At 43.6% G+C, this 57,671-nt stretch carries 56 protein-coding genes (2 of these 56 running past the window's edge); 30 read left to right on the forward strand and 26 right to left on the reverse strand.

The window, feature by feature from the left end:
* On the reverse strand, positions 1-500 hold the 5' end (the start) of the coding sequence (gene serA / locus GTU69_RS04745) for a phosphoglycerate dehydrogenase (RefSeq protein WP_086195823.1). The gene continues 733 nt to the left of window position 1, outside the view; only the first 500 of its 1,233 coding nucleotides appear in the window; the start codon lies at positions 498-500; the stop codon falls past the left edge of the window.
* 354 nt (positions 501-854) lie between these two features.
* Here serA and GTU69_RS04750 point away from each other — a divergent pair, with 354 nt between their 5' ends.
* From GTU69_RS04750 to GTU69_RS04765, 4 genes are all read left to right on the forward strand, one after another.
* The gene (locus tag GTU69_RS04750) at positions 855-2,264 is read left to right on the forward strand and encodes an FAD-binding oxidoreductase (RefSeq protein ID WP_166168645.1); all 1,410 of its coding nucleotides are present in this window, start codon (positions 855-857) and stop codon (positions 2,262-2,264) included.
* Positions 2,265-2,375: 111 nt separating this feature from the next.
* A complete protein-coding gene (locus GTU69_RS04755) occupies positions 2,376-2,753 on the forward strand; it encodes a hypothetical protein (protein WP_166168647.1) in 378 nt (125 codons plus the stop codon).
* Positions 2,754-2,846: 93 nt separating this feature from the next.
* Complete coding sequence (locus tag GTU69_RS04760) at positions 2,847-4,175, forward strand: AbiH family protein (RefSeq protein WP_166168649.1); 1,329 nt, start codon at positions 2,847-2,849, stop codon at positions 4,173-4,175.
* A gap of 246 nt (positions 4,176-4,421) precedes the next feature.
* The gene (locus tag GTU69_RS04765; RefSeq protein ID WP_166168651.1) at positions 4,422-5,651 is read left to right on the forward strand and encodes an MFS transporter; all 1,230 of its coding nucleotides are present in this window, start codon (positions 4,422-4,424) and stop codon (positions 5,649-5,651) included.
* Between the two features lie 148 nt (positions 5,652-5,799).
* Here the strand turns inward: GTU69_RS04765 and GTU69_RS04770 are convergent, their stop codons facing one another.
* The 4 genes from GTU69_RS04770 to GTU69_RS04785 all read right to left on the reverse strand — a co-directional run bounded on the left by GTU69_RS04770 (position 5,800) and on the right by GTU69_RS04785 (position 8,970).
* Positions 5,800-6,105: a DUF3817 domain-containing protein gene (locus tag GTU69_RS04770; RefSeq protein ID WP_166168783.1), complete on the reverse strand. Its 306-nt coding sequence runs from the start codon at positions 6,103-6,105 to the stop codon at positions 5,800-5,802.
* 297 nt (positions 6,106-6,402) lie between these two features.
* Entirely contained in the window at positions 6,403-6,951 is a 549-nt protein-coding gene (sodC, locus tag GTU69_RS04775) for a superoxide dismutase family protein (RefSeq protein WP_166168653.1), read from the reverse strand.
* Positions 6,952-7,066: 115 nt separating this feature from the next.
* Positions 7,067-8,194: an AI-2E family transporter gene (locus GTU69_RS04780; protein ID WP_166168655.1), complete on the reverse strand. Its 1,128-nt coding sequence runs from the start codon at positions 8,192-8,194 to the stop codon at positions 7,067-7,069.
* Positions 8,195-8,325: 131 nt separating this feature from the next.
* Complete coding sequence (locus GTU69_RS04785; protein ID WP_166168657.1) at positions 8,326-8,970, reverse strand: ParA family protein; 645 nt, start codon at positions 8,968-8,970, stop codon at positions 8,326-8,328.
* 119 nt (positions 8,971-9,089) lie between these two features.
* Here GTU69_RS04785 and GTU69_RS04790 point away from each other — a divergent pair, with 119 nt between their 5' ends.
* A complete protein-coding gene (locus GTU69_RS04790) occupies positions 9,090-9,557 on the forward strand; it encodes a Holliday junction resolvase-like protein (RefSeq protein ID WP_092820151.1) in 468 nt (155 codons plus the stop codon).
* A gap of 37 nt (positions 9,558-9,594) precedes the next feature.
* Here the strand turns inward: GTU69_RS04790 and GTU69_RS04795 are convergent, their stop codons facing one another.
* Positions 9,595-10,215, reverse strand: coding sequence for a class I SAM-dependent methyltransferase (locus GTU69_RS04795; RefSeq protein ID WP_166168784.1), 621 nt, complete (start codon positions 10,213-10,215; stop codon positions 9,595-9,597).
* A gap of 173 nt (positions 10,216-10,388) precedes the next feature.
* Between GTU69_RS04795 and GTU69_RS04800 the strand changes: the two genes are divergently transcribed.
* Both GTU69_RS04800 and GTU69_RS04805 read left to right on the forward strand, forming a co-directional pair.
* On the forward strand, positions 10,389-10,949 hold the full coding sequence (locus GTU69_RS04800; RefSeq protein WP_166168659.1) for a hypothetical protein: 561 nt from the start codon (positions 10,389-10,391) through the stop codon (positions 10,947-10,949).
* Between the two features lie 101 nt (positions 10,950-11,050).
* Entirely contained in the window at positions 11,051-11,395 is a 345-nt protein-coding gene (locus GTU69_RS04805) for a protease inhibitor I42 family protein (RefSeq protein ID WP_240921589.1), read from the forward strand.
* A 126-nt stretch (positions 11,396-11,521) separates the two neighbouring features.
* On the opposite strand, the gene GTU69_RS04810 is transcribed toward GTU69_RS04805, so the two are convergent.
* Positions 11,522-11,854 (reverse strand): HopJ type III effector protein, encoded by a 333-nt coding sequence (locus GTU69_RS04810; RefSeq protein ID WP_086195810.1) that lies wholly within the window; start codon positions 11,852-11,854, stop codon positions 11,522-11,524.
* Positions 11,855-12,007: 153 nt separating this feature from the next.
* Between GTU69_RS04810 and crcB the strand changes: the two genes are divergently transcribed.
* A complete protein-coding gene (gene crcB / locus GTU69_RS04815) occupies positions 12,008-12,388 on the forward strand; it encodes a fluoride efflux transporter CrcB (protein WP_166168661.1) in 381 nt (126 codons plus the stop codon).
* Positions 12,389-12,496: 108 nt separating this feature from the next.
* Here the strand turns inward: crcB and GTU69_RS04820 are convergent, their stop codons facing one another.
* The 4 genes from GTU69_RS04820 to GTU69_RS04835 all read right to left on the reverse strand — a co-directional run bounded on the left by GTU69_RS04820 (position 12,497) and on the right by GTU69_RS04835 (position 16,235).
* Positions 12,497-12,751 (reverse strand): type B 50S ribosomal protein L31, encoded by a 255-nt coding sequence (locus GTU69_RS04820; RefSeq protein ID WP_166168663.1) that lies wholly within the window; start codon positions 12,749-12,751, stop codon positions 12,497-12,499.
* A gap of 107 nt (positions 12,752-12,858) precedes the next feature.
* Positions 12,859-14,157 carry an AarF/ABC1/UbiB kinase family protein gene (locus tag GTU69_RS04825; protein ID WP_166168665.1) on the reverse strand — a complete coding sequence of 433 codons (1,299 nt, stop codon included), beginning with the start codon at positions 14,155-14,157 and terminating at the stop codon, positions 12,859-12,861.
* Positions 14,158-14,381: 224 nt separating this feature from the next.
* Positions 14,382-15,737, reverse strand: a complete 1,356-nt coding sequence (locus GTU69_RS04830) for an MATE family efflux transporter (RefSeq protein WP_166168667.1) — start codon at positions 15,735-15,737, stop codon at positions 14,382-14,384.
* A 36-nt stretch (positions 15,738-15,773) separates the two neighbouring features.
* A complete protein-coding gene (locus GTU69_RS04835) occupies positions 15,774-16,235 on the reverse strand; it encodes a DMT family transporter (protein WP_166168669.1) in 462 nt (153 codons plus the stop codon).
* A 127-nt stretch (positions 16,236-16,362) separates the two neighbouring features.
* Here GTU69_RS04835 and hemW point away from each other — a divergent pair, with 127 nt between their 5' ends.
* The gene (gene hemW / locus GTU69_RS04840) at positions 16,363-17,517 is read left to right on the forward strand and encodes a radical SAM family heme chaperone HemW (protein WP_166168671.1); all 1,155 of its coding nucleotides are present in this window, start codon (positions 16,363-16,365) and stop codon (positions 17,515-17,517) included.
* Positions 17,518-17,690: 173 nt separating this feature from the next.
* On the opposite strand, the gene GTU69_RS04845 is transcribed toward hemW, so the two are convergent.
* Both GTU69_RS04845 and GTU69_RS04850 read right to left on the reverse strand, forming a co-directional pair.
* Positions 17,691-17,900 (reverse strand): cold-shock protein, encoded by a 210-nt coding sequence (locus GTU69_RS04845; protein WP_086195804.1) that lies wholly within the window; start codon positions 17,898-17,900, stop codon positions 17,691-17,693.
* Between the two features lie 1,019 nt (positions 17,901-18,919).
* Positions 18,920-20,743 (reverse strand): acyl-CoA dehydrogenase C-terminal domain-containing protein, encoded by a 1,824-nt coding sequence (locus GTU69_RS04850; RefSeq protein ID WP_166168673.1) that lies wholly within the window; start codon positions 20,741-20,743, stop codon positions 18,920-18,922.
* A 226-nt stretch (positions 20,744-20,969) separates the two neighbouring features.
* On the opposite strand from GTU69_RS04850, the gene GTU69_RS04855 reads away from it, so the two are divergent.
* Positions 20,970-23,336 (forward strand): hypothetical protein, encoded by a 2,367-nt coding sequence (locus GTU69_RS04855; RefSeq protein WP_166168675.1) that lies wholly within the window; start codon positions 20,970-20,972, stop codon positions 23,334-23,336.
* Positions 23,337-23,395: 59 nt separating this feature from the next.
* Here the strand turns inward: GTU69_RS04855 and aroE are convergent, their stop codons facing one another.
* From aroE to hemF, 3 genes are all read right to left on the reverse strand, one after another.
* On the reverse strand, positions 23,396-24,184 hold the full coding sequence (aroE, locus tag GTU69_RS04860) for a shikimate dehydrogenase (RefSeq protein WP_166168677.1): 789 nt from the start codon (positions 24,182-24,184) through the stop codon (positions 23,396-23,398).
* 133 nt (positions 24,185-24,317) lie between these two features.
* The gene (locus GTU69_RS04865; RefSeq protein ID WP_086195801.1) at positions 24,318-24,524 is read right to left on the reverse strand and encodes a hypothetical protein; all 207 of its coding nucleotides are present in this window, start codon (positions 24,522-24,524) and stop codon (positions 24,318-24,320) included.
* Between the two features lie 250 nt (positions 24,525-24,774).
* A complete protein-coding gene (gene hemF / locus GTU69_RS04870) occupies positions 24,775-25,719 on the reverse strand; it encodes an oxygen-dependent coproporphyrinogen oxidase (RefSeq protein ID WP_166168785.1) in 945 nt (314 codons plus the stop codon).
* Positions 25,720-25,994: 275 nt separating this feature from the next.
* On the opposite strand from hemF, the gene hemN reads away from it, so the two are divergent.
* Positions 25,995-27,359, forward strand: coding sequence for an oxygen-independent coproporphyrinogen III oxidase (hemN, locus tag GTU69_RS04875; RefSeq protein ID WP_166168679.1), 1,365 nt, complete (start codon positions 25,995-25,997; stop codon positions 27,357-27,359).
* A 101-nt stretch (positions 27,360-27,460) separates the two neighbouring features.
* On the opposite strand, the gene ribA is transcribed toward hemN, so the two are convergent.
* Positions 27,461-28,063 (reverse strand): GTP cyclohydrolase II, encoded by a 603-nt coding sequence (ribA, locus tag GTU69_RS04880; protein WP_166168681.1) that lies wholly within the window; start codon positions 28,061-28,063, stop codon positions 27,461-27,463.
* Positions 28,064-28,373: 310 nt separating this feature from the next.
* Here ribA and dxs point away from each other — a divergent pair, with 310 nt between their 5' ends.
* The 8 genes from dxs (at position 28,374) to GTU69_RS04920 (ending at position 37,238) form a co-directional block, all read left to right on the forward strand.
* Entirely contained in the window at positions 28,374-30,281 is a 1,908-nt protein-coding gene (dxs, locus tag GTU69_RS04885; protein WP_166168683.1) for a 1-deoxy-D-xylulose-5-phosphate synthase, read from the forward strand.
* Positions 30,282-30,398: 117 nt separating this feature from the next.
* Complete coding sequence (locus tag GTU69_RS04890) at positions 30,399-31,229, forward strand: inositol monophosphatase family protein (RefSeq protein ID WP_166168685.1); 831 nt, start codon at positions 30,399-30,401, stop codon at positions 31,227-31,229.
* Positions 31,230-31,769: 540 nt separating this feature from the next.
* Positions 31,770-33,632, forward strand: coding sequence for a DEAD/DEAH box helicase (locus GTU69_RS04895; protein ID WP_166168687.1), 1,863 nt, complete (start codon positions 31,770-31,772; stop codon positions 33,630-33,632).
* A 388-nt stretch (positions 33,633-34,020) separates the two neighbouring features.
* Positions 34,021-34,839, forward strand: a complete 819-nt coding sequence (locus GTU69_RS04900; protein ID WP_086195794.1) for an ABC transporter ATP-binding protein — start codon at positions 34,021-34,023, stop codon at positions 34,837-34,839.
* Positions 34,836-35,615, forward strand: coding sequence for a lipid asymmetry maintenance ABC transporter permease subunit MlaE (mlaE, locus tag GTU69_RS04905; RefSeq protein WP_166168689.1), 780 nt, complete (start codon positions 34,836-34,838; stop codon positions 35,613-35,615). The genes GTU69_RS04900 and mlaE overlap by 4 nt, the downstream gene beginning before the upstream one ends.
* The gene (locus tag GTU69_RS04910; RefSeq protein ID WP_166168691.1) at positions 35,615-36,286 is read left to right on the forward strand and encodes an outer membrane lipid asymmetry maintenance protein MlaD; all 672 of its coding nucleotides are present in this window, start codon (positions 35,615-35,617) and stop codon (positions 36,284-36,286) included. The genes mlaE and GTU69_RS04910 overlap by 1 nt, the downstream gene beginning before the upstream one ends.
* Before the next feature lie 18 nt (positions 36,287-36,304).
* Positions 36,305-36,931 carry an ABC transporter substrate-binding protein gene (locus GTU69_RS04915; protein ID WP_346764440.1) on the forward strand — a complete coding sequence of 209 codons (627 nt, stop codon included), beginning with the start codon at positions 36,305-36,307 and terminating at the stop codon, positions 36,929-36,931.
* A gap of 16 nt (positions 36,932-36,947) precedes the next feature.
* Positions 36,948-37,238, forward strand: a complete 291-nt coding sequence (locus tag GTU69_RS04920; protein ID WP_086195790.1) for an STAS domain-containing protein — start codon at positions 36,948-36,950, stop codon at positions 37,236-37,238.
* A gap of 213 nt (positions 37,239-37,451) precedes the next feature.
* Here the strand turns inward: GTU69_RS04920 and GTU69_RS04925 are convergent, their stop codons facing one another.
* Positions 37,452-38,465, reverse strand: coding sequence for a CorA family divalent cation transporter (locus tag GTU69_RS04925; RefSeq protein ID WP_086195789.1), 1,014 nt, complete (start codon positions 38,463-38,465; stop codon positions 37,452-37,454).
* Positions 38,466-38,614: 149 nt separating this feature from the next.
* Between GTU69_RS04925 and GTU69_RS04930 the strand changes: the two genes are divergently transcribed.
* Positions 38,615-39,214: a TIGR00730 family Rossman fold protein gene (locus tag GTU69_RS04930; RefSeq protein ID WP_166168693.1), complete on the forward strand. Its 600-nt coding sequence runs from the start codon at positions 38,615-38,617 to the stop codon at positions 39,212-39,214.
* A complete protein-coding gene (locus GTU69_RS04935; RefSeq protein WP_166168695.1) occupies positions 39,211-39,618 on the forward strand; it encodes an NUDIX domain-containing protein in 408 nt (135 codons plus the stop codon). Before GTU69_RS04930 ends, GTU69_RS04935 begins: the two co-directional genes overlap by 4 nt.
* Before the next feature lie 82 nt (positions 39,619-39,700).
* Here the strand turns inward: GTU69_RS04935 and GTU69_RS04940 are convergent, their stop codons facing one another.
* Together GTU69_RS04940 and recG are read right to left on the reverse strand one after the other, a co-directional pair.
* Positions 39,701-40,333 (reverse strand): phosphoribosyltransferase family protein, encoded by a 633-nt coding sequence (locus GTU69_RS04940; RefSeq protein ID WP_166168697.1) that lies wholly within the window; start codon positions 40,331-40,333, stop codon positions 39,701-39,703.
* Between the two features lie 134 nt (positions 40,334-40,467).
* Positions 40,468-42,513: an ATP-dependent DNA helicase RecG gene (recG, locus tag GTU69_RS04945; protein ID WP_166168699.1), complete on the reverse strand. Its 2,046-nt coding sequence runs from the start codon at positions 42,511-42,513 to the stop codon at positions 40,468-40,470.
* A 35-nt stretch (positions 42,514-42,548) separates the two neighbouring features.
* Here recG and GTU69_RS04950 point away from each other — a divergent pair, with 35 nt between their 5' ends.
* A complete protein-coding gene (locus tag GTU69_RS04950; RefSeq protein ID WP_166168701.1) occupies positions 42,549-43,355 on the forward strand; it encodes an NAD-dependent epimerase/dehydratase family protein in 807 nt (268 codons plus the stop codon).
* Positions 43,356-43,526: 171 nt separating this feature from the next.
* Here GTU69_RS04950 and plsB read toward each other — a convergent pair whose 3' ends face one another.
* The gene (gene plsB / locus GTU69_RS04955) at positions 43,527-46,103 is read right to left on the reverse strand and encodes a glycerol-3-phosphate 1-O-acyltransferase PlsB (RefSeq protein WP_166168703.1); all 2,577 of its coding nucleotides are present in this window, start codon (positions 46,101-46,103) and stop codon (positions 43,527-43,529) included.
* A gap of 292 nt (positions 46,104-46,395) precedes the next feature.
* On the opposite strand from plsB, the gene GTU69_RS04960 reads away from it, so the two are divergent.
* Entirely contained in the window at positions 46,396-47,268 is an 873-nt protein-coding gene (locus GTU69_RS04960) for an acyl-CoA thioesterase II (protein ID WP_166168705.1), read from the forward strand.
* A gap of 391 nt (positions 47,269-47,659) precedes the next feature.
* Positions 47,660-48,895 (forward strand): dicarboxylate/amino acid:cation symporter, encoded by a 1,236-nt coding sequence (locus tag GTU69_RS04965; RefSeq protein WP_166168707.1) that lies wholly within the window; start codon positions 47,660-47,662, stop codon positions 48,893-48,895.
* Here the strand turns inward: GTU69_RS04965 and GTU69_RS04970 are convergent.
* The 5 genes from GTU69_RS04970 to GTU69_RS04990 all read right to left on the reverse strand — a co-directional run bounded on the left by GTU69_RS04970 (position 48,892) and on the right by GTU69_RS04990 (position 54,296).
* Positions 48,892-49,311, reverse strand: a complete 420-nt coding sequence (locus tag GTU69_RS04970) for a VOC family protein (protein ID WP_166168709.1) — start codon at positions 49,309-49,311, stop codon at positions 48,892-48,894. The genes GTU69_RS04965 and GTU69_RS04970 overlap by 4 nt on opposite strands.
* 342 nt (positions 49,312-49,653) lie before the next feature.
* A complete protein-coding gene (gene yihA, locus GTU69_RS04975; RefSeq protein WP_166168711.1) occupies positions 49,654-50,517 on the reverse strand; it encodes a ribosome biogenesis GTP-binding protein YihA/YsxC in 864 nt (287 codons plus the stop codon).
* 80 nt (positions 50,518-50,597) lie between these two features.
* Complete coding sequence (locus GTU69_RS04980; RefSeq protein WP_166168713.1) at positions 50,598-51,041, reverse strand: Rrf2 family transcriptional regulator; 444 nt, start codon at positions 51,039-51,041, stop codon at positions 50,598-50,600.
* A gap of 93 nt (positions 51,042-51,134) precedes the next feature.
* Positions 51,135-52,343, reverse strand: a complete 1,209-nt coding sequence (gene hmpA / locus GTU69_RS04985; RefSeq protein WP_166168715.1) for an NO-inducible flavohemoprotein — start codon at positions 52,341-52,343, stop codon at positions 51,135-51,137.
* A gap of 747 nt (positions 52,344-53,090) precedes the next feature.
* On the reverse strand, positions 53,091-54,296 hold the full coding sequence (locus GTU69_RS04990; RefSeq protein WP_166168717.1) for a PLP-dependent transferase: 1,206 nt from the start codon (positions 54,294-54,296) through the stop codon (positions 53,091-53,093).
* 160 nt (positions 54,297-54,456) lie between these two features.
* Between GTU69_RS04990 and GTU69_RS04995 the strand changes: the two genes are divergently transcribed.
* From GTU69_RS04995 to rplB, 6 genes are all read left to right on the forward strand, one after another.
* Positions 54,457-55,194 (forward strand): type 1 glutamine amidotransferase, encoded by a 738-nt coding sequence (locus GTU69_RS04995; RefSeq protein WP_166168719.1) that lies wholly within the window; start codon positions 54,457-54,459, stop codon positions 55,192-55,194.
* 270 nt (positions 55,195-55,464) lie between these two features.
* On the forward strand, positions 55,465-55,776 hold the full coding sequence (rpsJ, locus tag GTU69_RS05000; protein ID WP_000070912.1) for a 30S ribosomal protein S10: 312 nt from the start codon (positions 55,465-55,467) through the stop codon (positions 55,774-55,776).
* A gap of 59 nt (positions 55,777-55,835) precedes the next feature.
* Entirely contained in the window at positions 55,836-56,474 is a 639-nt protein-coding gene (gene rplC, locus GTU69_RS05005; protein ID WP_086195775.1) for a 50S ribosomal protein L3, read from the forward strand.
* A gap of 11 nt (positions 56,475-56,485) precedes the next feature.
* Positions 56,486-57,088, forward strand: coding sequence for a 50S ribosomal protein L4 (rplD, locus tag GTU69_RS05010; protein WP_086195774.1), 603 nt, complete (start codon positions 56,486-56,488; stop codon positions 57,086-57,088).
* Complete coding sequence (rplW, locus tag GTU69_RS05015; RefSeq protein WP_086195773.1) at positions 57,085-57,405, forward strand: 50S ribosomal protein L23; 321 nt, start codon at positions 57,085-57,087, stop codon at positions 57,403-57,405. The genes rplD and rplW overlap by 4 nt, the downstream gene beginning before the upstream one ends.
* 11 nt (positions 57,406-57,416) lie before the next feature.
* On the forward strand, positions 57,417-57,671 hold the beginning of the coding sequence (gene rplB / locus GTU69_RS05020) for a 50S ribosomal protein L2 (RefSeq protein ID WP_086195772.1). Its footprint extends 570 nt past the window's final position; the window shows 255 of its 825 coding nt (coding positions 1-255); it begins with the start codon at positions 57,417-57,419; its stop codon lies beyond the right edge, outside the window.

The raw sequence follows: 57,671 nt of genomic DNA on the forward strand, positions 1-57,671 counted from the left end.
AGTTGAGAACCGATTGAACCGTAACCGACGATACCTAAAGTTTTACCACGAGTTTCAAACGAACCGACTGCAGATTTGTTCCAGCCACCACGGTGAGTAGAAGCAGATTTAGCAGGTACGCCACGAAGCAATAAAATTGCTTCAGCAAGTACCAGTTCAGCCACTGAACGGGTATTTGAATATGGTGCGTTAAATACTGGAATACCACGAACCATCGCAGCATCAAGATTTACCTGATTGGTACCGATACAAAAACAGCCAACAGCAATCAGCTTGTTGGCTGCTTCAAATACTTCTTCAGTCAGTTGAGTACGTGAACGAATACCAATGAAGTGGGCATCTTTGATCGCTTCTTTCAACGCTTCACCCTCAAGCGCAGTTTTACGATAGTCGATGTTGGTGTATCCAGCAGCATTTAAAGTGTCGATTGCGTTTTGATGAACGCCTTCTAACAACAAGAAACGAATTTTATCTTTAGGCAGTGAAAGATGTTGGCTCATTACGGCTCCGCTACAAAGGCCAAATTTAGTCGCGATATGATAACATACGAGAAGGGTCTATATACATTTCCTTTATGACCGAGACTATAGGTATTTTTGCCATACATATGTCAGGAACTACAGATTTTGGTCTAACTAAAACTGTAATTTTTAAGCCTAGATTGTCAAAATGCTTATTTTCACCGGGTTTTAGTAAAAAATGTCTTATAATGTCGAGTAGTGAAATCGATCACAGTTATACTGTTGATTTTATGCTCACACCCAGTCTAAGACATTATTTTTTGTAAATCTCTTTGCAAAGAATGCTCTATAGACCATCCACCACTTGTATATTTCTTGCTAGGTCTGCAAACGATGAATGCTCCAGTCGCTTTAACACCTGAGTTATTAACCCAATTGACAGCCATTGTGGGTGAAAACCGCATTAAAACTGATGCTGCTAGTCTCGATGCCTGGGGCAAAGACTACACCAAGCATTTCGATCCAAACCCATCAGTCATTGTTTTTCCATCAAGTACGGAACAGGTGCAGGCGATTGTTAAATTTGCCAATGAACACAATATTGCCATCACACCATCTGGCGGCCGTACCGGTTTATCTGCCGGTGCAGTAGCAGCCAATGGTGAAATTGTGGTTAGCATGGACAAGATGAACCAGATTCTGGAATTCTTCCCTGCAGACCGTATGGTACGTGTACAAGCGGGTGTGGTGACTGAACAGTTACAAAACTATGCTGAAGAACAGGGCATGTATTATCCAGTGGATTTCGCGTCTTCAGGTTCATCACAAATTGGCGGTAACATCGGCACCAATGCCGGCGGTATTAAAGTGATTAAATACGGCATGACCCGTAACTGGGTGCTGGGTCTGACCGTTGTGACCGGTAAGGGTGATATCCTGCGTCTGAACAAAGGCATGATCAAGAACGCGACCGGTTATGCATTACAACATTTGTTCATTGGTGGTGAAGGCACTTTAGGTCTGGTGACTGAAGCTGAAATCAAGCTGGAACGTCAACCGCAAGACCTGCAAGTGATGGTACTGGGTGTACCTGACTTTGAAGCAGTGATGCCTGTACTTCACGCATTCCAGGCGAAAATTGATTTAACTGCATTTGAGTTCTTTGGTGAACTTGCGATGCAAAAAGTGCTGGATCATGGTCATGTACAACGTCCGTTTGAAACGGAATGTCCATTCTATGTACTGCTTGAATTTGAAGCGCCATTTGAGCCAATTATGGACAAGGCGATGGAAATTTTTGAGCATTGCATGGAACAGGGTTGGGTGCTGGATGGCGTAATGAGCCAAAGCCTGGAACAGGTACACAGCTTATGGCGTTTGCGTGAAGATATTTCTGAATCTATCGCGCCATTTATTCCATACAAAAACGATATTTCCGTATTAATTACGCATGTTCCGGCATTTATTAAAGAAATTGATGCGATTGTTGCGGATAATTACCCTGACTTTGAAATTTGCTGGTTCGGTCATATTGGTGACGGTAACTTGCACTTGAATATCTTGAAACCAGAGAACCTGTCTAAAGATGAATTCTTTGCCAAATGTCAGGTGGTGAATAAATACGTATTCGAAACCGTGAAAAAATATGACGGTTCGATTTCTGCGGAACATGGTGTTGGTATGACCAAAAAACCTTACCTCAATTACACCCGTTCTGAAGAAGAAATTGGCTACATGAAAGCCTTGAAACAGGTATTCGATCCAAACGGTATTATGAACCCGGGTAAATTATTTGATCTTTAATATTTAACCTGTAAGTTCTATGCGCCGATGACTACATAACTGTTATCGAGTATGAAAAAAAGGCATGGCATCATAGATGCTATGTCTTTTTTTTATGGGGGATATTTCCCAATGTTACGTTTACTCTCTACCTGTATCATTTGTTTGGGGTTAATGTCGGGCTGTGCAACGACTAAAAAATTGGCTTCTAAAGTGAATATGGGTTCGTCCGATACCCCAATGGCCCAAGTATTAAAAGAGCGTCCGGAACTGCATAAAAATCTGACTACAGTCGATGTGCGACAATATTTTAACCGCGCCGAGTCACCTACAGCAGCACAGGTGAAAGTAACGGAAACTGGATTAATGGATGATTCTGTCCGTTCAATCCGTACCACTTATAGCTTTAAAAATATAAATGGCAATTGGAAAAAAACGGGAACACAGACCGAGTATCAATGCCAACGCAGTAAAAATAGCAAAGCATTTCAAACGGCAAAATGTCCTTGATGAGTTTTTAATTCAGGATTGCTATTTCGGCCATTATGCCGCATAAAAAGCGTATCGATTGATGCGCTTTTTTGCGTTTGGGGAATAAGAGCAATGAATATTTTGATTGTCGGTAATGGTTTTGATTTGTCTCACTATTTGCCGACGAAGTATGATCATTTTATGGTAGCGATGGATGCGATTGAGAATTGGGATGAATGGAGTGATGAGATTAATTTTGATGATATTTTTGGAACACTCTATGAAAAAGAAGGTTACTTTTTCGGATATACCAAATCAATTTATAAAACAGAAAAAATAAAATTTTCTTCAGCAAAAATTGAAAACTTGAAACAGAAATTAGAATCAAATGTTTGGTACAAATACTTTTCTGAGCATTATAACAAGCTTGATACATGGATAGATTTTGAACAAAAAATAAACGAAGCTTTGAACCAAATCCTTCGATTAATAGAAATATATAATAAATCACGTGAACGAGTTAGTTTGTTGGAGAATTTAATATGTGAATATAAATCTGATGAATTTGAAATTATTAATTTACCAAATGATTTGCTAAGGAAGCTGTCATATTTAGGCATTTTAGAAACGCATGATAATTTTTCTTGTGCTTTTTTGGGGGGAATAGAACCTCAAGAAAAGTGGAAATTTAGTAAGGATTATATTATTAGTGATGATTCAGATTATGATGAGGGTATGAATATTCTTGATTTAAGAGTTAATGAAATATTCAAAACGCTATCTGATCAGTTAGAAGACTTTAGCGAATTATTTTCATTCTATTTGAATAATATAGTTTGTAATCTAAAACCTAAAAAGAAATTTAAAAAAATTGGAATTGGAGTTAATACAGAAATATATTCATTCAATTACACAAATATTTTGAAAAGTTATTATTTTTTAGACAATAAAATTTCTTTTCTACATGGTAGTTTAGAAAAAAGTAATATTATCTTAGGAGTCGCAGATATTTCAGATAAACTTAGAGAATATAAGCCTTACCAATTTGTAAAATATGCCCAAAAAATTCTTAAAGAAACTGATTATAAGTTTTTAGAAGAATCAAAATTAATTCAAGAAATTTATGACGAGGCCAAGTATTCAAGTGGATATGAAGAATACTATGTTGACCCTCAAGATGTGAAAATTGCCATTTGGGGGCACTCGTTAGATCAGTCTGATAGTAATTATATAAAAGAACTTTTTAGTCTTAATAATGAAAAAATTAATGCATTTATAACCATATATGTACATAACAAAAATGCAAAAAAAGACATGCTTTATAATTTATTTAATATTTTAGGACAGTCAGAAGTAGAAAAATGGATGAAAAAAGGTTGGCTTAAATTTGAACCAAATCCTGATATAGCTAAATTAAATAATATAGAACCTGTTGAGCTACCCAAATTAGCCGAAGCCTAATTTTGTACCCAACTTTCTATCTGCTAAACTACACCTACTCAACCAAGTAGGTGTACTTGGTTGAGATCAGCCATTCTCACGATTTTTTATTAAAACACCTTGTGAATACGGTGTTTTAAGTCACTTATAAGCAAGTGCATTTCCCAAACTTTAATTTAAACACTCAATGCTTGTCATTGGGCTGACGCTTCTCTCCCTAAAAATAGTGCGTAGCCCCTACAAGCCTAAAATATATGTAGAAAAACAATGCAAAATGTTCAAACCACCACCTTAAACCGTGCCACGCTGATGTTCCCCTTGGCATTGGTGCTGTTTGAATTTTCCGTCTATATCGGCAACGACCTGGTCCAGCCCGCCATGCTCGCTATTACCAAAGACTTTGGCGTAAGCAGTTCATGGGCACCATCTTCCATGTCATTTTACCTGCTCGGCGGGGCATGTGTGGCATGGTTGCTCGGTCCATTGTCCGACCGACTGGGACGTAAAAAAGTGCTGCTCGCAGGTGTACTGTTCTTTGTACTGTGCTGCTTACTGATTTTACTGACAAAAAATATCGAAAGCTTTTTAGCACTGCGCTTTTTACAAGGCATAGGCTTAACCGTTATTTCCGCTGTCGGTTATGCCGCCATTCAGGAAACCTTTGAAGAACGCGATGCCATTAAGGTCATGGCGCTGATGGCGAATATTTCATTGCTTGCGCCATTACTCGGTCCTGTGATTGGCGCATTCCTGATTGATCATGTCTCCTGGCATTGGGGTTTTATTGGTATCGCATTTTTAGCCTTTTTAAGCTGGTTTGGACTGAAAGCCAAAATGCCGGATACGAAATTAAGCATTCCAAAACAGCCGCTCAGTTATATTTTAGAGGATTTTAAACAGGTCTATAAAAACAGACGTTTTCTGGCTATGACCTTGGCTTTGCCTATGGTGAGTATGCCGTTGATGCTATGGATTGCACTTTCACCGGTCATGCTGGTGGAAGAACTGGGTTTTAGCAGCATGCAATACGGTTTGGCACAGTTTCCTGTATTGGGTGGATTGATTGTCGGTAATATCGTGCTGATTAAAATTATCGACAAACTGGCTTTGGGGAAATCGGTACTGATGGGCTTGCCCATTATGCTGCTCGGAACCGTGGTTTTACTTGCCGGTGTGATTTGGCAGGATTATCTGGTCTGGTGCTTAATTGCAGGCATGACTTTAATCAGCTTTGGTGAAGGCATCAGTTTTTCGGTGCTGTACCGTTTTGCGTTGATGTCATCGGAAGTATCCAAAGGTACAGTCGCAGCCGCCGTTTCAATGCTGTTGATGTTTAGCTTCTTTATTATTATTGAACTGGTTCGGGTGATGTATGAACACTACCATTATTTGGCCTATAGCGTGGCGTGTATTATTTTAATCGCGCTGTGGTTTAGTTTTCCGCGCACTATACTCAAACAAATTTTAAAAGAACGGGTGGAGCAGGGGGTATTTTGATATTCAGACCTCTCCCTTGCGCAGCAGCGCTGCTCATCTCCTGAAAGGAGGGGAATATACTGATTTCAAATCAGTATTTTCTTCCAGTAGGAAATGAGGGTGTATCCTTATTCTTTCCTGAAAAAGAAAATAGCCTTTTAATCAGAAACTATAGCTTGGACTCAGTAATCGGTTGCTCAACAGCCTTCAACTTACGATCGAAAACAAAAGTGCCAAACGGTAAAATAGATGCGATTAAACCCAGAATAAACATCTGAATCGACCATTTCTGTTTTTCGCACACAGCAAACAAAACAATTAAAAACAGGATAAACAGTACGCCGTGTCCCATGCCGACATATTTCACCAAGATTGGATTATCGAACATATATTTCATCGGCATAGCGATGAAAAGAAGCAACAGAAAGGAAAGTCCTTCTAAAAGACCGACAACACGTAAAGTTTGAATATTCATGGTCATGTTTAAATCTATGAGAATGAACCCTGAGTGTACCGAATATTGCCGTAAGGGTGAATAAAAGCTCGGTATATTTTAAAAAATTATCAAACACTTATAATCAGGTGTTGAAATCGGTCTTTCAGGCAATTCAGGTTTTTTTTAAAGTTGAATTGTTGTAGATATAGCCTACTTTTTCCGTAGTGCTGTCAATTTATCAACCCCAATATGGCTCAGTATGATTTCTGATTGTCAGGTCATCATAAAAAAGCAGACACTCTGCCTGCTTTTTTATTTTATGGTTTTATGGACAACTTATTGAATCACACCACAGGCAATCCGGTCTCCGCCACCGCCCAAAGGTTTAGGTTCATCGGCATAGTTATCGCCACCGGCATGGATCATAATCGCCGGACCTTGAACATCAGCCAGTTTTAAACGTGGGGCCACCAGTTTTTGCTGAGATTTTCCTGAAGTATCCACTGTAATGAGGGGTAAATCGCCTAAATGGCCAGTGAGAGGCGTACCGTGATGTGGCGCCTGGTTTGGATTGAAATGACCACCTGCGGCAAGGGCTGCCCCCATTTTGCCATCTTTTTCTGCCGGGCCACAGAAGCCTTTTTCATGAATATGGAACCCGTGAGGGCCGGGTGGCAGATCATTTAAATCGGTATTAATGACCAGACCAGCCGGGCTATCGCGTAATTCTACAGTCCCGATTTTATTACCTATGCCTTGTGCAGTGACGGCATTGACTGTTACCCGTTGCGCTTTATGTTCGTTTATGGGCATGGTGCCGGCACAACCCGCTAAAAATATGGCACCCAATGTTGTTATTGCGCCTTGTTTGAATAGTGCTTTCATGACTTGAAGCATCCTGACTTTTTTATAATTGGCACCATTGAAACAAAGTCGTGGATGCAAGATCAGGTGATTTAAGTAGTGCAATGTACAAGTTTCTTAACTTTTATCTGCCAGCTTAATCAGGGTGATGGGTTTCATCATCAATATCATGAGCAAGCGTGGCTTTAGGCATCATTAAACCTTCGGTTTCATTGGTTTCATGCAGCCATTCCCGCCAAATTGCCAGTAATACTGCCAGGATGACCGGACCAATAAATAATCCCACCATGCCAAAGCTTGCCAGCCCTCCAAGCACCCCAAACATGATCAGCAGGAAGGGAATTTGAGTGGCACCGGAAATCACCAATGGACGGATCACGTTATCTGCGGTACTGACAATACACACGCCCCATACCATCACCCCAATCGCTTCAATGGTATGTCCCTGAGAAAATAACCACAGCGAAACAGAGGTATAGGCAACCGGAGGTCCAAAAGGAATCAGCGCCAGCAGGAAGGTGATAATGGTCAGAACCATCGGATTAGGAACATCGGCAACGAAATAGCTGATCCCCGCCAGAATGGATTGGGCAATGGCAGTCAGACCTACGCCATAGACTACGGCACGGGTGGTTTCAGAAATGGTGTCCAGGTAATGATGGATACGTGGGCCAATCACCATTTCCAGGGCTTTGCTGACCTGATTTAAAATGGTGTGACCATCACGGTAGAAGAAAAATAGCGACATCATGGCAAAGCAGAGCTTGATCAGATTTTTGCTGACTTCGTTCAGTACCGCTTTCCCGTAATTTAAATGCCCCTGAACCCATAAAGACACTGACTGAACAATACTGTTCGGGTCCTGATTAATTTCTCTTAACGTACGTGAAATTTCTTTGCCAATAAAAGGTAACTGCCGAATAAAGTCAGGAACATTCAGATGACCGGAAAAGACCTGTTTCTGTAATTCGTAATACAAGTTTCGGCCTTCATGCTGCAACATGAAAATGGCAAAAATAATAGGCAGCCCTATCACTAAAACTACAGCAAGAATCATCACTGTGGCACTTAGCGTAGGGCGCTGTCCACACATGCGTAATACCGACTGATACAGCGGCCAGGTGACATAGGCAATAATTGCCGCCCAAACCACAGGTACAATAAAATATTTGAGCACATGAAAACTCAAATACATCAGGACAAAAAACAGTCCAAATAATAAAACCTTTTGTAATGTGGGCGCGTAACGTTGCACTGAATTCACTGACTACTTCCTAAGTTCGGAGTTCATCTTAACCGAAAAAAAAGCTCCCGAGAACGAGAGCTGGGTAAGTTGTGATGAATATTTATTGCACATTTCTAGGCAAAAGTTTGCGCTGTGTCTATTTAATGCGATTAAAACCAGGCGCTGGGATCATCAACAATTGCATTTAACAGCGGTTGCCATTGATCTTGCATAGCCCGATAGTTTTTTTGTGTTTTATCAAAAATACTCAGTCCCTGCATGGCAAGCTGGGCATATGCAGCACGCTCGGAAATCCAGGCTACCGGCTGTTGTTCAATTTTTTGGAAAAAATCCTGAATATCTTTGGAACTGGCAGTGTTTGCTTTCATGCGGTTAGCCAACAGTAAAATTTGTACCTTCCCTTTGCGGATGCGTTTAATATCCTGTAAATGTTTCAGAAAACGGCGCGTACTATCAATATCAAAGAAAGACGGCTGCAATGGGGTGATAATGGCGTGTGCTTCACTGATTAATTGTTCGGCATGCTCGCCAGATAAAGCCCCAGGTGCATCAATAATCAGATATTCGATATTTTTAGGCACATCGCCAATTGATTTTTCCTGACGCCAGTCCAGACTTTGAATAGGAGCCGTCTCTTGCGGTCGTTGTTTTAACCATTGCAAGGCTGATTTTTGATTATCGGCATCGGCAAGTGCGACTTTATACCCCTTTTGTGCCAAAGCGGCAGCCAGATTAATTGCAGTAACGGTTTTACCGCATCCACCTTTTTGATTGGCAATTAAGATAGTTTTCATGACCCTGATGATTTTATTCTGCTCAGTCCTAGCATATCATTGTTTGATGCAGTGAATATGACTCGGGACAAAAGTCTTAAGGTATAAGTAGCGGTAATTTTTGCAATTAAGGAATAATAATGTCCATTTGGATGGCAATGCTAATTGGGGCGTGTATAGGTGTGGTGCTCACCACCATGATTTTAAGCAATACCCGGAATGGACGCATTAAAGCAGAATATGAACAGTACATTGCGGAACTGGAGCTGGAGCATCAGCAGGCTTTGGCGCATGCGCAAAAACGCAGTGTCAATACCAGCCGTGCTGTGCTCAAAGGCAAGATGGCAGAGCAGCTGGCACCGATTATGCCCCAGTTTCAGTATTTACCCAGTGATGCCAAATTTCTGGGCGATCCGGTCGATTATGTGGTTTTCGATGGTTATACCGACCTGCGTGATGGTGAAGGAAGTCCCGATGATATCGAAGTGGTACTGATTGATATTAAAAGCGGCGGTGCACGCCTGACTAAAGGTCAACAGGCGATTGCCCAGGCCATACGGGAAGGGCGGGTACGTTTTGAAACAGTCCGTATCGATTTTGATGATTAAAACGGCGATGCTTATAAAACGCCGTTAAATTCAGGACTTACTGTTTTTGCACACGGGCAAACAGCATGCGCTGTGCAATTTTAGGAATACCGGCTGCATCCAGATAATATTTTTCTTTAAAGCTGAAATCTGCATCCAGCAAGGCCTGTTCAATATTGCGGTTGAGATGACAGCCATCGGCAAGGCGTTTTTGAACGGGTGTCAGCAGGTTTTGCAGATGTTGCAGTGTCGGGCGGTCAGACAGTACATGTTCGACCAGATGCAAGGTTCCGCCAGGCTTGAGTACGCGATGTAATTCTGCCAAAGCCTGATCCAGATGTTCAATACTGCACAGTGTCCAGGTACTGACAATATTGTCGATACTATGATCGGCAAAAGGCAGCTTTTCTGCGCTGGCCTGAACATGCTGCACATGAATGGAGCTCTCATGTACGCGTTTAATCGCCAGTCGATAAATATCGGCATTGGGTTCCAGTGCATAGAGCGTATCGACATTTTGATAAAAAGGCAGATTCACCCCGGTACCAAAGCCTATTTCCAGCACCTCGCCTGTAATGGGGAGTAGCATTTCGCGACGTAGATCCATGAGACTGGGTGTTTGCATCACTTGATTGAGCAAATGCGGAAAAATATGCTGTTGGTAAAATTTATAAATCATTGTCACTTAATTTTTCTTGCTTTATATCTTCTTAGTTTAACCAATCTTCTGCTCAGGACATAAGACAAAAAAGTGACTGAATATATCTATATTGTTACCAAGTCCATATATTTCTTTAAGTTTACTCATTTAAAATTAATTTAGAAATCAAGAAATTTGTTAGGGGCATAAAGATGATCAGGTCAATGTTATGCAGTGCTTTACTTGCAGTGAGCATGTTGCAAGTGAGTGCCAGTGCTTCTGTCGATTATAATATTGCGAAGGGCTTGGCTCCGCTAGCAAAAGACCAGTCAATCAAAAAACTGCAATCGTTTAAAGGCGATTTTCGCATTCTAGGTTCAAAAATTTATACCAGTGATGAACAGGCCAAGTTTTCACCGATTGATTATGCTGTGAGCTGGGGGCTGTTTGCCGAGCCTGAAATTGCACGTCATATTTCAGTCAATCAGTATGACCGTTATTTAAACTGGAAGATTGATCGCCTGCCGGTGCCTGCCGAACAAGCCATGCAAATGGTCTCGAATATGCACATCATTCCTGCCAACCCTGAAATTGCCAAACAGATTAAACATGTGAAACGCGGTGATTTGGTGCGGCTAAAAGGCGAGCTGGTTGAAATTAAAGACAGAAATCTGGTCTGGACGTCATCCTTGACCCCGACAGATACTGGAGATGGTGCTTGTGAGTTATTCCGTGTCAGTTCAATTGAATGGATTGAACGGGTGAAAGGCTAACCGTTTTTTTATAACAAGATGATGAAAAGATTAAATTTATGAAATCTTTAGTACTTAGTTTTGCTGTAATACTGGGGTTCAGCATGGTGGGGTGTAGCAGTATGAGTCCAACGTTAGATGGAAAAACCCATAGTTACTCATTAGACAGTCAATGCCCGGCTTTGCTGGAAATGAAAGTAGGACAAACTCTGGAACTTACTGTGCCAGAAAATCCGACTACAGGTTATATCTGGCAAGTGGCCGAGCCGCAGAGCATCTTAAAAGTTGAAGAAATTTATCGGCAAGATCAAGTGAAAAGCAAGCAACCGATACTGGGTGTAGGTGGGCAAAAACAGTTTATATTTACTGCACTGCAACCGGGTGAAGCATGGATTCACGTGAAACATAGCCGTGCGTGGGAACAAAATCCGGTAGATGAGTGGCGTTGTCGGGTCAGAATTTCCTGATTTAATTTTCTAGATTACTTTGTGAAAAGGGATATTTATTGATTTTTTAAATCCCTCCCGACCTCCCTTTTTTCTAAGGGAGGAGAAAAGCCCTCTTTAATCAAGAGGGCTTTTTATAAAGAAAACTTATTTTGCTGTTAAAGCTTGCCCGTCAAACTGAATACCATCCCAGCCATTTTGCATAAACTGGCGAATGTTCTGGTGGTCTGTGGCTTCAGGAGTCGCTAATACCGCTGCATAGTGTTCAGCAAACAGGCTTAAAGTCTGTGCCTGATCTAGACCATTGAGTTGGGCAAAAGAAAATACTTTGGCACTGCCTTGGTTTTCCGTTGCAGCATTGGCCTGTTTGCCATTTTGAAACGCTGTAGGGCTATGCTGATAACGTGCATCAATATATGCAATCACGTCTGCAAATTTGATTTCACCTGCCTGAAGCTGTGCCAATAAATCCTGAGCCATAATTTCCTCAATTCATAGAAAAAAGTTTAAAAACCGCGTGACTATAACAATTTTCACGGCATCATTTCATTACTATTTCAACGCATTTGTACGCTATAGTGAACAAAAGATTTATATCATCTCGATCTTTAACTCAATCACATTGGAACAGATATGAATTGGCTACTGGTAGCTTTAGGGGGAGCAGTCGGCGCAAGTTTGCGTTATGGTGCAGGGGTATTTTTATTTAAACCAAGCAGCGGATTTCCATGGACGACATGGTGGATCAATATCTTTGGCTGTCTGCTTGCCGGTATTTTCTTTGCTTATAGCCAGAAATTTCCTGTTTTGCAAAATGAAGCACGTCTGTTTCTGATGGTCGGCATTTTAGGCGGCTTTACCACTTTTTCCAGTTTTGGTTTAGAAACTTTTCAACTGCTCAAGCATGGACAAATTGCACTGGCTTTAGGCTATGCCATTTCCAGTGTGATTACAGGAATTATTGTGTTGGCGCTCGGTTTTTACCTGTTCCAAGGCTTATTACAGAGTCGATAACAGCTCAAAATTTTTGTCATATCAGAAAAAAAGAAGCCCAAGCTGGAGGATATGGCTTGGGCTTTTCAAGTCTTAAGATTAACCTTGAAATCTTAAAACAGTATGAATTTAATGTGAGCGTTTGAAACGTGCGAAACGTTTATTAAAGCTGGCTACACGGCCTTCATTGCTGGTTTGACGTTGTTCACCGGTATAAAACGGATGTGAGGCACTGGAAATATCCAGAGTCACATAAGGATAAGTCTGGCCTTCATATTCACGGGTCTGGGTCGGTTTTAACGTGCTGCCAATAACAAAATAGACATCTGCATTGGTATCGTGGAACAGTACCTGTTGATAGTCGGGGTGGATATCTGGACGCATACATTTCTCCATCGTATATTTTAAATTTAAAGAAATGTTATAACATAACAATTATCGAGTCAAATAAAACCCGGGCACTATGGGTGAACCGGGTGGGTGTGGCTTGATCAGACTCGAGGTGGCACCAGCTCCTCAAATAAATCATTCAGGTTATCATTCACTTTTAAATGAATTAAATTCCAGTAATGTCCGGAAACCGTGCGGTTAACCATTAAGGTATCCGGTGAAGGCTTAAACACATCCCAATATTTTAATGATGGTTTCAGCAGTTCGACGCCATCATGATGGGCAGAGTTTTCGGCAAAATCGTAATGGGTGATCAGCGGACGCATCAACACTTCCAGCCACTGGCGATATAGATCTTCAGGAAACTTGCCTTGCGTGGTGATGGAATGCAGGTCATCCAGCTTCTGTTCTATTTCGGTAATATTGCCTTCACGGGCGGCATTAATCAGGGTCTTGAAATTTGAGACAATTTCAGTAGACAGGGTTTTGACACCGCCATAGTCGTAAATAATCACCGTCCCATCTTCACGAAAGGCAAAGTTGCCTGGATGCGGGTCACAGTGGAAACGTTTCAGATAGAAAATTTCCTGACCAATGGCACGGAGCAGGCGGCGACCCAGTTCATTACGGGTGTCTTGAGACCAGGCACTGGCCGTTTCAATACTTTCGCCCTGTTCCAGGCTTAGGGTTAAAATATGACGCGAAGAATAATCGCTATAGACCTGAGGAATAATAATTTTATTGTCTAATGTTTGATGAAATGTACGTGCGACTTCTAAGTTTTGCGCCTCAATCTCATAGTTCAGCTCATTATCCAGACTGTCCTGAATTTCCTTAAACAGCTGATCTTGCAACTTGCGGTCAATTTTCAGTACACCCATTAAGCGCAAGGCCAGACGCACCTGTTTCAGGTCACTTTCGCAGGCTTCATCCACCCCCGGATATTGCACTTTGACTACGACCTGTTGACCGTTCGGCAAGATGGCTTTATGCACCTGCCCAATAGAGGCCGCAGCAAAAGGCTGTTCATCAAAACTTTTAAAGATTTTCAGGAGCGGTTTACCCAGTTCTTTTTCAACTTGCGCTTTAATTTCAGCAAAAGGCATCGCTGGAGCCTGACGCTGTAACTTGCTAATGGCACGGGCTACTTCTGGCGGAAAAATATCTTTATATTGTGAAGCAATTTGCCCCACTTTCATCACCGCACCTTTCATTTCGCCCAGCGTATCGGCAATCTGCAGTCCGATATCCTGAAAAAGTTTAGTGCGCGAAGCATTTTTTTGTTCTTCATCGGCATTAAAATTTTTAATCGAGTTTGATACGGTTTTAGTTGCAATACTCGCCGTCATACTGGCAAGTTTCATAAAGCGACGACCGGGGGTCCTAGCCGTTTTTGCCATGCGATATTCCTCAGCATCATCATAGATGGGTTTTAATGATCATAGGCGTTAAACAGGATATTGCCTACTTGAAATTGTTAAAAGCTGCACTTTTACAGTGAGATTATCAAAAAACAGAATGTTTTTGAGTGGATAAATAACTGAAATATTGTGGATTATTTTTCTATTTATGCTGTATTGATCTCATCCCTTTTCCCATGAAAAGAGATGAATCTATGTAATTTTTAAGGCATTTTCAGGCGATGGTTGATTTTGTATAAACGGGTTAATAACAAGATACAGGCCACACTTAAACCGACAATCAAGCCGACCCAGACACCCGCTGCCTGCATTTGGGTAAAACGCGCCAGATAAATCCCGACCGGGAAGGCAATGACCCAGTAGGCAATCATGGTGATCCACATCGGGCCTTTGGTGTCCTGCATGCCACGCAAGCAACCTGCGGCACTGACTTGCCAGGCATCCATCAGCTGATAGGCCATGGCAAACAGCAGCAGATACAGCGCGACCTGAGTGACTTCGTAATCCGAGGTGTAAATTGACACAATTTCTGGCCGGAAAAACCAGATCAGTGCCATGGTAGCGAAGGCAAAAACAGTGCCGGTGGCCAGACCTAAATATTGCACCTTATGCATCGCCGACCAGTTTTTTTCCCCATAATAGGTGCCCACACGAATGGTCAGCGCAATGGCCAGCGACATCGGAATCATAAATAATTGCGAGGTCACGGACATGGCAATCTGATGCGCGGCCACCAGGGTTTCTCCTAAAGGGCTAAGTACAATCGCAGCCGTGCTGAACAGGCTTACTTCAAAAAAGATGGCTAGGCCAATCGGGAAACCGAGTCTTAAAATACGCTTGATCCAGTCCGGATTGATTTTTTCAAATGCGGCAAAGGGCTGTGTTTTTTTGTAGGCCGAAGCTTTTAATACATAGGTTGCGAGTGCAATAAACATCAGCCATTGCAAAATCGCCGTGGCAAAACCACAACCGGCTGAACCTAACTCCGGAATTGGTCCCCAGCCATACATAAAAATAAAGTTAAGCGGAACCAGAACAATTAATGCAATCAGGCTAATCGCCGTCACGGGACGTGGATGCCCTAGCGCTTCCGAATAGCCACGCAGCGCTGCATACATGGTCACAGCGGGCATACCTAGACCAATAGCATGCAGGAACAAACTGGCTTTGGGCAGCAAGACTTCTGGTACGCCTAAAACAGGCAATAAAAATGGCATGATCTGTAAAATCAGTGCAGCGATGATACCCAGAATCAAGGCAATCCATAGCGATTGCCGTGCAATACTGGCAATTTTTTCCGGCGTACGTGCGCCGTTGGCTTCTGCGACCAAAGGTGTGGTAGCAATCATGATGCCGCTGAACAGTAGCATGACCGGAATCCATAAACCTACCCCGACAGCAATCGCGGCCAGATCAACCGGAGACAGGTGTCCGGCCATAATGGTATCAATCAGTCCCAAACCGGCCTGGGAAAATTGAGTGACCAGAATCGGAATCATCAAATGAAAGAGCTGTTTTAATTCATAACGGGTCGTTGTAATCGACGAGACATTTGACACAAAAATTACTCATCATGTGCTTAGAATAATGAGGGGTTAGCGTTGTAAAGTGAGAAGCACACCAATAAAAATCACCACGCCACCGAATAGACGTTGCCAGTTCACCGGTGTTTTTTCTGTACCCAGTAAACCAAAATGATCCAGAATCATTGAAGTGACCAGTTGACCAAAAATAATCAAACCGGACAGAGTGAGAAAACCAAGTTTGGGCGCAGCATAAATACTGAGACTAATGGCATACACGCCCAAAAATCCACCCAACCATAAATACCATGGCAGTTGCACAAACGTGGCAAAACCCGGTCTTTCTACCGGCTGAAAAAACACCAATATGGCCAGCAGTATTGTACCAACCAGAAAAGATAAAAGGGCGGCTTGTAAGGGTGAATTTAAATATTCTCTCAACTGGCTGTTGATAGCCGTTTGAAAAGTAAGCGCGATACCAATCCCCAGTGTCAGCGGGATGAATAACAATAACTGAGCAGATATTTTCATCATTCTAACAATTTAATTCTTCAATAGTTTTTCCTAGTGTACTGATATTCCTTGTGAGATTTTATCAGTGTCCTGATGCAGTCATGTTAATATATTTATCTTCCTGTCCTACATATTTTGAGCTTGTTCCTTGGCCGAATTAAATCCTGCACTGGTTCCTTTATCTTTATACATTCATATGCCGTGGTGTGTGCGTAAGTGTCCGTACTGTGACTTTAACTCGCATGCCGTACCGGATGGAAAACTGTCCTTAGATCTGGAACAGCAATATTTACAGGCTTTGGTCGAAGACTTTAAAACCCAGGTTGATTTTGTCCAGGGGCGTCAGATTCATAGCGTGTTTATTGGTGGAGGTACGCCGTCACTGATTTCTGCAAAGGGTTATCAATGGCTATTTGGCCAGTTAAAAAGCTTAATTCCTTTTGAAGATGGTTGTGAAATTACTCTGGAAGCCAATCCGGGAACGGTAGAACACGATCCCTTTGCAGGTTATTTGGCAGCAGGAATTAACCGTCTTTCCATTGGTGTGCAGAGTTTTAATAGCGATCAGCTGAAAAAATTAGGGCGTATTCACAGTAATGATGATGCGATCAATGCCATTCAGCATGCCCGTGAAGCAGGCTTTGAACGCGTTAATGTCGACTTGATGCATGGCTTGCCAGAACAAACGCTAGAACAGGCGTTACTTGATTTAAAACTAGCGGTGGAAAATGGTGCTACGCATGTGTCGTGGTATCAACTGACCATTGAACCCAACACGGTATTTTTCCGCACTCAACCGCTTTTACCCGTTGAAGATGTACTGGAAGAGATTCAGGAACAGGGCGAGGCCTACCTAAAAGCCAATGGTTTTATCAATTACGAAGTATCGGCCTGGCGTAAGGAAAAACCCTCTGCGCATAATTTAAATTACTGGCAGTTTGGCGATTATCTGGCCATTGGGGCAGGGGCACATGCTAAAGTGACCAAGCCTGATGGCGTGTACCGTTTCCAGAAAACCCGTTTGCCGAAAGACTATTTAGCCAAAGTTCCGGCAGAGCATTTGCAGTTTAAAAAGATTGAAGATGAAGACATGCCGTTTGAATTTATGATGAATGCGCTACGGTTAAATCAGGGCGTGACTGCCGAACTGTATGCCGAGCGGACAGGTTTAAATTTAGAAAATTTAGATGAGCTTTTAAATTCACTACGTGCTAGAAAGTTGATGGTTGATGATCAAAACCGGTTGTCTTGTACCGAGCAGGGACACGGTTTTTTAAATTCGGTGCTGGAAGAATTTCTGTGACTTGCAATTAATCCCTCGGTTGATGTTCGGATGCAATATAGAAGCCGGAGATATGGGCGATTGAATTTCCATTCAACTGCATAGGAGGCAGAGTGAAGTTTTCTATGCAGCGTTGTCTGAACGCTAAAAACAAAAAAAGCACTATCAAAGTGCTTTTTTATCGATGTTACTTATTATAAAGCAACAATATTCACAGCATTCGGGCCTTTTTGACCTTGCGCAATACTGAATGATACATGCTGACCTTCAAACAATGTTTTAAAGCCAGAATTTGCAATTTCACTGAAATGAGCAAACACATCTGGACCAGATTCTTGTTGAATGAAACCGAAACCTTTAGTTTCGTTAAACCATTTTACTGTACCGTTAACTGTATTAGACATAATATAACCTATCGAATTTTAATAATTTTTAGCCATCTTAAATGACTGATAATAACTTTGAAAATAATAATGAATTGAGCTTAAGATCTGAAAAAAACGAAGGATTATGACTAAAACTGCGATACTTAAAGAAGATTTACTAAACAAGATTTTTTCTAGTTGAGTTAATCATACATGAAATAAATAAATATTCAAGTTTTTTATATGTATTATAATTTTTTTTTATAAAAATAAGCGTTAAATAAACCAGATATTAAATAAATTAAATTTATTTAATTACTTATTTTTAAAACCAAGATGCTTGTTTTTCTGTTGATTGCTGGTTCTAGCTCAGCATTGTTTCCTGTTCTGCAGTAAGTTATGCCAATAGGCAAGTGAAAAGAAACGTTTGCTACATATTGTGCAACCATGTCCACATCTCAAAAGCGATTTAAACAGGGGCGGTTTTCTGTAAGTGCAATTGACTGAATGAGGGGACAGAAAAGATATATTCACCTTCGTTGAATTGGGGGCATACGGCTACTTGCCCGCCGATGAAACAATATTTAAATCGAATAGTGGAGGAGAATATTCAGGACGGAAATAAACAGTGGCATCAAGTTTACTCGATAGGGAAAACGCTCGGCTTTGTACGCTCTGACGTACATTGATTTAAGGATTTTGCGGATTGGAACAGCCGTTCTTTTTCTTAAGATCAAGTCATACAGGAACAGGATATTCCGGAACAGAAAACAACAATAATACGTTCAAACACCAGGACTGTGAGGCAAGACAGGAGTCATGCTTAATCAACCCATACGAAAAACCCCGGCATCCTGTCGGGGTTTTTCTTTGCCATTGCGTCATGCTCATTAGCTGTGCTGATGAGCACTATCCCATTTTTGGGACCTGGCTACCGCAATATGCATACAATCAGTAAATCCTCCGCAAGGGTATTATTTGATATAAGTGCTTTTATGGAATATGGCTTGAAAAAAGAGCACCGAAGTGCTCTTTTATTTTGACTTAAACTTTACAGCTTAGTAGTCAAAGCTAAAGTGTTCAGGTGCCAATGAAGTCATGGTTTTCGACGGATTGACCATTGCTTCGGCATGACCTTGGGTACGTGGTAGCAGGCGTTCAAAGTAGAAATCTGCTGTTTTGATTTTTGCTTTGTAGAATTCAGGCACTTCCTGACCTTCACCCGAAGCCAGTTTTGCAGAAGCGACAGCGGCTTGCTGCGCCCAGAAATAAGCCATCATTACATAGCCAGAGAACATCAAGAAATCGACAGATGCAGATGACACGATGTCACGGTCTTTACGTGCCGCCAGCATAATACGAACGGTGAGAGCATTCCATTGAGCACATAACTTGGTTAAGTCCCAGGCAAAACGGCGCATGTATTTGTTACGCGCATGCTGACCACAGAATTTCAGGATTTCAGCCGTGTAATCGCGAATCACTTTACCTCTAGAGGTTAACAGGACTTTACGGCCAATCAGGTCAAGTGCCTGTACACCGGTGGTCCCTTCGTACAGGGTGGAAATACGTGAGTCACGTACAATCTGTTCCATGCCCCATTCTTTGATGTAGCCATGACCGCCGTAGACTTGCATACCATGGTTGGCAGCTTCAAAACCCAATTCAGTCAAGAAACCTTTCAGGATAGGGGTGTAGAAACCCAGGTGATCATCATGTGCTTCATATGCTGCAGTATCACCCTGTATTAAGGCATCAGCCATTTTGTCGGCAATTTGCGCGGCGTAATAAATCATTGCACGACCGCCTTCAGCAATCGCTTTTTGAGTGAGCAGCATACGACGAACATCAGCATGATGAATGATCGCATCTGCCACTTTTTCAGGGTCTTTCTTACCTGAAAGGGCACGCATGGACATACGCTCCTTAGCATAAGGAAGTGCGCCCTGAAATGACAGTTCAGCATGGGCAATGCCCTGGATCGCGGTACCGATACGCGCAGTGTTCATGAAAGTGAACATGGCATGCAAGCCTTTGTGTGGCTCGCCAATCAGGTAACCCGTTGCATTGTCAAAGTTTAAAACGGCGGTTGCAGAAGCGCGAATCCCCATTTTGTGTTCGATTGAACCACAGCTGACAGGGTTGCGCTCACCGACTGTACCATCTGCATTGACCAGGAGTTTTGGCACAATGAATAGCGAAATACCTTTGGTTCCGGCAGGCGCATCTGGAAGGCGGGCAAGCACGATATGAACGATGTTTTCTGTTAAATCGTGTTCACCGGCAGAGATAAAGATTTTCGTGCCCGAAATGGCATAGGTACCATCTGCCTTGGGTTCCGCCTTGGTTTTGACCTGGCCTAAGTCCGTACCACATTGTGGTTCGGTAAGACACATCGTACCTGACCATTCTCCTGTCACCAGGTTAGGCATATAGGTGTTTTTTTGTGCTTCAGTACCAAACTGAAGAATGGTGTTCATACAGCCGACGCTTAAACCCGGATACATCTGGAAGGCCCAGTTTGCAGTACCCATCATTTCTGATTTGATCAGGTTTAAAGATTGCGGCAGATTTTGACCACCAAATTCTTCAGGGAAAGACAAACCTTGCCAGCCGCCTTGCACGAACTGGTCATAGGCTTCTTTAAAGCCTTTTGGGGTTTTGACTTCACCATTTTCAAAGTGACAGCCTTCTTCATCACCAGACTGGTTGAGTGGAGAAAGTACGTTTTCACAGAAATCTGCCGCACCTTCAAGAATCATGTCTACAGTGTCAGCATCCGCTGCTTCACCATTTGAAAGCGTTTTGTAGTGTGCCGGGTAATCAAGCACTTCGTTCATTAAAAAACGAATATCATGCAAAGGGGCTTTATATGCTGGCATAGTCTTAATCCTAATTTAGAAATAGTTCTGGATTATCTGTATCGATACCTTGATTATTCACATTTATCATCAAAAAACATTGATAAGGATAGCGATTAAAAATGTCAGAAATGCGAATTATAAAATATGCTCGACCCAATAGTATCAACATCCTATTATGTTATATTGGGTTGTAATTCTGTAGCTTAGAACAGAATAAAGTATAATGAATATAAGGCGTTTACATGTGAAGGCACAACTAAAATATTTAACTTTTTGTCTTTGTAGTCTCAGTTTCGCAGGCTGTTCACAGCATGTCATAAAGACCAATCCGAATCAGGTGGCAACTGTAGAGCAAAGAGCGATTCATGGTCTAAATGCGATGTTTGAAACATCTAGTTATGATTTTCGGGGCAAGCTCAGTGTACAGTCTAATCCGGACATAGGACGTCAAAAAGCACAGCAACAAGTCAATCCGGCGATAGCATTTGAACCGGCATTGAAAAAACGCTTAGATCAATATTTAAAAGCGCAGAATATCCGTTTAAACAGCACTGAAAAACAAAACCTGTATGCCGCTATGGCGAAACAGCAGCAAGGGCATGCGGACAGTTTTGCTTCAGAGGACAAGCTGAGTTCATTCAATATTTTTGCATTGAATTTACTCAATAATACGCAATTTGAATATGATGGTTCTGTGCATTATCGAGAAAAGACTGCTGCTTTAAACTTGGCAGCTCGTTATGAAAAGCCGACCTTGCTGGTGCAAATGAAAGTACCGATGGTGGTTGATTTTAAAGAATATAAATTTTATACCAATTATTTTTCTTTGATGCCGTATTTGGTGAATAAAGACAGTCAAAACAGCTTTGCCTATATTGATTTCTCGAAATATAAAGCTGATTTTGAACGGGTAAATGTAGCGAAGTTGGCTGATTATTTAAAAGCGGTAAATGCCTTGCCATATATTTTGGCTGATGCTAGACAAATCAAAAGCCTGCCACTGAGCGTTGCAGAGAAGAACGGTCAGTTGACTGAAAAAATACGTTTTAGCAGCACCTTGGAAGAACTGATGTTGCAAATGGCCCTGTTTGAACAGGTGAATGAGCCGTATTTAAAGCGCTCCGTGCTGGGCTATACCACAGCTACTAAAGTGAGCGATGCCGGGAGTGAAAAGCAGGCGGGAGAAGCTGTAACCCAGGCTGTGGAAGATACTGCTTCACCTGTGCAAGCGGGTAAAGCTGATGCTGTGGCTCAAGACGGCACAGCCTACAGTGCAACACTTGCCTTGCGTGAACTGGTCAGCGACAAACTTTATGGTTCAGCCGATTCACTGGTAGACGAAGAGGATGTAGCGCTAGAAACAGAAACGGATGATGAAAGCCCGACAGAACAAGACACTGCTGATGAAACTGTTACTCTTACAGTAGACGACTGCCAGCGTATAATTGCTACGCCAAAAACAGCCCAAGTCGGTGATTTAACATACTGCGTTTCTGCTTATGAATTAGATGCTTTTAAGCGTGTTGAACCGGTACAGATCACGGCTTCAGTTGAAGCGAAGGACCGTTCGGTACACGAAAAATTAGCCTTGGTCTTTGCACCGTATGTTTCTGAACAGTTTATAGATGCAGCGCATTTTGCTGAGCTGTGGGCAACGCACCAGCCTGAAATTCGTCAGGTTCTGGCGGCAAGTTCGCCAGCTAAAAAGACCCCGATACAAATAGATGTTGGTTTAGATGCTCAGGGACGTGCGGCACAGGTTGATTATGCTGTGCAATTCCTTACTGAAAAGTACGGTAAAATTGATGTACAGGCCGATATGCGTGTATTTAATTATGGGCAAGCCAGCAAAATTGACCGCGCTGCATTGCGCGATGCCAAGTCGATTCAAGAGGTGAGCAAAGGTTCAATTTTAGAAAAATGGGTGAAAGATGTAGGGCGAACTCTGGAGCAGCCAGCTGCTGTGATCGAAGGAACTAAAGCCGAAGCACCCGCCTTAAGCTATGAGGATGAGTTGAATCAGTTGGCCGATAAAACCTATCAGCAAGCCCAGTCGTTCAGTCAAACCTACCAAACCTTATTTTTGCTCGATATGGCTGCAGAACAAAGTGAGTGGGTGAAAAACCTTAGTCCGCAAACCTTGCAAGAAATGGCAGAGGTGTATGCTTACTGGTTTAGCGATGAACAGTATTATGATCCTAAAGGCAAAGAACTTGAGCGCATTAAGGCCTTACAGAAAAAGCATCATCTTGAGGATGACAGCCAATTCAACCGGGCTATAGGCAGCCATGTTAATACCTTGACTGAGCGTGCTGTAGGCGAAGGTAAGGTCGCTGCAGCTTGGCACCAAGCCGCGAAGCAGTATAAGCAGCCACAGCATATTTTTGCCCAGCAATACCTGAAAGCATATCGGGAGGAATATCCGGACAATGCCGCTGACTCGCGTGTGCTCAAAGAAACTGCGCAGATTTTGGGGCAAAGCTATATCGACAGCAAGCATGGAAAATTAAGTCAGAAAACGATTAAAGACCTGACACTTCAACATGCTGAAGTTATTAATTATGAAATATATATGGAAGTGTATGAAAATATGCAGAAATATGTAAAATAAACAGGAAGATGGTTCAAAAGAACCTCAGATCATCCTGAGGTTCTTTTGATGGATGTTAGTTAAAGAAAGTCTTTTAATTCAGGTTTAATGCCATTCCAGATATAAAAAGCTTCAATGGCTTGTCCAACCAGCATGCCATAACCTTCCGAGGTCGGAACACCGCGGGCTTTGGCTTGATCTAAAAAGCTGGATGGCTTGCCATAGGCCATTTCATAGGCATGCTTAAATTGTAAAGCTTCAGGTAAAACCAGGGCATCACCGGTTAAACTTACCGAAGTTGCATTAATGACAATGTCAAAATGACCAGCCAGATCATTTAAAGAAATGGCTTCAAGGGTGGCTTGCGGCACAGCGGGTTTTAAGTCGGCAACCAGTTGTTCTGCACGGGCTAAAGTCCGGTTGGCGATGACAATTTTTTTCGCACCCGCCTGTACCAAGGGGTAGATGACACCACGGGTTGCACCGCCCGCACCAATAATTAACAGCTCGCTATTGTCGAGTTTCCAATCTAGGGCCTTGATGGCATCGACCAGACCTTGACCATCGGTATTGTCGCCATACAGCTTGCCATCCTGCATCCATAGGGTATTGACTGCCTTGGCAATTTTGGCCCGTTCGGTTAATACCGCGCAGGCTGCAAAAGCTTGCTCTTTGAAGGGCACGGTCACATTCATGCCCATACCGCCCTGAGCAAAAAACTCCTGGATATTGGCTTCAAAGCCATCCAATGGAGCAAGGCGTTTGCTATAGCTCAGGTCAATGCCAGTTTTTTTGGCAAAAGCATGATGCAGTTCTGGAGAACGTGATTGTTCGATTGGATTGCCAATCACGGCAAATTGTTTGCTCATTTCACAAGGTCCGTGTGCGGAAATGGCATTCAATATACGTGATTTTTCCTGCAGGCTAAAGCCACTACGGAAAGGAAAAATGACAAAGAAGAAAGAAGAGGGGAAATCGTTAAAGCGGTAAAGTTAAATCCTGTTAAGGATTACAAATTTCGCGAATGGTATCTTCCAGCCACATGGCTGCAGTAAAAAATAGGGCAAAACCTGCAAATACGGTAAAGCTAATCGACACGCTGTCTGCAAGGGTGTTGTGTGAAAGCAAGGTAATGGTGATAGAACACACAATCAGGGTTAAAATACACCAAAATAAAATCACCTTATTATTTAACATTGTGTTGAGCATCGTTTCTCCTTCAAGCATACTTTTTTGTATTTATCCATGTTGATTAAATCAGTATAGGTCATGAATATCATGATCCAGTCTAAACGATTTTTGTGACACACTCGTGTCTAGTGCTGTAAGGAAATATGTCGGTTTTTCTTATATTAAAGGCATAATTAACTATATTTATTAGTTCAAGTTATTGATTTTTTAAAAAGTTATTTCAGTGAAAAATCCCTTTTTCTGTAGTGAAAAAGGGATAAAAACTTTTTTATTTTTTAAGTTCGGTCAACCAGTCATGCGGTTTTAAATAATAGTCGGTTAAGCATTTTTCTGGCGAATTTTCTTCCCATTCGGGACGATACGACCAGGCTGCCAATGGGGGCATACTGACCAAAATAGATTCAATCCGGCCGCCGGTTTGCAGACCAAATAAAGTGCCACGGTCATAGACCAGGTTATATTCGACATAACGGCCACGGCGATACAGCTGGAAATCGCGCTGTGCTTCGCTATACGGTTTATCCTGATTGCGTTGAAAGATGGGAATAATCGCTTCCAGGTAACCATTGCCGACGGCTTGAATGTATTGAAAGCAGGTTTCAAAATCCCACTGATTTAAATCATCAAAGAATAAGCCGCCAATACCACGCTGTTCGTCGCGATGTTTTAAATAGAAATAATCATCACACCATTTCTTGTGTTCTGCATACAGCGTATCACCAAATGGTACGCAAAGATCATGGGCCTTTTGATGCCACGCCAAGACATCTTCATTATTTGGGTAAAATGGTGTTAAGTCGAAACCGCCACCAAACCACCACACTGGATCCTGACCTTCTTTTTCGGCCACGAACAGGCGCACGTTGGCATGTGAAGTCGGCACATTGGGATTCTTCGGATGAATCACTAAAGACACACCCATAGCCTGGGCTTTAGCACCGGCAATTTGTGGATGGCGTTCTGTGGCAGAAGCGGGGAGTTTAGCAATGTTGATGTGCGAGAACATGACCCCGCCTTTTTCAATCACGCTGCCGTTTTGCAAGACCCGTGAACGACCACCACCACCTTCAGGACGCTGCCAGTCATCAATTTCAAATTTAGCCGTGCCGCCGCCGGCCATTTCTTGTTGTTCAAGGGCAGCACAAATACGTGCCTGTAAATCGACTAAAAAATCACGTACACGTTGAATATCATTAGAAGTCGGATGTTGCATCGGAACGCTCAGGATCATTATGAAGGAACTCATCACATCAAAACATAAATTGCATAAAAGATTAAGGACTTTTATGCAGCACGTTTTTTTATTGAAAAAGACACCATCAATTTTATTGAGACTTTGATTCAAAGTGATCGCTGAAAAATATCCCGACTAGATCACTAGGTTGAATTCTATAAGCAAGCCCAGCAAAATGAGTTGAATATGTGATGCAAAATATGGGTTCGGTTATAAGTATAACCGGCTGTTGCAGTAGAGAGTGGATAGCAACGATGACGCGTTCTTTAATTCAAAAATATAATGTACCCGGACCCCGTTATACCAGTTATCCAACGGTGCCGTATTGGGAAGCCGAGCCATTTTCGCTTGATCTGTGGAAGCAGAGCTTAAAACGTTCCTTTGATGAATCCAACTCAAGTGAAGGCATCAGTCTGTATATCCATCTGCCATTTTGTGAAAGCCTGTGTACTTTCTGCGGCTGCCATAAACGTGTCACGAAAAAGCATGAGATGGAACAGCCTTATATTCAGGCCGTGCTGAAAGAATGGGATTTGTATTGCCAGTTGCTGGTAACAAAGCCGAAAATTAAAGAAATTCATTTGGGCGGCGGCACACCGACCTTCTTTTCGGTTGAGCATTTACAACAGTTAATTCAGGGCATCTTGGCAAAGGCAGAGGTGGCTGCCGAGCATGAATTCAGTTTTGAAGGGCATCCTAACAATACCACCCGTGAACATCTGCAAGCCTTATATGATCTGGGCTTTCGTCGGGTCAGTTACGGAGTTCAGGACTACAATGAAACGGTGCAAAAAGCCATCCACCGGATGCAGCCTTTTGAACATGTACAGCGTGTAACGGAGTGGGCACGTGAAATTGGTTATACGTCCATTTCACATGATCTGGTTTTTGGTCTGCCTTTTCAGAGTTTGCAAGATGTGCTGAATACCATTGATCAAACCAATCGGTTAAGGCCGGACCGTTTGGCGTTTTATAGCTATGCCCATGTTCCATGGATTAAGGGCAATGGCCAGCGTGGTTTTAAAGATGCTGATGTACCGAAAGATGAAATAAAACGCCAGTGCTATGAAGAAGGAAAGAATAAGTTACTGGCGCAAGGTTATCATGAAATTGGTATGGATCATTTTGCTCTAGAAAAAGACAGTATGTGCCAGTCATTTAAACAGGGGACTTTACATCGTAATTTTATGGGCTATACCGCATCCAAAACCCAAGTGATGATTGGCCTGGGTATTTCTTCGATTAGCGACAGCTGGTACAGCTTTGCACAAAATGAAAAAAAACTGGAAGACTACTATGCACGTCTGGAGCAAAATGAAATTCCGGTGGTCAAAGGCCATGTGCTGAGTACAGAAGACCTGATGATCCGTAAACATATCTTGAACTTGATGTGTACTTTTACTACATCTTGGGCATCGAAAGAGATGCAATTTCCTGAATTACCCGAGGTTTTGCGGCAACTTGCAGAAATGCAGCAGGATCAGTTATTACAGATTGATGAGCAGGGCATTACTGTGACTGAGCAAGGCAAGCCTTTTGTTCGTAATATCTGTATGGCCTTTGATTTACGCCTAAAACGCCGCGTTCCGGAGAATCGGATTTTTTCGATGACGATTTAAATCCCTACAAACTTCCCTTTTAAAAAAGACAACTCCCTCCTTTAGCAAAGGAGGGTTGGGGTGGATTTGTATAAAGTCGGAGTGGATTTGTAAAAAGGATATTAAAAATCGCCTTTCTTATACATATGCGCCATGCGTTCATGCTTGGTTTTTAAATACTCGGCATTAAAAGGATTCAAACCGACAGTGAGCGGCACACGGTCCACCACATCAATGCCCAGTTCTTGTAGTGCCTGAATCTTTGAAGGGTTATTGGTAATCAGTTTAACCTGCTTGACCTGTAAATGGTCGAGCATGATGGTACACATGTCATAGTGTCGTGCATCCGCGGGCAAGTTCAGCATCAAGTTGGCATCAACCGTATCGTGGCCCTGATCTTGCAGGGCATAGGCACGAATCTTGTTGGTTAGTCCAATACCGCGACCTTCCTGACGTAAATAGAGAATCACGCCTTGACCGACTTCATTAATCAGTTTCTGGGTGGCTTGCAGTTGCGGGCCGCAATCGCATTTCAGTGAAGCAAAGGCATCACCGGTTAAACACTCAGAATGTATTCTCACCAATACCGGCCCGACAGGCGGCATATCCAGACCTTTAGACAGTGCTACATGTTCTTCACCCGTTTTAGGATCTTGAAATACCGTGATTTTAAATTCACCAAAAGCGGTTGGTAATCTTGAAGTCGCGACAAATTCTATGGGCACTGCTTAACTCGTTAAATAGTTTATTAATTAGCTAAAGTATAGCTGAATGATTGGACATTAGTTGAATTGTAAAGATGAATTTATGCAGAAGATTTTCTTTTTTGTATAAAGCGAACGATAATGGTTGATAAATAGTAAGATTATTCAGGATAATCTCGCTCATGAACAAACACCCAGTGTAGAGATTTGCCTCTAAACTGCATCGCTAGAAATGTGGCTGATTTAAAGGTGATACAATTCGATCATTATGCTCGAATAAACCCATTGACCTAGCTTAGGATTTGCCAGGCTTTAGAAGGCTTCGCCATTTATGTTGTATACAGAAATACCGACTCACCGACCTGTAACTCCGTTACTGAATGCGATTGATCATCCGCAACAATTACGATTGCTCGAGCGCAGCCAACTAGAACAAGTGGCAGATGAGTTACGTCAGTACATTTTGTATGCAGCAGGACAAAGCGGTGGACACTTTGGTGCTAACCTGGGGGTGATCGAACTCACTGTGGCTTTGCACTATTGTTTTAATACGCCGCATGACCGTCTGATCTGGGATGTGGGTCATCAGGCCTATCCGCATAAAGCTTTGACCGGTCGCCGTGAACAGTTGACCACCATTCGTGCCAAAGATGGTTTGGCTGCCTTTCCTGCACGTGAAGAATCGATATTCGATACTTTTGGCGTTGGACATTCTTCAACAGCCATTTCTGCGGGATTGGGCATGGCACTGGCACGCCGTTATCAGAATGATCCGTGTGAAGTGGTGTCGATCATTGGCGATGGTGCCATGACGGCCGGTATGGCCTTCGAAGCCATGAATGATGCCGTTGCACATAATGCAGATTTAATCGTGGTGCTGAATGACAATGACATGTCTATTTCATGCAGTACCGGTGGATTTGCCAAACATCTGGCTGCCATTTGGGAACGTGGCGAGTCGGTGAATGTTACTGATGAGGGTGATGCATATATCCAGCCGCATCCGGAATGGACTTACAATTCCCGTTTGCACTGTGCTGCCACTGAAGCTGCAGATAATCTGTTTAAAGCCATTGGTTTTGACTATTTTGGCCCATTTGACGGCCATGATGTCAATCAATTGGTACAGGTATTTAATGCCCTAAAAAAACGTAAAGGTCCGCGTTTAATTCATGTCTATACCAAAAAAGGTAAGGGTTTTGCACCAGCAGAAGCCGATCAGATTAAATACCATGCCATCAGTAAATTAAATACTGTATCTTCAAGCAATGCAGCACCGAAATATTCCGATGTGTTTGGACAATGGCTCTGTGATGAAGCTGCCCAAGATCAGCGTTTGCTGGCGATTACGCCGGCTATGTGTGAAGGTTCGGGCATGGTGCAGTTTGCCAAACAGTTCCCGGAACGCTTTTTTGATGTGGCGATTGCCGAACAGCATGCCGTGACCCTGGCAGCAGGGATGGCCTGTGAGGGCTTAAAACCGGTCGTAGCGATTTATTCGACTTTCCTGCAACGCGGTTATGACCAGCTGATTCATGATGTGGCCTTGCAAAATCTGGATGTCACTTTTGGTATCGACCGTGCCGGGCTGGTGGGTGAAGATGGCCCAACCCATGCCGGGGCTTATGATTATGCCTTTATTCGTACTGTACCTAATATGGTGATCATGGCGCCTAAAGATGAAAATGAATGTCGTCAAATGCTGCATACCGCTTATTTATACAATGGTCCAGCGGCGGTACGTTACCCGCGTGGCAATGGTGTAGGGGTTGAAATTCAGCAACAAATGACGGCTTTGGAGATTGGTAAAGCAGAAATTGTGGCCAGTTTTAATGAATCTCAAGAAGACCAGATCAGCATTCTGGCATTCGGTAGCCGTGTCAGTGTGGCGGTAGAAGCAGCACAAACACTCGCCGCTAGTCATGAGGTGGGGGTGCGTGTGGTGAATATGCGCTTCGTTAAACCGCTGGATGAGCAGATTATTGAACAGCTGGCTGCGACAACCAGTCTATTTGTCACTGTTGAAGAACATGCCGTGATGGCAGGCGCAGGCAGTGCGGTAAACGAGTATTTGGCGCACGCGCAAATTGTTAAACCAATCTTGAATTTGGGGCTGGCAGACATCTTCATGCATCAGGCTTCACATGCACAGATGCTGCAACAAGCCGGGCTGGATGCCAAAGGAATTGAAAAATCAGTTGAATTGGCCTGGTCAAAGCTTGTGCAGTCGGTGTCCTGATCAATCTTAAAAAATTTTAGAAACATTTTTTCCCTAAAAGCCCTCGTATTTGTTAAAATGTGAGGGCTTTTATGCATTATTCTTTATCAATATCTTCAAATTTGTAGTGGGTGTTCAATGGAACCTATGGTGGTGATGGCTGCGCGTGCGGCTCAATTAGTTGGTCAAGAGCTTTTAAAAGCGCATCAAAATCGTCATAAACTCGATCTACAAGTCGAAGAAAAAGGGATTGATGGTCCGGTAACGCGTGTAGACCGTTATTTGGAACAATTGACTATCGATACGCTACGTAAAAGCTATAAAAACCACAGCTTCCTTGGTGAAGAGTTTGGTCTGCAAGAAGGTAAAGGTCACGACGCCGAATGGTGCTGGGTGATCGACCCGCTTGATGGAACTTTAAACTTCATTAACGGTTTCCCGCATTTCTGTATTTCTATTGCTGTTCAGCACAAAGGTGTGACTCAACACGGCGTGATTTATGACCCTGTGAAAGACGAGTTATTCTCTGCTAGTCGTGGTCGCGGTGCCATGTTGAATCAACGCCGTATTCGCGTAAATGTCAAAGACAGTCTGCAAAATACTTTCCTTGCAGTAGGTCATGCTTACCGTGCTAAACGTAACGGTGAAGTGATCTCTTATGCAAAAAACCATTTTGAGTCATTATTAAACGTAACTGAAGCGGGTGCACAATACCGTCGTGCAGGTTCTGCTGCATTAGATTTGGCTTATGTTGCTGCAGGCCGTTTGGATGGTTATTTTGAACTGGGTCTGAAACCTTGGGATATCGCTGCAGGCGAGTTAATCGTGAAAGAAGCGGGTGGTACTGTAGTGGATGCACGTGGTGGTGCCGATTCTATGGAAAATGGTCAAGTACTTGCTTGCTCTATGAAAATGCTTAAGCCTTTAATGCAAGCTGTTGTTCCGGCTTGGGGTGACGCAGCGAAGTAAGATCGATTGAATCGAGTGACATGACAAAAAAGCTCTCCTTGTGAGGGCTTTTTTTATTTCTGCATTAAATTCCTGATTCAATGAAAATGCCGGATAGCGTCTATTTGCCCGCATTTTTATCCAGATAAAGCGTTACAATATTAACTGTTTAAAAATTAAACAAAATTGAGTTGTAAAATAGACTGTTACTGAAAAAAACAGTATGTATGCATCATTTGATCGAAAAAAATGATTACTTTTTTAAATGGTTCTGTTATTATGCCGCTACGCACTTAAATTTCCGTTCTTTACCTGAACATTATCTTCTAATCATTGTATGCGCGTGCTGTCCATAGAGAGGACATATCCTTCGCGCCCCAATCGCTTAAGCGATTCCTTCAGGTTTGCGGCCGTAATCATGCGTGCGTTATATCCACATCGTCGTTATTCGGATCGCTGCTGAATCCTTATTTTTTCAGCTCTAATTGCTGTGCCGCTTTTTGCCGATGTCCATATTGTAATTTATTAAATGGAGCACCCATTTCAGGGTGAATACTCTCTATGAGCAAAACTTTTGCTGATTTTTCCCTCGATGAGTCATTAACACAGGCTCTTGAAGGTTTAGGCTTTACTACGCCAACTCCTGTACAAGAACAAGCGATTCCTGCTGCGCTTGAAGGTAAAGACCTTTTAGTATCAAGCCAAACCGGTTCTGGTAAAACAGCTGCATTCTTGCTTCCAACTTTGAATGCACTTGCAAATCAAGATACTTTCGTACCGTTTAAAGAACGTATGAAAGCAATTACTCAACCATCTATTTTGGTAATTTCTCCGACACGTGAGCTTGCACAGCAAGTATGTCAGGATGCGATTGCCTTGGTTCGCCATATGAAAGGCGTACGTGTAGCTGCAATCATGGGTGGTATGCCTTTTGGTAAACAAATCCAGCAGTTAAAAGGCGCACAAGTGGTTGTAGCGACTCCAGGTCGTTTACTTGACTTGGTTAACCGTCGTCAAATTAAACTGGATAAAGTGGATTCGTTAATTGTCGATGAAGCTGACCGTATGCTTGACCTAGGTTTCTCTGAAGACCTAGAAGCCATTGGTGACTTGGCTGCAAACCGTAAGCAAACACTTATGTTCTCTGCGACATTTGCTCCACGTATCATTACACTTGCAGAACGCATGATGAATGATCCGATGCGTATTTCGATTGAAACTGGTCACTCTACAAATACTGATATTACTCAGACTTTGCATTGGACTGACGGTTTCGAACATAAGAAAAAACTGCTTACTCACTGGTTAAACGAAGAAGACGTTGATCAAGCAGTCGTATTTGCGTCAACTCAAGAAGACACAGATATGTTGGCTGAAGAACTTGCTGAAGCAGGTCTATCAGTTGTAGCACTTCATGGTGCTATGCCACAAACTGTTCGTAACCGTCGTTTACGTAGCATCCGTGAAGGCCGTGCTAAGATCTTGGTTGCAACTGACGTTGCTGCACGTGGTCTTGACGTACCAACCATTTCTCACGTAATTAACTTCGGTCTTCCAATGAAGAACGAAGACTATGTACACCGTATTGGTCGTACTGGCCGTGCCGGTCGTACTGGTAAAGCAATTACTTTAGCGACTTACCGTGAACGCGGTAAAATTCGTGCGCTAGAAGACTTCCTTGAAGCACGTTTAAACGTTTCTGAAATTGAAGGTCTTGAGCCATCTCCACCTCCTGCACGCGGTAGTCGTGATGGCGGCGGTCGTGGTCGTGGCGGTCGTGATGGCGGTAGTCGTGGTCGTGGCGGTTTTGGCGGTCGTGATGGCGGTGGTCGTGCACGTTTTGAAGGCGAAAGTAACTTCAAACGTCGTGAAGGCGGTGATGATCGTCCACGTCGCAGCTACGATGACAAACCACGTGGCGAACGTCCAGCATTCGGTGGAGAAGATCGTCCACGTCGTGAATTCAATAGCGACCGTCCACGCCGTGAAGGTAGTTTCGGTGACCGTCCACAACGCAGCTTTGGCGGTGAAGATCGTCCACGTCGCGAATATAATGGCGACCGCCCACAACGTAGCTTTGGTGGTGAAGATCGTCCACGTCGTGAAGGTGGTTTTGGCGACCGTCCACAACGTTCTTTTGATGACCGTCCGAAGCGTGATTTCGGTGATCGTCCAGCTCCACGTCGTGAAGGTGGTTTTGGCGACCGTCCTCGTTCTAACGATGACAACCGTGGTAATCGCGTAGACTATAAACCAGCAGGTGATCGTCCACGTCGCGAATTCAATGGTGACCGTCCACAACGCAGTTTCGGTGATCGTCCACAACGTTCGTTTGGTGATGATCGTCCTAAGCGTTCTTTCGGTGAAGATCGTCCTAAACGTAGTTTTGGTGAAGATCGCCCACGTCGCAAATTTAACGACTAATAACGTTAGATTTGGGTAGTAAAAAACCGGTGGAAACACCGGTTTTTTTATGGGATTAATCTTTGATCTTGTTGAATAGAAATGTATACTGAATCATGGTTTATCTTGATTCTGTTAAATATGAATAATGAATCTAATTATTATGTTTGGAATTTTAATCAAGAGGTGATTATGCCTTATATTGGTTTAATTTTATTACTCATCAATATTGCATACTATATCTATAATAGCTTTCTGTAACACAGTATCCTGTTTGTTAAAATAATTGCACCACAATTAAATAATTAAAAAATTATGGTAAATCTGTTGCTTTTTATCTAAAGGTAACATTTTAAACCCGAATCCTTTATAGTATGCATGCTGAAAAAATGCAGGAAAACCCTCAGCTATGAATAATCAAATACCTCAGCAAGCTCAATCTTGGATTGAAGTCCATGATTTGAGTTTTAAACGAGGGAAACGTGTCATTTTCGATAATGTCAGTTTAAAAATTCGGCGTGGCCAGATTACCGCGATTATGGGGCCTTCAGGTACGGGAAAAACCACTTTGCTGCGTCTGATTGGTGGTCAGTTGACGCCTGAGCATGGTGAAATTCTGTTGGATGGCAAAAGTATTGCAGATATGTCACGTCAGGAATTATTTGCTGCACGTGCGCGTATGGGTATGCTGTTCCAAAGTGGTGCACTGTTTACCGATATGAGCGTCTATGAAAACGTGGCTTTTCCGTTACGTGCACATACGCAACTTTCGGAACATCTGATTGCCGAGCTGGTAGCACTCAAACTGGAAGCGGTAGGCTTACGTGGTACTGAAAAGCTGATGCCTTCAGAGCTGTCAGGCGGGATGAACCGTCGTGTGGCCCTGGCTCGCGCCATTGCGCTGGATCCGGAACTGATCATGTACGATGAACCTTTTGCCGGCCAAGATCCGATTGTAAAAGGGGTGCTTGCACGTTTAATTCGTACCTTGCGTGAAGCACTGGATTTAACCACGATTATTGTGTCGCACGATGTGGGAGAAACCCTATCCATTGCCGATTACATCTATATTATCGCGGAAGGGATTATTCAGGGTGAAGGCACGCCGGCTGAATTAATGCAGCATGAATCGGCATTTGTCCGTCAGTTCTTAACCGGTGCTGCTGAAGGTCCTGTCGATTATCAGTTTAGCCATACGGCTTATTTAAGTGATGAGGTGCGTTCATGAATGCTATTGCCTCATTAGGTAGACGCGTCATTGAACGTGTTCAGGGGATAGGGGTGGCAACCCAGATGTTGCTGCAAATCCTGTTTTCCATGCCGACCTGGCTCGGGGTTAAGCTGTTTATTTACCAAATGTACCGTATTGGTGTGATGTCTTTATTGATTATTGCCGTATCGGGTTTATTTATTGGTTTGGTACTGGGCTTACAAGGCTATTCCATTTTGGTCAATATCGGCTCAGAAGCCATGCTGGGCACCATGGTGTCTTTAACCTTATTAAGAGAGCTGGCTCCTGTAGTGGCGGCATTGCTGTTTGCAGGGCGTGCCGGTTCAGCTTTAACGGCTGAAATTGGCCTGATGAAAGCCACAGAGCAGCTGGCCAGTATGGAAATGATTGGGGTCGATCCGCTAAAGCGTATTGTTTCCCCGCGTTTATGGGCTGGTATTGTCAGTCTGCCGATGTTATCGATTATTTTTGGTGCCATCGGCATCATGGGCGGTAAAATGGTCGGCGTCGATTTCTTAGGGGTAGATGAAGGTTCTTTCTGGAGTGGCATGCAAAATAGCGTGCAGTTCTATAAAGATATTTTCAATGGCACCATTATTAAAAGCCTGGTTTTTGCATTGCTTTGTACCTGGATTGCGGTCTATCAGGGTTATGCCTGTGTGCCAACGTCAGAAGGAATTGCAACATCAACTACGCGAACAGTAGTGTATTCCTCATTGTGTGTTTTGGGTTCTGATTTTGTGTTGACTGCGGTCATGTTTGGAGGTGTTTAATGAAATCACGTGCAAGTGAGCTGGCCGTAGGTATTTTTGTCATTCTTACCGGTATTGCGTTATTTTTCTTGGCCATGAAAGTCAGTGGCCTGATGGGAACCAACCTGCGTGACAGCTATAACATGACTGCGAGTTTTGACAATGTGAACGGTCTGAAACCGCGTGCCAAAGTGACCATGAGTGGTGTCACCATTGGTCGTGTTACCGATATTACCCTTGATCCGGTATCGCGTTTGGCAACGGTGTATTTCGAGCTGGATGGCAAGTTAACGTCTTTCAACAAAGAACAGCTGAAAAAGGTTCAAGCCAATGCTTTGGAAGAATTGCGCTATAGCACAGAATACAGCGAAGCGGATCCTGCGAAACAAAAAGAAATGGAAAAGCAACTTGTTGCTAACATGAACTCCATCACCAGTATTGATGAAGATGCTTATATTATGGTAGCCACCAATGGCTTATTGGGTGAAAAATATTTGAAAGTGGTACCAGGTGGCGGCCTGAACTATATCAAACGTGGTGAAAGCATTGCCAATACCCAAGGCACCATGGATCTTGAAGATCTGATCAGCAAGTTCATTACTGGTGGTGCAGGCAAGTCATCAGCGAAAGCGGCGGAAGAAAAAGCATCAACTGAATCAACAGAAGATGCACAAACTTCATTTGTTGAATAATTTGGAGAGGAGAATTTAGTGAATACCTTACTTAAACATACACTTGGCATAAGTGTTTTATCAACAATGATGGCGAGTACTGCTTTTGCACAACCAGCTGAAACGCCACCAGCTTTTGTAAAAAAAGTGGCGGATGGTCTGATTAGCCGTTTAAAAGCGGATCAGGCAAAATTGCAAAATAATCCTGCTGCAGTGAAAGTGATTGTGCGTCAAAACCTTGACCCTTATATTGATTCACAAGCCTTTACCCGTCTGGTGATGGGAACTTATGCGACCAATCAGTATAGTACGGCTGCTCAGCGTGCCAAGTTTGAACACAATTTTCGTGAAACTTTAATCGAAAATTACGGTACAGCGTTTGCTAAATATACCAACCAGACTTATAGCCTGCGTCCATATAAAGAAACCAATAGCAAAAATCCTGTGGTCACGATTGATTTCAACAACAAAGGTGAAAAAACTCCGGTATCTTTCCAGTTGGTGGATAAAGGCAATCAATGGAAAGTGCGTAATATCAATGTAGCGGGTATTGATTTAGGTTTACAGTTCCGTAATCAGTTTGCTGCAACGGTAAAACGTAATGGTGGCAATATCGATAAAGCTATTGCGAACTTCCAACCAGATGCATCTGTAAATAAAAAATAACCGGGAAGGGTGTTCAGTGATTCAATTCATTCATCAGGAATTGCAGGTTTCCGGCAAAATAGATTATGCCAATGCAGAGGACTATTACCAGCAAGGTTTGAAACTGATTCAATCGCAGCATCAGTTTCCGGTGGTGGTCAATCTGGCAGAGCTGGAACAGGGCAGTACGCTGGCACTGGCAGTACTGGTGCGCTGGTTGCGTCAGACCCCGAAAGCTCAGGGTCTGCAATTTAAAGCAGTCCCTGAGAAAATGATGAAAATCATTCAGGCCTGTCATTTGCAAGATGATCTGCAGCTGATTGGCTAAACCAATAAAAAAGCACCGGAAGGTGCTTTTTTATTGTCTTTATTTTTCCCTCTCTCTTTGGGAGAGGGGTAGGGTGAGGGTTACGCATTTAGAATTCTTTATGTAGCTAGATGATGACGAGTAAAGTAGCATTGGTGAGCGATCAAATTCAATGGACTTTACAAGAAGACCTCCCTCTAACTCCCTCCTAAAAGGAGGGAGAATATAAACCCATCAAATCCATTTCTTCCAGCGGAAATAGGCCAGCGGTCCAATAAAGAAAGCCGCTAAAATAATACTGACCATAATAAAGCTGGTGGTTCCTCGTGCAAAGGGCAGTACATCAGTATTCATCCCATACACACTGGCAACCAGCATGGGTGGTGCGAGCATGCTTGGCAAGATCGAGAAGCGACGGATGGTATCGTTCTGTTCGGTATTAATGAATCCTGAGGTGGTGTCCAGCAAGAACCGAACCTTCTGGAACAGGAAGGCATCATGTTCGACCAGAGATCGAACGTCTTCGCTCAGTTCCCGAATATCGGCATCATAAATATGACTGCCCAACGCACGTGGACGGGACAGGAAAGTCAGGACACGGCGCAAATCGATTAAACACAATTGTGCTTTTCCAAGTATGTCTTCCAATTGTGCCAGACGGGTAATCATGTCATCCAGATCGAGAATCTGTTCACGATGGCGGTTATTGAGCACTTCGGTAGAGTACTTTTCCAGATCCTTGTGGATATCTTCCAGGATATCCGCAAGTTCATCCAGTTTGGCTTCTAGCAAACCAAGCAAGACCCAGGTCGGGTCTTTATAGTCAATCTCATAGTCATTGCGGCGGGCACGGGCACGGAAAGCGCGAAAGGCCACCAGTTTTTCACCGCGCAGGGTAAACAGGTGTTGTTTATGCAAAATAAAGGCTACCGTTTGCACGGTTGCCAAAATGCTCGAGTTGTCATCGGTTTCGCCATCGACCTGAAAATTTTTATTTTTCGTCAAAAAGTAGGTGCTGATATGTAAAATACCATCATCATCACGGTAAAATCGTGCCGATGAAGAAATATCTTCCAAAGATTTTAGCGTCGGTAAATTTTGCTCATAAGCATCTAAGACCCATTGTTGTTCTTCTTGTGATGGGGCAATGAGATCGATCCACACTAAATCCGGGTGGAGATCAAAACCACCATTGATGGTGGCATCTTCCAAACTACCGCGCTCTGTGGCGTAAAAGGCTTCAAGCATGCTGTCTTTTCCCTGCGCAGTATAGGTGAATTGATGGGTGTATTTTAGACAAGGAATTGAATAAAAACACTGATTCAATCGCTTTTTTATTAAAAAATCTCCTGAAAATTTACTTTATTAATATGACATCTGCAAAACAGGCTGAAACAATGACGAAATCGATCGCAATTTTTTGTGGCTCAGCTTTAGGTACCGATTCGATTTTTTTAGATACCGCACAAAAAGTGGGACAAACCCTTGCACGGCAAGGTAAAACGCTGGTCTATGGCGGTGGCCGTTCTGGCTTGATGGGTATGGTGGCCGATAGTGCTTTACAGGCAGGTGGTAAAGTCATTGGGGTAATCCCAAGGGTGTTGGTGGATCATGAGCTGGCTCATCCGCATTTAACCGAATTGCATGTGGTGGCCAATATGCATGAACGTAAAACCAGGATGTCGGAACTTTCTGATGCCTTTATTGCCTTGCCGGGTGGTGCAGGTACGCTGGAAGAGATTTTTGAGCAATGGACCTGGTCACAGCTCGGTATTCATTTAAAGCCCTGTGCATTTTTAAATGTGGCCGGATTTTACGATGATTTGCTAAAATTTATTCAGTTGACCACAGTAAAAGGTTTTACCCAGCCACGTTTTTCAGACAGTATGATTGCTTCGGATTCCATTGAAGAGATTTTGCAACAATTTGATGCTTTTCGAGCGCCACAACCGAAATGGGGAATGGCTGATCAAGAAATTTTGGTGAAACATGCATGAATATCATTACTGTGGCAGCGGCCATTATTTTAAATGATCAACAGCAACTGTTAGTGGTGCGTAAACGTAACACGTCCTGCTTTATGCAGGTGGGTGGCAAGCTTGAACCCCATGAGCCACCCGAAAACACCATGCTGCGTGAAATTCAGGAAGAAATAGGCTGTCGGGCCTCGATTGAGCAATTCATCGGTCGTTTTGAAACTGCAACTGCCAACGAGCCGGATCATCAGTTAGTGAGTTATCTGTATTATGTGACTTTAGATCACGCACCGAAAATTGCCGCAGAAATTGCCGAGATGAAATGGGTCGATTTAGAGGATAGGACAACCCCAATGGCACCGCTGACGACTGAAATTGTCATGCCATGGGTGAAGCGGTTTTTAACAGAAAGCATGATGTCCTGACTGGTAAAAGGATTCTTCCCTCAAGGATGAGCCGACACCTCTCTGGGAGATAAGGGGGAGATCCGTATGTCCTTTCCAAAGATTAAATCTCTGCACTGGCAATACAGGCTGCATAAACTTTTTGACAGCCTAATGCTTCAAGTTTCTGTTTTAAAGCATGTAGCGAACTGCCAGTCGTGACTACATCATCCAGCATCAGCACTTTGCGGTAACGCACACGGGTCTTTGTGGCAATCACAAACTGCTGGTCAATCTGATCCAGCCGTTCGATCCGACTCAAGCCTTTTTGCGAATGTTGGGCCAGTCGTGCAACCGGTTGCCAGACTGGAATATTCAGCTGTTTTGCCAGGAGTTTCGCAAGCACCAAAGACTGGTTATACCCCCGTTCTGCCAAACGCTGATGGGAAATGGGCATCGGGACAATGGCTTGGATTTTGGGAAGTTTGAGACCGATAAGTGAGCCAGCAAGCAGATTTTGAAAGTGCAGCTGTTGTTCATATTTGAATTTTTGAATGATGCGATCCATCGGATAGGCATAATGACAGGCCACCTGAATCTCCATTTCCTGTCGTCGGATGGTCTGTTTCAACCAGGGCAATTGTTGCCAGCAATCTGTACAGACTGAATGATGACGTTGCTGGTCTATGCCACAAAGTACACAGGGGAAAAGGCTCTGCATGGCTTTGTGCAGTAAGGGGTGAATCAATTGCAGCATGTTTTCTTCTTCTTTTTATTTAACTTTATTTTGCACAGTTTATTGGTGGTTTCAAGATCGGCAGCATCCATGCCACTTATACGATAATAAATAACCGATTCAGCCTGTTATTTTATAGGTGTCTTACATTATTTTTATACATAGGCATAGCGAGGGGCTTCAGGTAACCAGCGTTTTAACAGGGCTTCTGCATTGTCTGGATAGTCTTTTAAGATTTGCTGCGCGACATAATGTGCCTGATTCAGCAAATGATCATCACGTTCTAACTTGGCGACCCGAAAGCCCATGTCCCCGGTTTGTTTTGTGCCGAGCAATTCACCCGGCCCGCGAATTTCCAGATCCTTTTCGGCAATGATAAAACCGTCATTGGTTTCACGCATAATGCGCAGCCGTTCCTGTCCATTTTGCGAAAGCGGATTTTTATACAGCAAGGCACAGAAACTGGCAGTCGCACCACGACCGACCCGACCGCGTAACTGATGTAACTGTGAAAGTCCCAAACGTTCGGCATTTTCAATTACCATGATGGAGGCGTTTGGTACATCCACGCCAACCTCAATGACCGTAGTGGCAATCAAAAGTTGCAGCTGATTGTCTTTAAACTGATGCATTACAGCCTGCTTTTCATCGGCTTTCATCTTGCCATGTACTAAGCCAATGTTGAGCTGAGGAAAGCGTTCTTTAATTTCCTGATAAGTCTCTTCTGCCGCTTGGGCATCCAGCGTTTCCGACTGTTCTACCAACGTGCAGACCCAGTAAGCCTGTTTGCCTTCGGCACAATTAGTGGCAATACGCTGCAGCACTTCTTCGCGGCGATCTAAAGGAATGGTCACAGTCTGAATCGGGGTGCGGCCGGGTGGCAGTTCGTCAATCACCGAGGTGTCCAGATCACCATACGCGGACATGGCGAGCGTGCGTGGAATAGGAGTGGCAGTCATCACCAGTTGATGCGGGGTAGTGTTGTTCACCCCTTTATTGCGTAGTGCCAGCCGTTGATCAACCCCAAAGCGATGCTGCTCATCAATAATCACCAGACCGAGTTTGGCAAATTCGACATTTTCCTGAAACAGGGCATGAGTACCTACCACCAGATTGGCTGTGCCTTGTTTAATGGTTTGCTCAGCTGCTGCACGAGCTTTGCCTTTCTGTTTGCCTGAAAGCCAGGATACATTCAGACCTAAAGGCTCAAACCATTTTTTAAAGTTCAGATAATGCTGTTCCGCCAGGATTTCCGTCGGTGCCATCAATGCCACTTGCCAGCCTTCTTCCAGTGCATGACAGGCAGCAACGCCAGCCACCAGTGTTTTACCAGCACCGACATCGCCCTGAACCAGACGCAGCATCGGCTTGTTCTGTTTTAAGTCCTGCACAATTTCTTTGGAGACCCGTTTCTGTGCACCGGTCATTTCAAAAGGCAAGCCAGCCAATAACTGCTTGGCAAAATTTTTACTTGGGCTAAAAGAGGGGGCGGCAATCTGCTGGATATAGGCACGCCGTGAGAGCAGACTGATCTGATGGGCCACCAGCTCTTCAAAAATCAGCCGCTGCTGGGCCGGATGAGAACCTTGCGCCAGCTGTAGCATATTGGCATTCAGTGGCGGTTCATGAATATATTGCAGTGCCTGTTTTAGCGCATAACCATTGGTGAATTTTTCTGGCAATAATTCAGGCAGCTCATCACTATGCTGTTTTAGTGCCTGTTTAACATATTCACGCAGCTTGGGCTGAGTTAAGCCTTCTGTTGCTGGATAAATGGCAGTAAGCTGGGTTTTCGGTAGGGGGGTATGTTCGGTAATCAGTTGAATTTCAGGATGATACAGTTCCAGACCACGTGCACCGACACGAACTTCACCAAAAATGCGCAAGCGGTTGCCGACTTTAGCTCGATCGGTCAGGGCTTTATAGACATGGTAAAAACGCAAGGTGACTTTGCCAAAATCATCCTGGAGCTGTATGGCCATGGATTTACGCTTACCTGGTGGAAAATCAACCCCTTTCACAATACCTTCCAGCAAATAGCTACGCCCCACGGATAATTGGTTCATGGAGATGATCGTGCTACGATCTTCATAATCACGCGGTAGATGAAACAGCAAATCATCTGTCGTAAAAATATTCAGTTTTTCCAGTAGTGCAGCAGAGGCAGTTCCTACCCCTTGCAATTGATGGACTGCAGCCATGTCCCCTCAACTTGAGTTAAATCATCAGGTGCTTAATGCATATATTATTTATAGGTTATGGTCAAACCTCTACCCGGGTTGCTAAACAATTATTTCAGCAAGGGCACCAAATTACCACAATCAGCCAAAGTCCGAAAACTGATGTTTATGCAAATCATCTAATTCAGGATGTGCATCAGCTTGATTTGACTCATCTTGAACCTGTGGATTGGGTCTATGTTTTATTGTCGCCGTCACAAAGTTCTGTGGAAGGCTATCAACAGACTTATGTCGATTCAGTGGCTCCGATTGTTCAAGCCTTAAAGTCCCATCCAGTGCAAAAAATTGTGGTGGTGTCATCAACCCGGGTCTATGGTGAAAATGCGGGCGAGCGTATTGATGATGAATCTGTTATTCAACCTGTAGATGAGCAGGGGCGATTACTCTGGAAAATGGAGCAACTCTATCAACAGGCATTCACTGAACGCTGTGTGGTGATCCGTCCTACAGGAATTTATGGCACGTCCGTGGCAAGAATGATCAAGCTGGCTGCAACGACCCAAAACTATCCTCAAATTCACTGGTCTAACCGGATTCATATTGATGATTTGGCCCAGTTTTTAGTGCAGTTGATTCACGTGGAACATCCAGAAACGTCCTATATTATCACCAATAACCAGCCTCTACCTTTACATGAAGTGATTCAGTGGTTTCAGCGGCAACTCAATTTGCCTGAACTGGTTGTAGCAAGTCCGAAGGAAACAGGTAAACGGATTTTTGCTACACGGATGAGGGAAAGTGGATTTCAGCTAGAGCATGAGGATTGTTTTAGTGATTATGCGGAATTATTAAAGACGGAGTGAATGTCACCTTGGTATTTGAAGTCCCTCCTCCCTATGGGAGGAGGTTAGGAGGAGGGTTCTTTAATTAACCTCTCCCTAGCCCTCACTTGCGCTTTATAATAGCTCAAGTAGAGTATTTAACAGACCTCTCCCTAGCCCTCTCCTAAAAGGAGAGGGAACGGAGAAGGAAGATTATTTCTTCTTGCGTTTTAAACGGCGTTTCGCCTGTTGCGCTGCAACGGCATCCAAAGCTTCTTTTAACTCTTCATCGCTGAAGGCGGTAATGTGCTGAAGCATCTGCAAGGTCACATCATCCAGTACCAGATTGGCGTACTGTGCAACGTTCTGGAAGTTCTCGTCAAACACAATGGCGTTATCTTCATTGTTACGGATATAGCCCTGCTGAGTCAGCACTTTAATGAAACTCTGGAACAGCGATTTATCAAAGAACTCCGGTGAGTTGAATTCATACAATACCGACAGACGTTGACCAACCAGATGACTGAGCTCTTCCACCTGACGGGTAGAGATGTTGCCTGAACCACGCTGGGTGATTAAAGTCAGGGTCATGTAGTAACGCTCCAGACTTTGCATCACAGGGGCAGCAAGCACTACCAGCTGATTGTGATCTTCTGAATTTGGTGCAGGGGAAAGCAGGTTGCCCTCGCTATCTTCAGAAATCAGTTTGGCCTGAATCAGCGCTTCTGCATAAGCACAGATCTGATCTTTCAGCTCTTCATCTTTCCATTTTAGGAACAATTCCGCTTTCAGGAATGGATAAAGGGTGCGAATGACATTGATCAAATCACCACGGCGAATCGAACCATTATGTTCTACCAGTGCAGCAATCAGTGACGGCAACACGAAGGCATGCAGAATGTTGTTACGGAAATAAGTCAGCAATACTGCCTGATTGTCTTCAATGGCAATGATATCACCCAGGACATGCTTCACACGTTTAATCAGTTTCAGTTTCAAACCGTAGGCAATAATTTCCTTGCCTGAAAGCGGTGTTACCTGAGTACGTGCATCATAAGGTAATGCAGTCAATAGCTTACGGTAGGCATCCAGTTGCTTGATGCAGATTTCTTCATCCAGCGTATGCTTAGGCGTAGCTAAAAGAATCAGTGAAAGCAGCGATACCGGATTGATCACCACAGCACGGTTAATGTTTTCCAGAATCGCATGCGCAGCACTGTTTACTGTATCAGACACTTCTTGCGGAATCGGATCATCATTCTTGGCAATTTTAATATTTTCCGCACCATGCTGTTTCAGCATGTCATCAAGGAATACCGGCTCACCAAAGTTCACATGCACCTGGCCAAAGATACGTTCGATTTTGCGCAGGGTTTTTACAATCCCCATGATCGACTCGGATTCTTTGTCTTTACCGTTCATTTCGCCGACATAGGTGGCACCTTCCATCAGGCGTTCGTAGCCAATATAGGTCGGTACAAACACGATCGGTTTGGAACGGCCACGCAAATGCCCGTGAACCGTCATGGCCAGCATACCGGTTTTTGCTGGCAGCAAACGTCCCGTGCGTGAACGACCGCCTTCAATAAAGTATTCCAGTGGGGTGTTACGGGAAAGAATGTTGAATAGATATTCTTTAAATACTGTGGTGTACAGACCATTACCACGGAAAGTACGGCGAATAAAGAAGGCACCGCCACCACGCAATAATTGTCCGACAAAAGGCATGTTCAAGTTATCGCCGGCAGCAATGTACGGCACCATCATGCCACGTTTATAAATCACATAAGACAGTAATAAATAGTCAATATGACTGCGGTGACAAGGGGTATAAATAATCTCGTAGTCTTTGGCCAGTTCCCGCACAGTACTGAAATTATGCACTTCTACGCCATCATAGAGCTGGGTCCATAAACGGGTCAGCGCCATATCGGCAAAACGCACGGCTGAATGCGAATAGTCCGATACAATCTCGTTTAAATAGCCAATGGCACGACGTTCAGCTTCAATCATGCTGATTTTGCCACGGATGCTTTCACGACGGATGGCATCCTGTACATCAGTGGATTTGATCAGAGAATGCATCACATTGCGACGGTCTGAAAGATCCGGTCCGAGTACGACTTCACGCTGACCATCTAAATAGTTGTTTAGTTTGTTAAGAATATACGTCGCAGGTGACAGGTTCGGATGGGTTTGTTTGGCAAATTCGATCAGCTGGCGTAAAGACTGCCCTTGATGGAATTCCAGATAGGATTGGCGACCATGCAGGCCAATATTCACCAGCTGTTTAACGGTACCTGGTGTTGCCCAGGTGTCGGTAAATAGTAGTTTCAGCCAGGAATCTTCTTTGTCTGGTGAACGTCCCCATAATACGGTAACCGGAATCAGTTCAATATCAACCTGAGGATGATGTTCCAGAATGTCGATCAGGCGCAATAAGCGTGGCGGAAAGGCATGCAGTGGCGGGTTGAGTAAATTGTTTTCATCATGATGCTGCAAGAACAGCACTGATGCTTTTTCTTTATGATCACCCACCACTAGCGGATCTAATGCCGGTGACAGTTTCAGACGGCGGGTTTCGCCATCGACAATCAACGCATTGCTACGTGAATAATTTTGTAATACATAGCACACCACTTTTTGCTGAACAGTTTGCTCTGTCCGGGAATTTACTTCTGTAGTTGTCGGTTCAGTAGGAACCTCACCAAGAACATGTGGGGTTACCACCAGGTCAAGCAGCTTACTGGAAAGCTGACGATAGATTTGACCAAAGCCACTCTTGGACATACATACTCCTACTTAAATGACCGAAACCACAGATTTTCTGAGGGGAAATAGTTTTGTAGTATTGTAATTGAAAACAATATGTCATTTTCTGACAAAATGCATATTGAGTGTTAAATTTTATCGTTAAAAATCGTATTTTTAGCGAATATTCAGCACAAATCGCGTGACAGGCCAGTCAGTTGAACTGTAGGGCTTTAGTCGGGATTTGTGGCAGAATAGCAATTATAGCTTAGCTGATTGATTGAAATTTTTCGCCTAGATTTTAGGTATCCCACATTAAAGCAGGTTGCTTATGAATGCCTTAACCCAAGAGCTGGTTGAATTACTAAGTCTTGAAAAAATTGAAGAAAATATTTACCGGGGACAAAGCCGTAATCTGGTCGGTAAGCGGGTCTTTGGTGGGCAGGTGTTGGGGCAGGCCTTACGTGCGGCATCCTATACTGCAGATCGTCCGGCACATTCATTACATGCCTATTTTTTATATGGTGGAGATGTCAACGCACCGATTATTTATGAAGTAGACCGTTTGCGTGATGGCAAGAGTTTTGTCAGTCGTCAGGTGCGTGCCATTCAGCATGGGCGGACGATTTTTACCGCCATGATTTCATTTGCCAATCCCGAAGAAGGCCTGAATTATCAAATCTCCGAGCCGGAATATCCTGCGGTTGAAGACCTGAAAAGTGAAGCAGAGCTCAAAGCACAGCTGGTCGAATTTGTGCCAGAAAATGTGCGTGCCAGTTTTATGCGTGACCGTCATGTGGAAATTCGTCCAGTCAATCCACAAAATCCGTTCCAGCCACAGCCTGAAGCCCCATCATACGCTCACTATATCCGCACCCATGGTCAGATTGCCCAGAAGCTTGATGAAATTTCATTGCATCAGGCTATTGCGGCTTTCTACTCGGACTTTACCTTAATGACGACGGCTTTACGTCCACATGGTCTGAGTTATATTTCCCCAAGTCTGCAATGTGCCAGCATTGACCATGCCATGTATTTCCATAAGCCATTCCGTGTTGATGAGTGGATGCTCTATGATATGGAGGCCACCATTAGTGCCAGTTCGCGCGGACTGAATTTTGGCCGTATGTGGCAAAATGGCGAGCTGGTGTGCAGCACCACTCAGGAAGGTCTGATCCGCTTGCGTGAAATTGAAACCCAATAAGGCTCAAAATGTCATAAAAAAACCGGAGCTGCTGTCCGGTTTTTTTATGCTTGTCTTGGTCATTGTGATTTAGTGGCAGCGAGGGATATCCTCGGAGATGTCTTTATGGCAGCCATGGTTTGGATGGGCAAATGCCAAGGGAATATGCAGAAGTAGCGCGGTCATAAGCATGATTTTTTTCATATCGATTCTCTTTTAATTATTGGTTGAATGCGTATTTATTCATAAGCAGATTTTATGCCATCAGTTTAACGAAGTGTTGATGATTCAGACCAAGTGAGCCGCTGGCTTTTATTCATTTATGCTGAGCTTGTGACAAAAAATTCCTCGATTCTAAAAATAGGCCATGGCATAGTGCCTGACAGGACTTAATGATAAAAAGCATGTCGTGATGAGCTTAAATACACAAATATTGATTGCTGTGATTTTAGGGGTGGCATTCGGGTTTCTGTTAAACCTGTTTCCAAATACCCAGTTTTTCAATATCAGTCTCTATGGTTTGGGTCTGGCCAGCAGTATTTTTATTGGTTTATTAAAAATGCTGCTGATTCCGCTGATTTTCAGTTCGATTGTGGTCGGCGTTTCGAATTTGCAGGCCGGTGGACAGTTGGGCCGAGTCTGGAAAATCACTCTACTGTGCTGTGTCACCACCACCACCTTCGCACTCATTTTAGGCTTAAGCTGTGCCCATTTGTTTAATGTGGGCAAGGGTGTGGATATCGTGATGTTTCAGGATGCCATGAACAGTCATCAAACGCCTGATACCTTAACGCCATCGTCCTTTTTTACCAATTTCATTCAAAATACTTTAATTAACCCCTTTAAAGCCTTTGCCGAAGGCAATGTGCTGGCGGTAGTAGTATTTGCGCTGTTTATTGGGGTGGCGCTGGTTAAAGGCGGAGAGAATTTCCGCAGTGTACGCAAGTTAAGCCTGCAATTTTTTGACATCATGATGTTGATGATTAGCTGGATGATGAAGCTGGCACCGCTGGGTATTTTTGCCTTACTGGCAAAACTGATTTCAACCGAAGATGTTTCTGTATTAAGCCGTCTGGCCGAGTTCGCTGCCGTGGTGACAGGAACCACCATTTTCCATGGTGCAGTAGTATTGCCTTTGTTGCTCTGGATTTTTGGCAAGATGAGTCCGATCACTTTCTTTAAAGGGACACGGGCTGCGCTGATTACCGCATTTGCCACCAGTTCCAGTTCGGCTACCATGCCACTGTCGATGAAATGCGCGCAGGAAAATTTAAAGGTACGTCCACAAACCGCAGGCTTTGTCATTCCTTTGGGCACTCAGCTGAACATGGATGGCACGGCGCTGTATGAAGCTGCAGCAGCACTTTTTATTGCCAACCTGATGGGGCTGGACTTAAGTTTGGGTCAGCAACTGGTGGTCTGTGCAACCGCTATGATTGCCTCGCTGGGTGCGCCGGGTATTCCAAGTGCCGGTATGGTGACCATGATTATGGTGCTGCAATCAGTCGGTTTACCGGCAGAAGCCATTGCCATCTTACTGCCGATCGACCGTTTGCTCGATACCGTGCGTACCGTGGTCAATGTTCAGGGCGACATGATGATCAGTGTAGTGGTCGATCGTTATAGCCGTGAAGCGCAAGTTGATTAGTCTAGTTCCAAGCTAGGATTAAATACAATTTCCCAGACATGATCATCGGGATCTTGGAAATAACCTGCATAGCCGCCGTAAAAGGTGGCTTGTGCGGGTTTAATAATTCTGGCACCAGCATGTGCTGCCTGAGCCATGACCTGATCGACTTCCAGTGGACTATAGACATTTTGTCCCAAGGTCATTTGAGTGGCACACATTGGCGTCAGTTCCAGTCCGGTATCCTGTTGAATGCTGCTTTGCGGCCATAAAGCGAGTTTCAGGCCTGACTGTAGTTCAATAAAGGCCACAGCGCCATGTTCAAATTCCTGCCCCGTGATTCCTTCACAGTGTAGGCCCAAACCTTCACGATAAAACTGTAATGATTTTTCCAGATCGCGTACCCCAAGAGTAATGACTGAAATCCGTGCTTGCATAGGGTTGTCCTTATTGTTGTTTTCCTAGACTTTTATCTTAGAACAAATCAAAAGCAGGACATAAAGCCCGACTGTGTGGAAATTGTATACAGAAATTTTAGTGTTATATGGATGATAAAAAGGACTAGGTCACTTTGGGCAGATAAATAGGATTGCTCATGAATCAGCTGAGTTTGATGTTCCTTAAACGGGAGAGAAGTTTCATCATACTGTCTTTATTATTTTTCTGTGCAGTACTGTACTTGAGCTTAAGGTCAGTATGAAAAAAATGTCCCGCATTGTGATGAGCAATACAGGACACTGCAATATCAATGGATGAGGATTTTTGTCAGACAGACCCGATCAATCCGCTTGTCGGCTCTGATCGGTGGCATCTTCGGCAATTTCAGTCTCGCATTCTTCCTCTGCCAGTTCTAAAGATTCGAGAGGTTCATCCAGATCATCAAGACTGGCTGCAGGAATGCTGTCCAGATCAAATTGTGTTGATTGCTCAAGGGTAAAGTTCAAACGGCCACCCATCACACTGGCCAGCTCTTCGAGGCCCTGCTTGTTGAGGGATGAAAACAATTGAATGGAGAAATCCAGCTTCATTTTTTTCAATGCCGCTTTCACTTCCTGCAAGGCTTTGGATGCCGGTCCACGATTCAGTTTATCTGATTTGGTCAGCAAGACATGCACGAACAATTTACGTGAGTAGGCCCATTCCAGCATCATCACGTCAAAATGTTGCAGCGGATGACGGATATCCATCAGCAGTACCAGACCTTGCAAACTCTGACGATGAATCAGGTAGTTTTCCAGTTCTTTTTGCCAGACAATTTTCATTGCTTCAGGTACAGCTGCATAGCCATAACCCGGTAAATCGACCAGACGCTGTTCTGGATTGCCGAGGCTGAAGAAGTTAATCATTTGGGTACGGCCCGGCTTTTTAGAGGCACGTGCCAGCTGTTTCTGGTTGGTTAAGGCATTAATTGCACTGGATTTTCCAGCATTAGAACGTCCGGCAAAAGCGACTTCATAACCAGTATCTTCAACGCAAAGGCTCAGCTTTGGCGCACTCATCAAAAATTCAGCTTTACGCAACCAGTTCAATGCGCGAACAGAGTACTCAGTAATGGCAGGATCAACTTTTTTCTCATAGCTGATCTTTTGCTTGGGCGCATGGGCTGTCTTACTGTTTTTCGATTTTCCTCTGCTGTGATGCATAACTCAACTTCAATAAATGATCTACAAGCGAACATTATAAAGGAAGTCGTTCGGGCAAGCGAACTTTGCAAGCGCAGGAATTAGAGATTGATCATCTGGATTGGAGATTGAGTGGTGTATTTGGCTGCCGGAGAGTTATTTAAAACCTGAGCCAAGGTGTATTGATCTAGGCTTAGATAAAACTGTTCTACTGCCTGATCGAGAAAGCCTTTTAGTCCGCACTGAGAACGCAGTACGCAGGGTGGGGTATTGCATTCGACAATCTGGTTTTCACCTTGCAGGATGCGTACGACTTGACCCAGGTTCAATTCAAGAGCCTCAGGGTTGAGTCCAATCCCGCCGCCTTTGCCTCGCGTGGTAATCAGCCAGTTCTGTTTGCCCATAAAATGCACAATTTTCACTAAATGGTTTTTAGACACATGCAAGTCTTGGGCAATTTCTGCAATGGTATAAGGCATATCCCGTGGCTGGGCAATATACATTAAGATACGCAAAGCATAGTCGGTGAATTTATTTAATTGCATGATCGTGCTGATATTTTTCAAAAAATGAATAGATAAGGGCTAGTCTAGCATAACTAGACCAGCCCCCTCTTTATTTTATGCTGACCCAGCAGGCTAGTGTTTTACGCCACCTGTACCAAACGCTTCACTATGAATATTTTCAGCAGGGATGCCGCGAGCAACCAGCGCCTTTTGCTGTTCAGCCATAAATGGCATTGGACCACACAGATAGTAGTCAGCATTGACAGGTAACAATGCGCTATCAACGGTGCTTAAGTCCAGGCGACCGGCAACATCATAATCTTCACCTAATTTATCGCCTGGATGTGGGAATTCATAAGCGGTAAATGTGCTAAGACGAGGATATTTTGCTTTCAACTCCTGAATATGTTGATGCATTGCATGCACTTGTTTGCTACGGCAGGCATGGATAAAGGTCACAGGCTGTGGCATATCCAGAGTCACCAGCTGATTCAGCATGGCAATCATTGGCGTTAAACCTACACCACCACTAATGAACACATTACGTTTATTTGGATCGATCAGGTAGAAATTACCTGTTGGTGCAGAAACTTCAATTTCTGAACCTTCTGGCAAGCTATGTAGGGTGTTTGACACCCAACCTGGAACCATGTCGCCTTTTTGGTCTTCACGTTTTACCGAGATACGTAAATAATCCGCTTGTGGGCAAGTGGAAAGCGTATATTGACGAGGCTGTTTCAAGCCCAGTTCTTCAACGAAAACACGCACTGAAATATATTGGCCGGCTTCGTATTTCGGCAATGCGCCGCCATCGACAGGTTGAAGATAGAAAGAGGTGATTTCATCGCTTTCAACGACTTTCTTGGCAATCTTGAAGTTACGCCAGCCTAACCAGCTACCTTTGGTTTGTTGATGCTGATCGTAAATGGCTTTTTCAGTGCTGATGAACAGGTCTGCCAGTTGACCATAAGCTGCTGCCCAAGCGCCAATGAGTGGATCGTCCATTGAAATGCTTAGAACTTCACTGATGGAATGAAGCAGGTTTTCACCAACAATATTATAGTCAGGGGCTTGAATGTTCAGGCTAACGTGTTTGTGTGCGATTAACTCAACTACAGGCAAAAGCACAGAAGGATCTTCAATGTTTTCAGCATAAGCCAACACGGCGCCTGCAAGAGCTTGTGCCTGTGCACCACTGCGCTGGTGCCCCATATTAAATGTTTCTTTTAGATCTGGATTATTGCCCAACATACGGTTATAAAAATAACCAGTTAATGCTACGCCATTTTCACGGAGTACAGGAACAGTGGCTTTTACTAGGTCAATTTGCTGCGGAGTCATGTTTGATCTCTCATGGCTGTTATTTATAAGATGTATTCAAAATACATGTTATAAAATCTTTTTACAACACCTATTTTTGGTTAAACCATAAAAAAATTATGGAATATAAGAATATCCGATGGTTTGATTGCTTTTGATTTGTAAACCAGATTATTTTCTGCCATTAGTAAATCTTCTAAATAGCGGACTATTTTGCCCGGTCGAGTCTCCTAAGTTGCTTGTAGCACGGGTGGCAAAAGTATAGGCAGTATCTTGAATCAGCTTTTTATACTGTTGGGCGGTACGTTCAGCATGTTTTTTCAGCTCTAGTGTTAGGTGCTGTTGGCGTAGCTGTTGTGTGGACAGAACTTCTGCTTCGCTGGGTTACTGTTTTCTAAAGCGGTTTTTCTTTTTTGTTTGATGCACTTGCTGCTACTTGGTTTTGTAACTTTTCAATAGACATTTAAAATCCAGACTTTAGTTTATCCATGCTGGTAATTACGCTATGGCTGATCAGTAGGTTAGGTTTTTCCGGCTGCATTGAATTAATTGGATTAAAGGAAGAGTAGGCGGGTATTCGGCCGCAGCCAAAAAATACCAGCCTACCCATAGGTGAATTGTTCTGTCAAAACATGAGGATCATCTTTTTACCAGTTCCGACTACCCCGGCAATCAAACCGTGGTGCCGGGAAAAATTGTGAATGTAAAACAATTTTTGGGTGTGTACTGGTAGCATTTTCCTGACACTGATAATAGATAGGTCCTTTTTTATTCTTTAATTTTTTGCTGGTTTAACTGCTGCAATGCCTGTTTGATATCCTGGATTAAATCTTGAGGATGTTCGAGTCCGATACAAAAACGGACTAAAAGTCCTTCTTTTAAGTGGGAATGTTCCAGTACACGCATATCTTTCAGGTTGTACAGCATGACCAGACTGATCGGTCCGCCCCAGCTAAAGCCCAGTTTAAACAGTTCCAGTGCATCGCAGAAGCGACGAATATCTTCCAGGGTATATTCGGGCTTAAAAATCACACTGACCAGACCGGCACTGTATTCTTCCCTGCAAATTTCTTTCCAGTATTGATGTCCGGCTGATTCAGTATCGGCAGGATGTAGCACTTGGACAAATTCTGATTGCTGTTTGAGCCAGTCCAGCAGTGTTAGACAGCTTTCAGACTGGTGTTGATAGCGCACCTGCATTGAAGCCAAACTACGTTGTACCTGTGCCACATCATCGCCCGATACACTAATCCCCTGAATGGCATGCATCCGGAATAATTGATGATGCAGTTTCTGGTCACAGGTCACTACTGAACCCATCAAGATGTCACCGCCACCACTTGGATATTTGGTTAATGCATGTACAGTCACATCTACACTTAAATGCTCATCGCCAAAATCGAAGGCATTAAAAGCCAGCCCTGCACCCCAGGTATTATCCAGTGCTGTCAGTATGTTATGCGCTTTGGCTTTTTTCACCAGATTGATCAGGTCGGGAAATTCCAGGGTCACGGAACCTGCTGCTTCCAACCAGATGAGTTTGGCTTTATCGGTAGGCTGGAAAGTCTCTGCATCAATCGGGTTATACACTTTAATGCTAATACCATAACGCGTTTGCAGGTTATGCAGGTGTTCCATATTTGGACCATAAATGTTGTCTGCCACCCAGACTTCATCCCCTTGGGCAAGAAAACATGAATTCACTAAATTAATAGCCGACAAGCCACTTGGTGCCAGCAGGCAATATTTTCCGCCTTCGATCTGGGCAATATTGTCACCTAAAGTAAAGGTTGTAGGCGTGCCGTGGGTGCCATAACTATAATCATAATCATCGCTCCAGTGGCGATTAAACAGTGCATCGGTGTTTTTAAAAATAATCGTCGATGCACGAAACACGGGAGGTTGAACGGTAGAAATATATTGTGGGGCTTTTCGTGGTGCGTGAATGAGTGCTGTTTGTGAGTTTTTTTTCAAGGTGATGCTCTAAGTCGTACCAAAATTAGTCTTAGCTTAAGAGAAACACGCGGATTAGGCTATATAAATGCCGAAATGTATAGAAACCTTAATTTACGCCTAAAGTTGGCTTCATTCTTGCTAAAAACTATGGCAGAGCTAAAACAATAGGCGGAGGCGCATGAAGTCGCATTTAAGAGTACATTATTTTCAGCATATTGCTGGTGAAGGGTTTGGCAGTTGTTATCAATTCTTAAAACAGCATCACGCTAAAATTACCGCAACGGAATTTTTTGCCTTACCTGTAGATCGACCACTTGATATCGAGGCTTTGCCGCAAGTGGAAGATGTAGATTTGCTCATCATTATGGGTGGAACAATGAGTGTTAATGATGAAGCAAATTATCCCTGGTTAAAAGTAGAAAAGCGCTGGATCAGGCGTTATTTATCTATGGGTAAACCGGCCATTGGTTTGTGTCTGGGCGGGCAATTGATTGCCAATGCTTTGGGGGCGGCAGTCAGGCGCAATGAACAGCAGGAGTTAGGTTTGACAGAGGTACGTAGGGTCAAGCATGTGTCTGAAGAGTGTTTTGAGTTGCCAGAACAGTTTAAGGTCATGCAATGGCACAGTGAAACCTTTGAAATCCCGAAAGGCGCTATTCATCTGGCGGAAAATGATGCCTGCCGCAATCAAATGTATCAAATTGGAAAAAATGTCTTGGGATTTCAATTTCATCCTGAAATAACCCCGGAGGTACTGCAACTGTTTTTAGAAAATGATGAAGAGTTAGAGAGCTTTTCCGGTCAATATGTGCAAACGGAACGTCAATTAAAAAGTATGTCTAAAAGTGACTTTATTAAAGGAAATCAAATACTAAATCAAGCGATAGAGTACGTTTTACAAAAAACTGCATGCTGAGTTATTTTTAAACAAAACACTAAAAGGATAAACAGAAAAAAAGAGGAAAAAGTTAAAAAGGGATTTGCTTAAGCGTTAAACAATCGCTATAATGAGCGACCCTTTGATGAAAGGGGGTTGGCTACGAATAAAGTAGTTAACATCGTGACAGTCGTGGCATCGATCATGACCTTAGTGATAATTCACTGCTCTTGACACTTGCCCACATAAAGTGGGGTGAGATGCGTCAAGAGTGATTCTTTATATATATTTGGCTTGGAGTTAACTGGTATGTCTAACCAGAGAATTCGTATCCGTCTTAAGTCTTTTGATCACCGTTTAATTGATCAATCAGCTCAAGAGATCGTAGAAACAGCAAAACGTACTGGCGCACAAGTGTGTGGTCCAATCCCGATGCCTACTCGCATCGAACGTTTCAACGTTTTAACATCACCACACGTTAACAAAGATGCGCGTGACCAATACGAGATTCGCACTTACAAACGTTTGATCGACATCGTTCAACCTACAGATAAAACTGTTGATGCATTGATGAAGTTGGATCTTGCAGCTGGTGTTGATGTTCAGATCGCTTTGGGTTAAGGCTTTCGGTTAATTAACGCTCTAAGTTAATTAGGCCGCTTTTTTAGAGGTTTATGCACATGGCTATTGGTTTAGTCGGTCGCAAGTGCGGTATGACTCGTATCTTTACAGATGCTGGTGTTTCTGTACCTGTAACAGTGATTGAGGTTGATCCTAACCGCATCACTCAAATCAAAACGCTTGAAACTGATGGTTATCAAGCGATTCAAATCACTACTGGTGAACGTCGCGAATCTCGCGTAACTAACGCTCAGAAAGGTCACTTCGCTAAAGCGGGTGTTGCTGCTGGTCGTCTGGTTCAAGAATTCCGCGTATCAGAAGCTGAGCTTGAAGGTCGTGAAGTTGGCGCTACTATCGGTGTAGATTTGTTCACAGTAGGTCAAATTGTTGACGTAACTGGCCAGTCTAAAGGTAAAGGCTTCCAAGGTGGTGTTAAGCGTTGGAACTTCCGTACTCAAGACGCTACTCACGGTAACTCTGTTTCTCACCGTGTTCTAGGTTCTACAGGTCAAAACCAGACTCCTGGTCGCGTGTTCAAAGGCAAAAAAATGGCTGGCCATTTAGGTGCTGAACGCGTAACTACACAGGGTCTTGAAATCGTTGCTATCGACGCTGAACGTTCAGTTCTGGTTGTTAAAGGCGCGGTTCCTGGTGCTACTGGTGGCGACGTAACTGTTCGTCCTACGATCAAGGCCTGAGGGGAAATAACGTGAATTTAAATACTGTTTCCGGCTCTGCTGTTGAATTATCTGAAGTTGCTTTCGGTCGTGAATTTAACGAAGCTCTTGTACACCAAGTTGTTACAGCTTACTTAGCTGGTGGTCGTCAAGGTTCGAAAGCTCAGAAATCACGTGCTGACGTATCTGGCGGTGGTAAAAAGCCATTCCGTCAAAAAGGTACTGGCCGTGCGCGTGCTGGTTCTATTCGTAGCCCGATCTGGGTAGGTGGTGGTAAAACTTTTGCTGCTCGTCCACAAGATTGGTCTCAAAAAGTTAACCGTAAAATGTACCGCGGTGCTATGCAATGCATCCTGGCTGAACTTGTTCGTCAAGATCGCTTGGTTTTAGTTGAAGAGTTTGCTGTTGCTGCTCCAAAAACTAAAGAGTTGCTTGCAAAACTTAACGACTTGAATGCTACTCGTGCATTAATCGTTACTGATGCTGTTGATGAGAACTTGTATCTTGCTGCACGTAACATTCCACACGTTGATGTGGTTGATGCTGCTGCAATTGATCCTGTTAGCTTGATCGCGTTCGACAAAGTTGTTATGTCTGTAGCTGCTGCTAAGAAAATTGAGGTAGAACTCGGATGAACAACGAACGTATCTATCAAGTCCTGCAAGGACCTGTATTCTCAGAAAAAGCACAAGTTTTAGGTGAAACTGCTGGTGTTCAAGTTTTTAAAGTTGCATTAAATGCAAACAAACTTGAAATCAAAAAAGCAGTGGAACAACTCTTTGGTGTTCAAGTTGTTAAAGTTAACACAACGATCACTAAAGGTAAGACTAAACGCTTTGGTAAAACATTAGGACGTCGTTCTGATGTTAAAAAAGCATACGTCACCCTGAAAGCTGGCCAAGATGTTGAAATGGCTGACTTGGGCGATACCGCTGAAAGCGCAGCGGAATAAGGACGAGAATTATGCCTATTCAAAAATGTAAGCCAACGTCACCAGGACGTCGCTTTGTAGAGAAAGTCGTTCACGACCATCTTCACAAAGGTGCGCCTTATGCTCCGTTGGTTGAAGCTAAAAAACGTACTGGTGGTCGTAATAACAACGGTCACATTACAACTCGTCACGTTGGTGGTGGTCATAAACAACACTACCGTATCGTTGACTTCAAACGTAACAAAGACGGCATTCCAGCTGTAGTTGAACGTATTGAATACGATCCT

This window comes from Acinetobacter sp. SA01, from assembly GCF_011319235.1.
Classification (GTDB): domain Bacteria; phylum Pseudomonadota; class Gammaproteobacteria; order Pseudomonadales; family Moraxellaceae; genus Acinetobacter.

Bases quoted from the DNA above. Each gene is read 5' to 3' on its own strand.
- GTU69_RS04825 (WP_166168665.1), bottom strand. From the start codon at position 14,157: ATGGCAAAAACGGCTAGGACCCCCGGTCGTCGCTTTATGAAACTTGCC.
- GTU69_RS04925 (WP_086195789.1), bottom strand. From the start codon at position 38,465: ATGCTTGAAGCCTTTTACGCCACAGAGCGCGGTAGTTTGGAAGATGCC.
- GTU69_RS04750 (WP_166168645.1), top strand. From the start codon at position 855: ATGAATGCTCCAGTCGCTTTAACACCTGAGTTATTAACCCAATTGACA.
- GTU69_RS04850 (WP_166168673.1), bottom strand. From the start codon at position 20,743: ATGCCAGCATATAAAGCCCCTTTGCATGATATTCGTTTTTTAATGAAC.
- GTU69_RS04770 (WP_166168783.1), bottom strand. From the start codon at position 6,105: ATGAATATTCAAACTTTACGTGTTGTCGGTCTTTTAGAAGGACTTTCC.
- GTU69_RS04785 (WP_166168657.1), bottom strand. From the start codon at position 8,970: ATGAAAACTATCTTAATTGCCAATCAAAAAGGTGGATGCGGTAAAACC.
- mlaE (WP_166168689.1), top strand. From the start codon at position 34,836: ATGAATGCTATTGCCTCATTAGGTAGACGCGTCATTGAACGTGTTCAG.
- GTU69_RS04970 (WP_166168709.1), bottom strand. From the start codon at position 49,311: ATGCAAGCACGGATTTCAGTCATTACTCTTGGGGTACGCGATCTGGAA.
- GTU69_RS04800 (WP_166168659.1), top strand. From the start codon at position 10,389: ATGATCAGGTCAATGTTATGCAGTGCTTTACTTGCAGTGAGCATGTTG.
- GTU69_RS04810 (WP_086195810.1), bottom strand. From the start codon at position 11,854: ATGGCTCAGGATTTATTGGCACAGCTTCAGGCAGGTGAAATCAAATTT.
- GTU69_RS04935 (WP_166168695.1), top strand. From the start codon at position 39,211: ATGAATATCATTACTGTGGCAGCGGCCATTATTTTAAATGATCAACAG.
- aroE (WP_166168677.1), bottom strand. From the start codon at position 24,184: ATGAGCAAACAATTTGCCGTGATTGGCAATCCAATCGAACAATCACGT.
- GTU69_RS04900 (WP_086195794.1), top strand. From the start codon at position 34,021: ATGAATAATCAAATACCTCAGCAAGCTCAATCTTGGATTGAAGTCCAT.
- GTU69_RS04760 (WP_166168649.1), top strand. From the start codon at position 2,847: ATGAATATTTTGATTGTCGGTAATGGTTTTGATTTGTCTCACTATTTG.
- GTU69_RS04795 (WP_166168784.1), bottom strand. From the start codon at position 10,215: ATGATTTATAAATTTTACCAACAGCATATTTTTCCGCATTTGCTCAAT.
- plsB (WP_166168703.1), bottom strand. From the start codon at position 46,103: ATGTCCAAGAGTGGCTTTGGTCAAATCTATCGTCAGCTTTCCAGTAAG.
- dxs (WP_166168683.1), top strand. From the start codon at position 28,374: ATGTTGTATACAGAAATACCGACTCACCGACCTGTAACTCCGTTACTG.
- GTU69_RS04845 (WP_086195804.1), bottom strand. From the start codon at position 17,900: ATGTCTAATACAGTTAACGGTACAGTAAAATGGTTTAACGAAACTAAA.
- GTU69_RS04820 (WP_166168663.1), bottom strand. From the start codon at position 12,751: ATGCGTCCAGATATCCACCCCGACTATCAACAGGTACTGTTCCACGAT.
- GTU69_RS04895 (WP_166168687.1), top strand. From the start codon at position 31,770: ATGAGCAAAACTTTTGCTGATTTTTCCCTCGATGAGTCATTAACACAG.
- GTU69_RS04910 (WP_166168691.1), top strand. From the start codon at position 35,615: ATGAAATCACGTGCAAGTGAGCTGGCCGTAGGTATTTTTGTCATTCTT.
- GTU69_RS04940 (WP_166168697.1), bottom strand. From the start codon at position 40,333: ATGCTGCAATTGATTCACCCCTTACTGCACAAAGCCATGCAGAGCCTT.
- GTU69_RS04790 (WP_092820151.1), top strand. From the start codon at position 9,090: ATGTCCATTTGGATGGCAATGCTAATTGGGGCGTGTATAGGTGTGGTG.
- recG (WP_166168699.1), bottom strand. From the start codon at position 42,513: ATGGCTGCAGTCCATCAATTGCAAGGGGTAGGAACTGCCTCTGCTGCA.
- GTU69_RS04835 (WP_166168669.1), bottom strand. From the start codon at position 16,235: ATGATGAAAATATCTGCTCAGTTATTGTTATTCATCCCGCTGACACTG.
- rpsJ (WP_000070912.1), top strand. From the start codon at position 55,465: ATGTCTAACCAGAGAATTCGTATCCGTCTTAAGTCTTTTGATCACCGT.
- GTU69_RS04890 (WP_166168685.1), top strand. From the start codon at position 30,399: ATGGAACCTATGGTGGTGATGGCTGCGCGTGCGGCTCAATTAGTTGGT.
- GTU69_RS04960 (WP_166168705.1), top strand. From the start codon at position 46,396: ATGAATGCCTTAACCCAAGAGCTGGTTGAATTACTAAGTCTTGAAAAA.
- rplC (WP_086195775.1), top strand. From the start codon at position 55,836: ATGGCTATTGGTTTAGTCGGTCGCAAGTGCGGTATGACTCGTATCTTT.
- sodC (WP_166168653.1), bottom strand. From the start codon at position 6,951: ATGAAAGCACTATTCAAACAAGGCGCAATAACAACATTGGGTGCCATA.
- yihA (WP_166168711.1), bottom strand. From the start codon at position 50,517: ATGCATCACAGCAGAGGAAAATCGAAAAACAGTAAGACAGCCCATGCG.
- hemF (WP_166168785.1), bottom strand. From the start codon at position 25,719: ATGCAACATCCGACTTCTAATGATATTCAACGTGTACGTGATTTTTTA.
- GTU69_RS04930 (WP_166168693.1), top strand. From the start codon at position 38,615: ATGACGAAATCGATCGCAATTTTTTGTGGCTCAGCTTTAGGTACCGAT.
- GTU69_RS04805 (WP_240921589.1), top strand. From the start codon at position 11,051: ATGAGTCCAACGTTAGATGGAAAAACCCATAGTTACTCATTAGACAGT.
- hmpA (WP_166168715.1), bottom strand. From the start codon at position 52,343: ATGACTCCGCAGCAAATTGACCTAGTAAAAGCCACTGTTCCTGTACTC.
- hemN (WP_166168679.1), top strand. From the start codon at position 25,995: ATGACGCGTTCTTTAATTCAAAAATATAATGTACCCGGACCCCGTTAT.
- GTU69_RS04995 (WP_166168719.1), top strand. From the start codon at position 54,457: ATGAAGTCGCATTTAAGAGTACATTATTTTCAGCATATTGCTGGTGAA.
- crcB (WP_166168661.1), top strand. From the start codon at position 12,008: ATGAATTGGCTACTGGTAGCTTTAGGGGGAGCAGTCGGCGCAAGTTTG.
- GTU69_RS04755 (WP_166168647.1), top strand. From the start codon at position 2,376: ATGTTACGTTTACTCTCTACCTGTATCATTTGTTTGGGGTTAATGTCG.
- GTU69_RS04865 (WP_086195801.1), bottom strand. From the start codon at position 24,524: ATGCTCAACACAATGTTAAATAATAAGGTGATTTTATTTTGGTGTATT.
- GTU69_RS04765 (WP_166168651.1), top strand. From the start codon at position 4,422: ATGCAAAATGTTCAAACCACCACCTTAAACCGTGCCACGCTGATGTTC.
- GTU69_RS04965 (WP_166168707.1), top strand. From the start codon at position 47,660: ATGAGCTTAAATACACAAATATTGATTGCTGTGATTTTAGGGGTGGCA.
- GTU69_RS04950 (WP_166168701.1), top strand. From the start codon at position 42,549: ATGCATATATTATTTATAGGTTATGGTCAAACCTCTACCCGGGTTGCT.
- GTU69_RS04980 (WP_166168713.1), bottom strand. From the start codon at position 51,041: ATGCAATTAAATAAATTCACCGACTATGCTTTGCGTATCTTAATGTAT.
- rplW (WP_086195773.1), top strand. From the start codon at position 57,085: ATGAACAACGAACGTATCTATCAAGTCCTGCAAGGACCTGTATTCTCA.